The 53,640-nt window shown below is 59.3% G+C and carries 61 protein-coding genes and 1 pseudogene (2 of these 62 running past the window's edge); 35 read left to right on the top strand and 27 right to left on the bottom strand.

The features are described from left to right. Together algD and yaaA are read right to left on the bottom strand one after the other, a co-directional pair. On the bottom strand, window positions 1-375 hold the 5' end (the start) of the coding sequence (gene algD / locus AERO9A_RS08145; RefSeq protein WP_159971398.1) for a GDP-mannose 6-dehydrogenase. The gene continues 936 nt to the left of window position 1, outside the view; 375 of the gene's 1,311 nt are visible here — the first part of the coding sequence; its start codon is at window positions 373-375; its stop codon lies beyond the left edge, outside the window. A gap of 681 nt (window positions 376-1,056) precedes the next feature. Continuing rightward, entirely contained in the window at window positions 1,057-1,836 is a 780-nt protein-coding gene (gene yaaA / locus AERO9A_RS08140; protein WP_159971397.1) for a peroxide stress protein YaaA, read from the bottom strand. 228 nt (window positions 1,837-2,064) lie between these two features. Here yaaA and AERO9A_RS08135 point away from each other — a divergent pair, with 228 nt between their 5' ends. From AERO9A_RS08135 to moaE, 5 genes are all read left to right on the top strand, one after another. Continuing rightward, window positions 2,065-2,367: a hypothetical protein gene (locus AERO9A_RS08135; RefSeq protein WP_159971396.1), complete on the top strand. Its 303-nt coding sequence runs from the start codon at window positions 2,065-2,067 to the stop codon at window positions 2,365-2,367. Continuing rightward, window positions 2,360-3,751 carry a PhoH family protein gene (locus AERO9A_RS08130; protein ID WP_159971395.1) on the top strand — a complete coding sequence of 464 codons (1,392 nt, stop codon included), beginning with the start codon at window positions 2,360-2,362 and terminating at the stop codon, window positions 3,749-3,751. The genes AERO9A_RS08135 and AERO9A_RS08130 overlap by 8 nt, the downstream gene beginning before the upstream one ends. Before the next feature lie 206 nt (window positions 3,752-3,957). Continuing rightward, window positions 3,958-4,434, top strand: coding sequence for a cyclic pyranopterin monophosphate synthase MoaC (moaC, locus tag AERO9A_RS08125; RefSeq protein WP_159971394.1), 477 nt, complete (start codon window positions 3,958-3,960; stop codon window positions 4,432-4,434). Further along, a complete protein-coding gene (locus AERO9A_RS08120) occupies window positions 4,431-4,673 on the top strand; it encodes a MoaD/ThiS family protein (protein WP_159971393.1) in 243 nt (80 codons plus the stop codon). Before moaC ends, AERO9A_RS08120 begins: the two co-directional genes overlap by 4 nt. A gap of 100 nt (window positions 4,674-4,773) precedes the next feature. Then, on the top strand, window positions 4,774-5,229 hold the full coding sequence (gene moaE / locus AERO9A_RS08115) for a molybdopterin synthase catalytic subunit MoaE (protein ID WP_159971392.1): 456 nt from the start codon (window positions 4,774-4,776) through the stop codon (window positions 5,227-5,229). Window positions 5,230-5,242: 13 nt separating this feature from the next. Here the strand turns inward: moaE and AERO9A_RS08110 are convergent, their stop codons facing one another. From AERO9A_RS08110 to AERO9A_RS08085, 6 genes are all read right to left on the bottom strand, one after another. Beyond that, a complete protein-coding gene (locus AERO9A_RS08110; protein WP_178111110.1) occupies window positions 5,243-5,407 on the bottom strand; it encodes a hypothetical protein in 165 nt (54 codons plus the stop codon). A gap of 70 nt (window positions 5,408-5,477) precedes the next feature. After that, window positions 5,478-5,816 carry a Rieske (2Fe-2S) protein gene (locus tag AERO9A_RS08105; RefSeq protein WP_159971391.1) on the bottom strand — a complete coding sequence of 113 codons (339 nt, stop codon included), beginning with the start codon at window positions 5,814-5,816 and terminating at the stop codon, window positions 5,478-5,480. Window positions 5,817-6,221: 405 nt separating this feature from the next. Continuing rightward, a complete protein-coding gene (locus tag AERO9A_RS08100; RefSeq protein ID WP_159971390.1) occupies window positions 6,222-7,007 on the bottom strand; it encodes a cyclic nucleotide-binding domain-containing protein in 786 nt (261 codons plus the stop codon). Window positions 7,008-7,108: 101 nt separating this feature from the next. Further along, window positions 7,109-7,381 carry a TfoX/Sxy family protein gene (locus tag AERO9A_RS08095; protein ID WP_159971389.1) on the bottom strand — a complete coding sequence of 91 codons (273 nt, stop codon included), beginning with the start codon at window positions 7,379-7,381 and terminating at the stop codon, window positions 7,109-7,111. Window positions 7,382-7,412: 31 nt separating this feature from the next. After that, complete coding sequence (locus tag AERO9A_RS08090; RefSeq protein ID WP_159971388.1) at window positions 7,413-7,757, bottom strand: pentapeptide repeat-containing protein; 345 nt, start codon at window positions 7,755-7,757, stop codon at window positions 7,413-7,415. Window positions 7,758-7,851: 94 nt separating this feature from the next. After that, a complete protein-coding gene (locus AERO9A_RS08085) occupies window positions 7,852-9,414 on the bottom strand; it encodes a bifunctional aminoglycoside phosphotransferase/ATP-binding protein (protein WP_159971387.1) in 1,563 nt (520 codons plus the stop codon). 114 nt (window positions 9,415-9,528) lie between these two features. On the opposite strand from AERO9A_RS08085, the gene mrcB reads away from it, so the two are divergent. The 3 genes from mrcB to AERO9A_RS08070 are packed head-to-tail and all read left to right on the top strand — an operon-like array spanning window position 9,529 to window position 12,912. Continuing rightward, a complete protein-coding gene (gene mrcB / locus AERO9A_RS08080; protein WP_159971386.1) occupies window positions 9,529-11,847 on the top strand; it encodes a penicillin-binding protein 1B in 2,319 nt (772 codons plus the stop codon). A 40-nt stretch (window positions 11,848-11,887) separates the two neighbouring features. Then, window positions 11,888-12,586 (top strand): tetratricopeptide repeat protein, encoded by a 699-nt coding sequence (locus tag AERO9A_RS08075; RefSeq protein WP_178111109.1) that lies wholly within the window; start codon window positions 11,888-11,890, stop codon window positions 12,584-12,586. After that, window positions 12,586-12,912, top strand: coding sequence for a YqcC family protein (locus AERO9A_RS08070; RefSeq protein ID WP_159971385.1), 327 nt, complete (start codon window positions 12,586-12,588; stop codon window positions 12,910-12,912). Before AERO9A_RS08075 ends, AERO9A_RS08070 begins: the two co-directional genes overlap by 1 nt. A gap of 9 nt (window positions 12,913-12,921) precedes the next feature. Here the strand turns inward: AERO9A_RS08070 and AERO9A_RS08065 are convergent, their stop codons facing one another. After that, on the bottom strand, window positions 12,922-13,356 hold the full coding sequence (locus AERO9A_RS08065) for a DUF4124 domain-containing protein (protein ID WP_159971384.1): 435 nt from the start codon (window positions 13,354-13,356) through the stop codon (window positions 12,922-12,924). Between the two features lie 404 nt (window positions 13,357-13,760). Here AERO9A_RS08065 and AERO9A_RS08060 point away from each other — a divergent pair, with 404 nt between their 5' ends. Both AERO9A_RS08060 and ilvN read left to right on the top strand, forming a co-directional pair. Further along, window positions 13,761-15,485, top strand: a complete 1,725-nt coding sequence (locus AERO9A_RS08060; RefSeq protein WP_159971383.1) for an acetolactate synthase 3 large subunit — start codon at window positions 13,761-13,763, stop codon at window positions 15,483-15,485. 2 nt (window positions 15,486-15,487) lie between these two features. Continuing rightward, a complete protein-coding gene (ilvN, locus tag AERO9A_RS08055) occupies window positions 15,488-15,979 on the top strand; it encodes an acetolactate synthase small subunit (RefSeq protein WP_003243161.1) in 492 nt (163 codons plus the stop codon). Between the two features lie 54 nt (window positions 15,980-16,033). Here the strand turns inward: ilvN and ilvY are convergent, their stop codons facing one another. After that, on the bottom strand, window positions 16,034-16,915 hold the full coding sequence (gene ilvY / locus AERO9A_RS08050) for an HTH-type transcriptional activator IlvY (RefSeq protein WP_159971382.1): 882 nt from the start codon (window positions 16,913-16,915) through the stop codon (window positions 16,034-16,036). 124 nt (window positions 16,916-17,039) lie between these two features. Between ilvY and ilvC the strand changes: the two genes are divergently transcribed. The 5 genes from ilvC (at window position 17,040) to AERO9A_RS08025 (ending at window position 21,896) form a co-directional block, all read left to right on the top strand. After that, window positions 17,040-18,056 (top strand): ketol-acid reductoisomerase, encoded by a 1,017-nt coding sequence (gene ilvC / locus AERO9A_RS08045; protein ID WP_159971381.1) that lies wholly within the window; start codon window positions 17,040-17,042, stop codon window positions 18,054-18,056. 138 nt (window positions 18,057-18,194) lie between these two features. Next, entirely contained in the window at window positions 18,195-19,010 is an 816-nt protein-coding gene (pssA, locus tag AERO9A_RS08040; RefSeq protein WP_159971380.1) for a CDP-diacylglycerol--serine O-phosphatidyltransferase, read from the top strand. A 66-nt stretch (window positions 19,011-19,076) separates the two neighbouring features. Further along, entirely contained in the window at window positions 19,077-20,087 is a 1,011-nt protein-coding gene (gene msrP, locus AERO9A_RS08035) for a protein-methionine-sulfoxide reductase catalytic subunit MsrP (RefSeq protein ID WP_159971379.1), read from the top strand. Further along, window positions 20,087-20,713: a protein-methionine-sulfoxide reductase heme-binding subunit MsrQ gene (gene msrQ, locus AERO9A_RS08030; protein ID WP_159971378.1), complete on the top strand. Its 627-nt coding sequence runs from the start codon at window positions 20,087-20,089 to the stop codon at window positions 20,711-20,713. The genes msrP and msrQ overlap by 1 nt, the downstream gene beginning before the upstream one ends. A 190-nt stretch (window positions 20,714-20,903) precedes the next feature. Beyond that, window positions 20,904-21,896, top strand: coding sequence for an IS5 family transposase (locus AERO9A_RS08025; RefSeq protein WP_159971377.1), 993 nt, complete (start codon window positions 20,904-20,906; stop codon window positions 21,894-21,896). On the opposite strand, the gene AERO9A_RS08020 is transcribed toward AERO9A_RS08025, so the two are convergent. From AERO9A_RS08020 to AERO9A_RS08010, 3 genes are read right to left on the bottom strand one after another with little or no spacing between them, the layout of a single operon-like run. Continuing rightward, entirely contained in the window at window positions 21,874-22,191 is a 318-nt protein-coding gene (locus tag AERO9A_RS08020) for an I78 family peptidase inhibitor (protein ID WP_159971376.1), read from the bottom strand. The two genes, AERO9A_RS08025 and AERO9A_RS08020, sit on opposite strands and share 23 nt — an antisense overlap. A gap of 12 nt (window positions 22,192-22,203) precedes the next feature. Next, window positions 22,204-22,860: a YceH family protein gene (locus tag AERO9A_RS08015; protein WP_159971375.1), complete on the bottom strand. Its 657-nt coding sequence runs from the start codon at window positions 22,858-22,860 to the stop codon at window positions 22,204-22,206. A 47-nt stretch (window positions 22,861-22,907) separates the two neighbouring features. Further along, entirely contained in the window at window positions 22,908-23,474 is a 567-nt protein-coding gene (locus tag AERO9A_RS08010) for a TetR/AcrR family transcriptional regulator (RefSeq protein ID WP_159971374.1), read from the bottom strand. Between the two features lie 88 nt (window positions 23,475-23,562). Here AERO9A_RS08010 and AERO9A_RS08005 point away from each other — a divergent pair, with 88 nt between their 5' ends. From AERO9A_RS08005 to AERO9A_RS07995, 3 genes are read left to right on the top strand one after another with little or no spacing between them, the layout of a single operon-like run. After that, window positions 23,563-24,294 carry an SDR family oxidoreductase gene (locus AERO9A_RS08005; RefSeq protein WP_159971373.1) on the top strand — a complete coding sequence of 244 codons (732 nt, stop codon included), beginning with the start codon at window positions 23,563-23,565 and terminating at the stop codon, window positions 24,292-24,294. A 44-nt stretch (window positions 24,295-24,338) separates the two neighbouring features. Beyond that, a complete protein-coding gene (locus AERO9A_RS08000; RefSeq protein WP_159971372.1) occupies window positions 24,339-24,932 on the top strand; it encodes a 2-hydroxychromene-2-carboxylate isomerase in 594 nt (197 codons plus the stop codon). A gap of 45 nt (window positions 24,933-24,977) precedes the next feature. Next, the gene (locus AERO9A_RS07995) at window positions 24,978-25,190 is read left to right on the top strand and encodes a DUF3820 family protein (RefSeq protein WP_159971371.1); all 213 of its coding nucleotides are present in this window, start codon (window positions 24,978-24,980) and stop codon (window positions 25,188-25,190) included. A 14-nt stretch (window positions 25,191-25,204) separates the two neighbouring features. Here AERO9A_RS07995 and AERO9A_RS07990 read toward each other — a convergent pair whose 3' ends face one another. Continuing rightward, window positions 25,205-25,624: a GNAT family acetyltransferase gene (locus tag AERO9A_RS07990; RefSeq protein ID WP_159971370.1), complete on the bottom strand. Its 420-nt coding sequence runs from the start codon at window positions 25,622-25,624 to the stop codon at window positions 25,205-25,207. A gap of 127 nt (window positions 25,625-25,751) precedes the next feature. After that, window positions 25,752-26,606, bottom strand: coding sequence for a LysR substrate-binding domain-containing protein (locus AERO9A_RS07985; RefSeq protein ID WP_159971369.1), 855 nt, complete (start codon window positions 26,604-26,606; stop codon window positions 25,752-25,754). 97 nt (window positions 26,607-26,703) lie between these two features. On the opposite strand from AERO9A_RS07985, the gene AERO9A_RS07980 reads away from it, so the two are divergent. From AERO9A_RS07980 to AERO9A_RS07970, 3 genes are read left to right on the top strand one after another with little or no spacing between them, the layout of a single operon-like run. Further along, window positions 26,704-26,928 (top strand): DUF1127 domain-containing protein, encoded by a 225-nt coding sequence (locus AERO9A_RS07980; RefSeq protein ID WP_159971368.1) that lies wholly within the window; start codon window positions 26,704-26,706, stop codon window positions 26,926-26,928. A 15-nt stretch (window positions 26,929-26,943) separates the two neighbouring features. After that, the gene (locus tag AERO9A_RS07975; protein WP_159971367.1) at window positions 26,944-27,888 is read left to right on the top strand and encodes a DMT family transporter; all 945 of its coding nucleotides are present in this window, start codon (window positions 26,944-26,946) and stop codon (window positions 27,886-27,888) included. Window positions 27,889-27,905: 17 nt separating this feature from the next. Next, entirely contained in the window at window positions 27,906-28,352 is a 447-nt protein-coding gene (locus AERO9A_RS07970; RefSeq protein ID WP_159971366.1) for a DUF3291 domain-containing protein, read from the top strand. Between the two features lie 103 nt (window positions 28,353-28,455). Here AERO9A_RS07970 and AERO9A_RS07965 read toward each other — a convergent pair whose 3' ends face one another. Next, complete coding sequence (locus AERO9A_RS07965) at window positions 28,456-28,845, bottom strand: lysozyme inhibitor LprI family protein (protein ID WP_256665877.1); 390 nt, start codon at window positions 28,843-28,845, stop codon at window positions 28,456-28,458. Window positions 28,846-28,918: 73 nt separating this feature from the next. Further along, window positions 28,919-30,265, bottom strand: coding sequence for a class II 3-deoxy-7-phosphoheptulonate synthase (locus AERO9A_RS07960; protein ID WP_159971365.1), 1,347 nt, complete (start codon window positions 30,263-30,265; stop codon window positions 28,919-28,921). A gap of 158 nt (window positions 30,266-30,423) precedes the next feature. On the opposite strand from AERO9A_RS07960, the gene AERO9A_RS07955 reads away from it, so the two are divergent. Beyond that, window positions 30,424-31,203, top strand: coding sequence for a spermidine synthase (locus tag AERO9A_RS07955; RefSeq protein ID WP_372239641.1), 780 nt, complete (start codon window positions 30,424-30,426; stop codon window positions 31,201-31,203). 228 nt (window positions 31,204-31,431) lie between these two features. Beyond that, window positions 31,432-33,143 (top strand): annotated as a pseudogene (locus AERO9A_RS07950) (DEAD/DEAH box helicase). Between the two features lie 206 nt (window positions 33,144-33,349). Here the strand turns inward: AERO9A_RS07950 and AERO9A_RS07945 are convergent. Next, entirely contained in the window at window positions 33,350-34,117 is a 768-nt protein-coding gene (locus AERO9A_RS07945) for a dioxygenase (RefSeq protein ID WP_159971363.1), read from the bottom strand. Window positions 34,118-34,209: 92 nt separating this feature from the next. After that, window positions 34,210-35,445 (bottom strand): PDC sensor domain-containing protein, encoded by a 1,236-nt coding sequence (locus AERO9A_RS07940; protein WP_159971362.1) that lies wholly within the window; start codon window positions 35,443-35,445, stop codon window positions 34,210-34,212. A 54-nt stretch (window positions 35,446-35,499) separates the two neighbouring features. On the opposite strand from AERO9A_RS07940, the gene AERO9A_RS07935 reads away from it, so the two are divergent. Next, window positions 35,500-36,156: a thiopurine S-methyltransferase gene (locus AERO9A_RS07935; protein ID WP_159971361.1), complete on the top strand. Its 657-nt coding sequence runs from the start codon at window positions 35,500-35,502 to the stop codon at window positions 36,154-36,156. Window positions 36,157-36,215: 59 nt separating this feature from the next. Here AERO9A_RS07935 and htpX read toward each other — a convergent pair whose 3' ends face one another. From htpX to AERO9A_RS07920, 3 genes are all read right to left on the bottom strand, one after another. Further along, a complete protein-coding gene (gene htpX / locus AERO9A_RS07930) occupies window positions 36,216-37,088 on the bottom strand; it encodes a protease HtpX (protein WP_159971360.1) in 873 nt (290 codons plus the stop codon). 113 nt (window positions 37,089-37,201) lie between these two features. Then, window positions 37,202-37,630: a hypothetical protein gene (locus AERO9A_RS07925; RefSeq protein WP_159971359.1), complete on the bottom strand. Its 429-nt coding sequence runs from the start codon at window positions 37,628-37,630 to the stop codon at window positions 37,202-37,204. 331 nt (window positions 37,631-37,961) lie between these two features. Beyond that, window positions 37,962-39,173 (bottom strand): pyridoxal phosphate-dependent aminotransferase, encoded by a 1,212-nt coding sequence (locus AERO9A_RS07920; protein WP_106741440.1) that lies wholly within the window; start codon window positions 39,171-39,173, stop codon window positions 37,962-37,964. Window positions 39,174-39,379: 206 nt separating this feature from the next. Between AERO9A_RS07920 and msrB the strand changes: the two genes are divergently transcribed. Beyond that, complete coding sequence (gene msrB, locus AERO9A_RS07915; protein WP_159971358.1) at window positions 39,380-39,775, top strand: peptide-methionine (R)-S-oxide reductase MsrB; 396 nt, start codon at window positions 39,380-39,382, stop codon at window positions 39,773-39,775. A 39-nt stretch (window positions 39,776-39,814) separates the two neighbouring features. Here msrB and AERO9A_RS07910 read toward each other — a convergent pair whose 3' ends face one another. Then, the gene (locus AERO9A_RS07910) at window positions 39,815-39,985 is read right to left on the bottom strand and encodes a PA1571 family protein (RefSeq protein WP_178111108.1); all 171 of its coding nucleotides are present in this window, start codon (window positions 39,983-39,985) and stop codon (window positions 39,815-39,817) included. 147 nt (window positions 39,986-40,132) lie between these two features. On the opposite strand from AERO9A_RS07910, the gene AERO9A_RS07905 reads away from it, so the two are divergent. The 4 genes from AERO9A_RS07905 to AERO9A_RS07890 all read left to right on the top strand — a co-directional run bounded on the left by AERO9A_RS07905 (window position 40,133) and on the right by AERO9A_RS07890 (window position 43,920). Then, entirely contained in the window at window positions 40,133-41,248 is a 1,116-nt protein-coding gene (locus tag AERO9A_RS07905) for an ATP-NAD kinase family protein (protein ID WP_159971357.1), read from the top strand. Window positions 41,249-41,323: 75 nt separating this feature from the next. After that, on the top strand, window positions 41,324-41,755 hold the full coding sequence (locus AERO9A_RS07900) for a thiol-disulfide oxidoreductase DCC family protein (protein WP_159971356.1): 432 nt from the start codon (window positions 41,324-41,326) through the stop codon (window positions 41,753-41,755). Then, entirely contained in the window at window positions 41,748-42,155 is a 408-nt protein-coding gene (locus AERO9A_RS07895) for a DoxX-like family protein (protein ID WP_159971355.1), read from the top strand. Before AERO9A_RS07900 ends, AERO9A_RS07895 begins: the two co-directional genes overlap by 8 nt. Before the next feature lie 7 nt (window positions 42,156-42,162). Then, window positions 42,163-43,920: an ABC transporter transmembrane domain-containing protein gene (locus tag AERO9A_RS07890; protein ID WP_159971354.1), complete on the top strand. Its 1,758-nt coding sequence runs from the start codon at window positions 42,163-42,165 to the stop codon at window positions 43,918-43,920. On the opposite strand, the gene rhtA is transcribed toward AERO9A_RS07890, so the two are convergent. From rhtA to AERO9A_RS07875, 3 genes are all read right to left on the bottom strand, one after another. After that, window positions 43,917-44,768: a threonine/homoserine exporter RhtA gene (rhtA, locus tag AERO9A_RS07885; RefSeq protein ID WP_159971353.1), complete on the bottom strand. Its 852-nt coding sequence runs from the start codon at window positions 44,766-44,768 to the stop codon at window positions 43,917-43,919. The genes AERO9A_RS07890 and rhtA overlap by 4 nt on opposite strands. 62 nt (window positions 44,769-44,830) lie before the next feature. Beyond that, window positions 44,831-45,112, bottom strand: coding sequence for a pyrimidine/purine nucleoside phosphorylase (locus AERO9A_RS07880; RefSeq protein WP_159971352.1), 282 nt, complete (start codon window positions 45,110-45,112; stop codon window positions 44,831-44,833). 106 nt (window positions 45,113-45,218) lie between these two features. Continuing rightward, entirely contained in the window at window positions 45,219-45,767 is a 549-nt protein-coding gene (locus AERO9A_RS07875) for an exonuclease domain-containing protein (protein WP_159971351.1), read from the bottom strand. A 282-nt stretch (window positions 45,768-46,049) separates the two neighbouring features. On the opposite strand from AERO9A_RS07875, the gene AERO9A_RS22450 reads away from it, so the two are divergent. Further along, complete coding sequence (locus AERO9A_RS22450; RefSeq protein WP_159971350.1) at window positions 46,050-46,301, top strand: YkgJ family cysteine cluster protein; 252 nt, start codon at window positions 46,050-46,052, stop codon at window positions 46,299-46,301. A gap of 97 nt (window positions 46,302-46,398) precedes the next feature. Here AERO9A_RS22450 and gltA read toward each other — a convergent pair whose 3' ends face one another. Continuing rightward, window positions 46,399-47,679 (bottom strand): citrate synthase, encoded by a 1,281-nt coding sequence (gene gltA, locus AERO9A_RS07870; RefSeq protein ID WP_159971349.1) that lies wholly within the window; start codon window positions 47,677-47,679, stop codon window positions 46,399-46,401. Between the two features lie 361 nt (window positions 47,680-48,040). On the opposite strand from gltA, the gene sdhC reads away from it, so the two are divergent. From sdhC to AERO9A_RS07845, 5 genes are all read left to right on the top strand, one after another. Further along, window positions 48,041-48,415 (top strand): succinate dehydrogenase, cytochrome b556 subunit, encoded by a 375-nt coding sequence (gene sdhC / locus AERO9A_RS07865; RefSeq protein ID WP_159971348.1) that lies wholly within the window; start codon window positions 48,041-48,043, stop codon window positions 48,413-48,415. Further along, entirely contained in the window at window positions 48,409-48,777 is a 369-nt protein-coding gene (gene sdhD / locus AERO9A_RS07860) for a succinate dehydrogenase, hydrophobic membrane anchor protein (RefSeq protein ID WP_159971347.1), read from the top strand. The genes sdhC and sdhD overlap by 7 nt, the downstream gene beginning before the upstream one ends. A gap of 3 nt (window positions 48,778-48,780) precedes the next feature. Beyond that, on the top strand, window positions 48,781-50,553 hold the full coding sequence (sdhA, locus tag AERO9A_RS07855; RefSeq protein WP_159971346.1) for a succinate dehydrogenase flavoprotein subunit: 1,773 nt from the start codon (window positions 48,781-48,783) through the stop codon (window positions 50,551-50,553). A gap of 11 nt (window positions 50,554-50,564) precedes the next feature. Further along, window positions 50,565-51,272 (top strand): succinate dehydrogenase iron-sulfur subunit, encoded by a 708-nt coding sequence (locus AERO9A_RS07850; protein WP_159971345.1) that lies wholly within the window; start codon window positions 50,565-50,567, stop codon window positions 51,270-51,272. A 250-nt stretch (window positions 51,273-51,522) separates the two neighbouring features. Beyond that, on the top strand, window positions 51,523-53,640 hold the 5' portion of the coding sequence (locus tag AERO9A_RS07845; protein WP_159971344.1) for a 2-oxoglutarate dehydrogenase E1 component. Its footprint extends 714 nt past the window's final position; 2,118 of the gene's 2,832 nt are visible here — the first part of the coding sequence; the start codon lies at window positions 51,523-51,525; its stop codon lies off the right edge, out of view.

Raw genomic sequence — 53,640 nt, 5'->3', positions numbered from 1 at the left:
CACTGTGCTGCGTACCACGACGGTGTGACGCTCTTTCTTGTCGCGCATGGCCATGCCGATTTCGCGGCAAACGCCTTCGATGTAGTTCAGTTCCAGGTCACCGTTCTTCTTGCTCGGCGTGCCGACGCAGATGAACGAAACATCGCTTTCCAGAACGGCTGCGGCAACATCGGTAGTACCACGCAGGCGACCCTGGCGCAGGCCTTGCTGCAGCAACTCTTCCAGGCCCGGCTCAACGATAGGCGACTTACCTTTATTGATCAGGTCGATCTTGTTCGCGGATATATCCACACCGATTACGTCATGGCCGCGGGCCGACAAACAACCGGCACAAACAGCGCCCACATAACCCAAACCGAAGATACTGATTCGCATGGTTTTCACCTCGTCCGTTTGAAGCAATTTAAAAGTTAGCCATATTGGGCCAAAGCGAGTCCCTGAACGTGCATTGCAATAAAGCGGCAAGTTCGTTTAGGCATAAGTAGAGTGTGGTGCTGGAAAGAGCACCGGAAATGGGCCTTATATAAAGCGTGGCCCTTGAAGTATTGTTTCTGTAGCCCGCATGGGGACTGGCTGTTTATTCATCTAAAGTGTTGCTGTGTCTCCCTGTGCACAGTGGAAGTTAGATTGAATGGACCCTTATTGGCGCACGGTGATGTTGCAGTTGATGCAGTGCGATCAAGGCCATAAGCAATCACTGTGTGCGCTGTATGAGTGTGCGCGTTACGGGATAGTTCCAGCCGTTCGTAAAAATGCTGAACTGAGGCTGAACGCTACTTGCCAGTACATTGATAGCAGTTTGCAAATTGCATGATGGCAGTTTGCAAATTGCATGATGGCACATGCCGAATTAATGCATCTGGCAGTTATCCGATGAAGTGCTTTCGAATAAGTTCGCTGTTTGCAAAGTTCAATTCGGAAGTGTGAAACAGTGCGGGTTCTGGCGGGGGGCACATGGGCTTTGGGGCGGGCTGCAGTGGGGCGTAGCGTGGCTCAGTGGTGTCCAGGCAAGGTCATCATTGGCCTGCCCAGACACCCATGGCGCAGTGTGGAAAGTCAGTCGTCGGGGTGATCGCGCAGGAATACCAGGCTGTTTTCCTTGGAGTGCTCAGCCGAGTAGCGGTAGCCCTGGTAGCTGAAGTCCTTCAGGCCTTCAGCATTGCTCAGACGCTCCTTGATCACGTAGCGCGCCATCAGGCCTCGGGCCTTCTTGGCATAGAAGCTGATGATTTTGTACTGGCCGTTCTTCAGATCCTTGAATTCGGTGTCGATGATGCGTGCGTTCAGTGCCTTGCGCTTGACTGCACCGAAGTATTCGTTGGACGCCAGGTTGAGCAGCACGTCATCGCCTTGAGCGGCCAGGGCTTCGTTTAGCCAGCCGCTGATGCGCTCGCCCCAGAACGCATACAGATCCTTACCGCGAGGGTTGGCCAGCTTGGTGCCCATCTCCAGGCGGTAGGCCTGCATCAGATCCAGCGGGCGCAGCACGCCGTATAGCCCTGACAGCATGCGCAGGTGTGATTGCGCGAAATCGAAGTCGTCCTCGGAAAAGTCCTCGGCATTGAGCCCGGTATAGACATCGCCTTTGAACGCCAGCAGTGCCTGTTTGGCGTTGGCAGGGGTGAACGGGGGGTGCCAACTGCCGAAACGTGCTGCGTTGAGACCGGCGAGTTTGTCCGATAGCCCCATTAGATCGGCGATTTGCGCCGGACTGAAATCGCGCAATTGGGCGATCAGCTCCTGGGCGTGGTCTAGGTGTTCGGGTTGGGTGAAGTGTGGGGTGGCCGGTGGCGTCTCGTAGTCGAGGGTCTTGGCCGGTGAAATCACCATCAGCATGGGCAGCTCTCCAGAAAACGTGATGGCGATTCTAGAGTCGGGGGACCGGCAAGACCACCTATCGATGTGATTGAGCAAGGTGTAGGAGCAAGCTCTGCTCGCGAAAACATCTAGCCTGGTTTCGCGCTGCTCTACCCATTCTACGATGTCCGGTCGCCTGCAGATTCGAGAAAATGACGGACAGCTCTGCACTCGATTGGCGCGGTGTGCTGCAAGTGGGGGCGGGGAGTGAAACGAAACACAGCAGGTAGGACTTCGGACTGTAACGGGCTCTCGAAGGAGCGCCAAGCGCTATTCGTCGATGAGAAAAATAAAGTTCAAAAAGCTGAAAAGTTCTTTTGCCTGTCATCTTTTTTGGAGTATCTAAAAAGCAAGACCGCCGAAACCTGCAAACAGGTGGCGGCCATTGGCCCTCACCTTGCTTGCATCTATTCAGCCCCGGCGCTGAGAGTCGGCGGCCTCTGTCCGGCGCAGCACCGCTCAGGTATTGCGTCGCCCGGCTACGACAAGAAGGTGACCGAGTATGGATGACCACGGACGCTGCAAGCCTACCGCCCCAACCCTCTACGCCCTCGACACCAATGTCCTGATCCACGATCCCAACGCCTTACTGAACTTCGAAGAACACCACGTTGCTATCCCGATGACAGTGCTGGAGGAGCTCGACAAACTGAAGTCCGGCAAGCTCGGTGTCGCTGCCGAATGCCGCCAGGCAATCCGCCTGATCGATCAGATCCTCGCCGGTGCCGAGCCCGAAGATGTCGAGCACGGTGTTCCCATCCAACGTGGCAAGAGCGGCCCTTGCGGGCGCCTGTCCATTCTCATGAGCAAGAGCGCGGCACCTGTTACTTGGCTGCCGGAAACCCTCAACGACAACAAGATCATCAACCAGTTGGTGGAGCTGAAGTCGCGTAACCCTGGTTTGTCTGTAGTGCTGGTGACCAAGGACATCAACATGCGCCTGAAGGCGCGTGCCTGCGGTATCGATGCCGAGGACTACCATACCGACCAGTTGGTGGATGATGTCTCGCTGTTGTCCAAGGGCTACCACGACTTACCGGGCTCTTTCTGGGATCGTGTGAGCAAGGTCGAGACGCGTCAGGATCATGGCCGCACCTGGCATCGCGTGCAGCTCACCGACAACCTGCCAGCCGTGCACGTCAATGAGTTCATCCTCGATGAGCAAGGCTTCGTCGGCTGGATCAAGGCGATCAAGGGCGAGGAGCTGGTGATCCTCGACATGCATCAGGAGCCGTTGTTGCATCAGGAAGCCTGGGGCCTGAAACCGCGCGACATTCATCAGGCGCTGGCGCTGTTCGCGCTGCTCGACCCAGACATCCACCTGGTCAACCTGTCTGGCGCCGCCGGTTCGGGGAAAACCATCCTGGCGCTGGCCGCGGCCATTGAGCAAACCATGGTCAGCAAGCGCTACCGGCGTATCATCGCCACCCGCAGCGTGCAGGGGCTGGATCAGGAGATTGGCTTCTTGCCTGGCACGGAGGCTGAAAAGATGGAGCCCTGGCTCGGCGCCATCACCGATAACCTTGAGGCCCTGCATATGGATGACGAGAGCACCCATGGCAGCGTCGACTACATCCTGCAGAAGGTGCCGTTGCAATTTAAGTCGCTCAACTACATTCGCGGGCGCAGCTTCCAGCAGAGCCTGATCCTCATTGATGAGTGTCAGAACCTCACCCCACACCAGATGAAGACCATCATCACCCGTGCCGGCAACGGCTCGAAGGTGGTGTGCCTGGGCAACCTGGCGCAGATCGATACGCCGTACCTGTCGGCACCCAGCTCGGGGCTGACTTACCTCACCGAGCGCTTCAAGGACTTCCCGCACGGCGTGCATATCACCCTGCAAGGGGTGCCGCGCTCGATCCTGGCGGAGTACGCGGAAAGCCATATGTAGCGACAAGCTGCAAGCCTCAAGCTACAAGTAAAAGCGAACAAGACCCGGAGCCTTTGCAGGCTCCGGGTTTTCGTTTTCAGCCTGTAGCCCGGATGCAATCCCGGGGCGCTTGGCTCCCCAAACTCCCGGATTGCATCCGGGCTACGAGACTGCTGCCTGCCGCCTGCTATTGCTACAATCGTCCGATTCCCGCCAGGAGCTTCCCCGTGCTAACTCACCTCGATTCCCAAGGCCGCGCGCATATGGTCGACGTCACCGACAAGGCGACCACCTTCCGTGAGGCCACCGCCGAAGCGCGGGTTCGTATGCTGCCTGCGACTTTGCAGATGATCGTCGCAGGCGAGCATCCCAAGGGCGATGTGTTCGCCGTGGCGCGCATCGCCGGTATTCAGGCAGCGAAAAAAACCAGCGATCTGATCCCCCTGTGCCACCCGCTGATGCTCACTGGGGTCAAGGTCGAACTGAGCGCTGAAGGCGACGACACGGTGCACATTACCGCGCGTTGCAAACTGTCCGGGCAAACCGGTGTTGAAATGGAGGCGCTGACTGCCGCCAGTATCGCCGCGCTGACCATTTATGACATGTGCAAGGCTGTGGATCGCGGCATGGTCATCGAGCACGTGCGCCTGCTGGAAAAACTTGGCGGTAAGAGTGGTCACTACAAGCTGGAGGAGCCCGCATGATCCGCGTGCAGTATTTCGCCCGCTACCGTGAGGCCCTGGGGCGCGACGACGAACAAGTCAGCGGCGACTTCGCCACCCTTGATGATCTACGTTTGCATCTGCTCGCCCGTGGTGGCGAGTGGGACGTGCTGGGTGAGCAAAACCTGATGTGTGCACGCAATCAGGAGCTGTGCAGCCTCGACGAGCCGCTGGCTGAGGGCGATGAAGTTGCCTTCTTCCCCACCGTCACCGGTGGCTGACGCTGATCTAGCTGTAGAGGAGCGTAGGGTGGGCCGGGCTGCGCTCCGTTTCAGCCCGCCAAACCGCCTCTGAAAACGCCCCATCAAACGAGACACCCTCATGACCATCCGCGTCCAAAACCAACCCTTCGATCCCGGCATCGAGCTCAACGCCCTGCATGCCGCCAACCTCGGCATTGGCGCGGTGGTCACCTTCGTCGGCTACGTGCGCGACTTCAACGACGGTCGTGATGTAGGTGGCATGTTCCTCGAACACTTCCCTGGCATGACCGAAAAAGCGCTGGCCAAAATCGCCGATGAGGCGCGTGAGCGCTGGCCGCTGTTGGGCATCGAAATCATCCACCGTGTCGGCCGCCTGGAGCCAGGCGAGCCTATCGTTTTCGTTGGCACAAGCAGTGCTCATCGGCAGGCCGCGTTCGATACCTGCAACTTCGTCATGGATTACCTGAAGACGCGCGCGCCGTTCTGGAAGAAGGAAGATACCGCCGAAGGCCCGCGCTGGGTCGAGGGCCGACATAGCGATCAGGACGCTGCGCAGCGCTGGCTGCGTGATTGAGGGGCGCTGGTGGTTAGGTCAGTGCCAGATGCACGCGTAAGGCAATTGGCGCCAGCAGCATTATCACGCCGATGCCTAGCGCTCGAACGCCCCATTCGTTATCTCGGAAATTGAAGCCGACGCCCAGCAGCAGGAAGCCGCCGATCAGCAACGCCAACATCAAGTGATAGTGTTCCATTGCCTTGCCTCCCGCTCAGTGACCCTGATTTGAGTCTAGTCGCGGGTCTGACAGGTGGGGCTGATTAGGCTCAATATTCGTTGGTCTGATCAAGTGGCATTAACCAAATGCCTTGGGCGTCCTCCTGGCATGGTAGTGCCTGTAGCACCTGTCCGGCACAGGGGCCTGCCACGCACTCGCCGGAGTCGATGAGAAACAGCGCGCCATGGGTTGCGCAGCGAATCAGGCTGGCGCTGTCGTCGAGAAATACATCGGTTTGCCAGTGCAGGTTGATGCCTCTGTGTGGGCAACGATTGCGATAGGCATACACCGTACCCTCCTTGCGGACGAGAAACAGGGCGAGCGAATCGACGAGAAAACCCCGGCTCTGACCTTCGGCCAGCTCGCTCGGGGAGCATAAGCGAATCATCGTGGCCTCCTTGGCTGAAGGGCGATTATCGCGCAGTTCGGCGATGGGCAGCCAGCCAGGTAGCTTGCTCTTACGTCCAATGTAGGGATGGTATTTCGAGCGCGATTGGCTGGTTATCGTCGGCACGTGCTGTGGGGACGGAGCGGCTGGCTGCTTCAGGCGTTGAGCCAGCCATGAGAATCTCATGGGCAAAAAAAAGACCCGGCAAGAGCCGGGTCAATAACCGTGATTAGCCTGATGAGGAGATAATCTGAAGAGTCCGACTGAATGGTCTCTTTAGCTTATCGACTGATCTCGCGACCAGTTGTGATAATAATAACAATTATCATTCTGGTGTCAATGGGTTTTTGAGAATATTTCTCATAGCGCCAAGGCAGGTACCGATTTTCTGCCTTGGCGCGTTACTCAGTTGCGCAGTTGGGTGACTTCCTTGTTCAGAAGGTCGATACGACGTGCCATGCTCTCGATCAGGCTATGGGCAATGCGCGGGTTGCTCTGCATCAGGCTGAGGAACTGTTCTTTTGGTATCACCATCACTGTGCAGGGCTCGCTGGCGACTACGGTGGCGCTGCGTTTTTCCCGGGTGAAGACCGCCATAGCTCCGAAAATTTCGTCTTTCTGCACGTCACCGACCTTCTGCCCGTCAACATAGGCCTCGGCATGGCCTTCGATGATGATGAAGACATGATCTGCGTCGTCACCCTGATGAATCAGCTCTTCGCCCGTGGCGAAATGCTGGAAGCCAGTGGCAGGGCGGATCTCCGGTTGTTTTAGGCGTGCCAGGGCGTCGGAGAGTAGGGCGGTGTGGCCGATCAGATAGTGGATGAACTGTTCTTGGCGTTGTTCACTGGCATGGATGTGTTGGAACACATCGCTGCGCGAATAGGGAATCAGGCTGATGGGTTCTTCGCTGCTGTAACGGCAACTGGGTAATTCGATGCCCTGGCGTAACCCCACCAGATCACCTTCTTGCAGGTAGAACAAGGGGCGCTCTTCGACTACCGCGTGCAGTAGGCCGCTCTCAATAATGAACAATTGGTTGCTCGGCAGCGCTTGGCTCAGGTCATCCACACGGTTTAGGTGCAAGGGCTCACCGATGGGATTCAGACCCTCCAGTAGTTGAGCGGGGATGCTCTGCAGGCGGTTGATCAGCTGATCGGCGTAGGCCGGTTGCTCCCCGAGTAAATACATGACCGTAATTCCTTGAACTGGCTGGGCTGAACGTACGAACGTCCCTGAAACAATAGGCTGTAGTGCTTGTGGCGGCAATCTTCCTATGTGTGGGTTGTGAGCTACCTCCTGTTGTTTGGCGAGATTGCCTCTAGGCGCTCGTTGAGTTCGGCCTTGTGGGTGTTGGGTAGTTCGCTCCAGTGCACATCGAGAAGTGCGCCTTCGATGGCGTATAGCAGCACTTTCGAGGCGCGAAAGCCTCGCGCGCGTACCGCTTGATAGGCCCCAACAGCGCCGTAACGGCGCAGGTCGCTGGCATTATGTATGCCGACGGCATGAAGCCATTGAGCTGACGTTTTACCGAGGTTTTTCAGGCACTGCAGTTCGTCTTTCATGGCGCCTCTGTGCTGGGCGGTGCATATCACGTCACTTGGTGCGATAGCGCAGGCGTGTGCCGAAGTTTACCGACATGAGGATCTCGTCTGCGCTCAGTTCGACAGGAAAATAGGTGCCGGAAATCTGGGCGTGGGCTAGGCTTGCCCCTTCTATCTGGGCGTTGCGTAAGTCCAGGCCGCGTAAATCTGTGCCGCGGAAGTAGGCGTCGGTGAAGTTGACGCCTTCGGTGTCCATGTTGCGCAGGTCAAGACCGCGGAAGTCACCACCGGAAAGATCGACTTCGCCACCCTTGGGCTTCTGCGCATTGAAGCCCTTGATGTCATCGTTGTGCAGCAGGCGGTAGAGCGGATGGTCAAGCTGACGTGGCTGGCTCATGGCAAGTACCGGTGACGGGGTCACCGCAAGTATAGAAGGCGCTGCGTACTTTGCCCGGTACGCAGCGCCAGTGAAGCGGCTAGGCGGCGATGCGTCAGATGCCCGGCAGCTTTTGCCGGATACGCTCGATGAGGCTGTCCAGGCTGGCGCTCTCGTGTGTATCCACTCGCCCGCTATGTCGCTGCTCCTCGGCATCCAGGGGCTCACGCGCTGCCTGTTGCGCCTCGATGACGGCCATCGTTGCGTCGGATGGATCGCGTCCTTCGCTTTGACGCTGAGTCAGCCAGCTCGCAATGACGGCGTCCGGTGCGTGGCAGTCGAGGATGAGGAAGGGTGCGCCGCTTTCCTCGGCTGCCTGGCAGGCCGCCTGGCGCTGCGATGCCTTGAGATAGGTCGCGTCGATGACCACCGGGAAACCTGCGTGCAGTACCTCGCGCGCCAGTTGATGCAGGCGCTCGTAGGTCGCTTGGCTGGCTTCTGCGCTGTAGATACCGCTCTGCAACTGGCCCGTATGGGCCGAGTCCTGTTCGCCGAGCAGGCGTTTGCGCTCGACGTCCGAGCGCACACGAATGGCGCCCAGAGCCTCGACCAGACGCATGGCGACATGGCTCTTGCCTACGGCGGATACGCCATGGGTGATGGCCAGGAAGGGTGTTGGGATGGCGCTGTAGCTTTCTGCCAATGCGGCGTAGGCGCGGTACTGGCGCATAATCACCGCTCGTTGAACCGGGTCCTGTTCCTGACCCAGGCGGAACAGGCTGACTTTGCCACGCACCATGGCGCGGTAGGCCTTGTAGAAGTTCAGCAGTTCCAGGCTTTGGTAGTCACCGGTTTGTTCCAGCCAGGAACTGATGAAGCGACGGGCCATGCACTTGAGCCCGCGGTCCTCGAGATCCATCGCCAGGAAGGCGGCGTCCGAGGCGACATCGATCAGGCGAAACGGCTCGTTGAATTCGATGCAGTCGAACAGCACGACCTGGCCGTCGATCTGCGCGACGTTACCCAGGTGGATGTCACCATGGCATTCGCGGATGAAGCCTTGTGCCTTGCGTTCGGCCAGTAGTGGTTGTAGGCGTTCGTAGCTGGTCTGTGCCCAGGCTTCAAGCGCATCGAGTTGCTGCAGATCAGGCTTGTCGCTGAGCATCGGGCGGATCTGGTCGAAATTTTGCTGCACCGGTGCCATCACCGCTTGCGGAGTACCCAACGAGTGATCCTGGGCGACCTGCGGTGCGCTCAGGTGAAAGCGCGCGATCTGGTCGGCGAGCGCATCGATATGCCGCTCATCCAGCTCACCGCGCTGTTGGATGGCGCTGAGCAGTTGATCCTGCGGAAACTGGCGCATCTTAAGGGCATATTCGATGACTGGGCCTTCACCGCCCAGGCTCGGAGCCTGCTCGCTGCCACAAATAGGCAGCACTTCCAGGTAAAGATCGTCTGTCAGACGCTGATTCAGACGCAGCTCTTCAGCGCAAAAATGTTCGCGTGCCGAGAGCTCGGTGAAGTCGAGAAAACCAAAGTTCACAGGTTTTTTGATCTTGTAGGCGTAAGAGCCAGTGAGCAAAACCCAGGAAATGTGTGTCTCAATCACGCGAAACTCTTCCACCGGGTGTGGATAGAGGGCTGGGTTCTGTAGCGCGGCAATCAGGCTTTGGCTCACGTTCGTTCCTTGTCTTTACGCTGTTCGAGCTGGGCATTATGGCCGCTGTGAACGGCCATGCAAACCATTCGGCCAGCCCTGCTGGCCCCCGTGCAAAGTGCGTATAATCCCGCCATGACTCGAAAACGCTCCCCCCGCTCAAACAAGAAAACCCGCTCTTCCGGCATTCGGCCCTGGCTCGCCTGGGGCTTCAAGCTTGGTCTCGTCGGTTTGGTTATTCTCGCCGGCTTCGCTGTGTACCTTGATGCAGTGGTGCAAGAGAAGTTCTCCGGTAAGCGCTGGACTGTGCCTGCCAAGGTATATGCCAGGCCGCTGGAGCTATTCGTTGGACAGAAGCTGAGTAAGGACGATTTCCTGCGCGAGCTCGATGCGTTGGGTTATCGCCGCGAAAGTAGCGCCAACGGTCCGGGGGCCGTTGCGGTCTCGGGTAACTCAATTGATATGTACAGCCGCGGCTTTCAGTTTTACGAGGGGGCTGAGCCGGCGCGGCAAATCCGTGTGCGCTTCTCCGGTGATTATGTCGCGGGCCTGAATCAGGGCGGCGGGGGTAATCTGGCGGTGGCGCGGCTCGAACCCATGCTGATCGGCGGTCTGTATCCGGCGCACCAGGAAGATCGCATTCTGATCAAGATTGATCAGGTGCCGGCCTATCTGATCGATGCCTTGGTCGCCGTTGAAGATCGTGATTTCTTTGACCACTTTGGGGTTTCGCCCAAGGGCATTGCTCGTGCTATTTGGGTCAATGCGACTTCCGGTCGGATGGTGCAAGGCGGCAGTACCCTGACCCAGCAGCTAGTTAAGAACTTCTATCTGACCAACGAGCGCACCCTGCTGCGTAAGGCCACCGAGGCCATGATGGCGGTGCTGCTCGAACTGCACTACGACAAGCGCGAGATTCTTGAGGCGTACCTCAACGAGGTCTTCCTCGGCCAGGACGGCCAGCGTGCGATCCATGGATTCGGCCTGGCCAGCCAGTATTTCTTCAGTCAGCCGATTGCCGAGCTCAAGCTTGAGCAGGTCGCGCTGTTGGTCGGGATGGTCAAGGGACCGACCTACTTCAATCCACGGCGCAACCCTGAACGGGCCATGACGCGTCGTAATCTGGTGCTCGATCTGCTCGCCGAACAGGGCTCGATCACGCCGGAAGAGGCCGCCGCTGCCAAGCAAAAACCTTTGGGTGTGACGCAGCGTGGCAGCATGGCCGACAGCTCCTTCCCGGCTTTCCTCGATCTGGTCAAGCGCCAATTGCGTGAAGACTATCGTGAAGAAGATCTGACCGAGGAAGGTCTGCGCATTTTCACCAGCTTCGACCCCATCCTGCAGCTCAAGGCCGAAGAGGCCCTCGCCGAGTCGCTCAAGCGTCTGGCTGGGCGCAAGGGCGTGGATGAAGTGCAGGCGGGTATGGTCGTGACCAATCCCGAAACTGGTGAGATTCAGGCGCTGATCGGCAGTCGACAGCCGCGCTTCGCCGGCTTCAACCGAGCTCTCGATGCCGTGCGTCCTATCGGTTCGTTGGTCAAGCCAGCCATCTATCTGTCAGCGCTGGAGCGTCCGAGCCAGTACACGCTGACCAGTTGGCTTGAGGATGAACCTTTCTCGATCAAGGGGCAGGACGGTCAGGTCTGGACGCCACAGAATTATGACCGCAAGGCGCATGGCTCCATTTATCTGTATCAAGGCTTGGCTCATTCCTACAACCTGTCCACGGCCAAGCTCGGTCTGGAAATCGGCGTTCCCAATATTCTCAAGACGCTGCAGCGCCTTGGAATGAAGCGCGATTGGCCTGCCTATCCGTCGATGTTGCTTGGTGCTGGTGCGCTAAGTCCGATGGAGGTCGCGGACATGTATCAGACCTTGGCCAATGGAGGTTTCAACACGCCGCTGCGTGGGATTCGCAGTGTGCTGACTTCTGACGGTCAGCCGCTGGGACGCTACCCCTTCAAGATCCAGCAGCGTTTCGACCCGGGTGCCATCTATCTCGTGCAGAACGCCATGCAACGCACGATGAGCGAAGGCACTGGTAGCTCGGTGTACAACCAGCTTCCTAGATCGCTAAATCTGGCCGGTAAGACCGGTACCAGTAACGACTCACGCGATAGCTGGTTCGCAGGTTTCAGTCAGGACCTGCTAGCGGTGGTTTGGCTCGGTCGCGATGACAATGGGCCGACTCCCCTGACGGGGGCGACCGGTGCGCTGCAAGTCTGGACCGGTTTCATGCGCAAGGCAGACCCCTTGCCCTTGGACATGCCGATGCCCGATAACGTGACGATGGCTTGGGTCGATCGAACAACTGGGCTGGGATCGGCTTCCGGCTGCCCGAATGCAGTGCAGATGCCTTATATTCGCGGCAGTGAGCCTGCGCCTGGCTCTGGTTGTGGCATTCAGGCACCAGCCGACTCGGTGATGGACTGGGTGCGTGGTTGGCTGCAATGATCGGGCAGGCTGTTTTCACCCTTATTGAAGAGGATTGGATGTGAACAAGAAGTGGCTTGTCGCTCTGCTGACAACGACGGCTCTGGCAGGCTGTAGTACGGTGCCGCGTGGCTCGATTCCTGTCGTTGATGCCGGTACGCCGCTGTCGGCTGGCAGTATCGCCGGAGCCAGTGCACCTACACCTGCAGCAGCCCAGCGGCAGCAGGTTGAAGAAGATTCCGGGGTGGTGGTGATGGTGCCGCAAGGCGCCGTTTCGTCGCCGCTACAGACCGGGCCGCAAGCCGCACCTTCCAGTGGCGGGCTGACCTTTGACGAGCCGCCGGTGAGCAGCGGTCAAGGTGGTTTCTCTTCGTCTCCGGCTCCCGGTGCGCCTAGCGGCATCCCCAGTGGTGGTGGCCTCGCCGCCGACGAGCAACTGGATGGCCCGGTGCTGGCGTTGCTGACCACAGCGCAGCAGCAGCAGGGCGGCGGTGACCTTAATGGCGCCTCTTCCAGTCTCGAACGTGCCCAACGTATCGCTCCACGTGAGCCGCAGGTGCTCTATCGGTTGGCCGAGGTGCGTCTGGCTCAGGGCGATGCGGCGCAGGCCGAGCAGTTCGCGCGGCGTGGTCTGACCTATGCGTCGGGGCGCCCGGCACTGCAGGCCAGTCTATGGAATCTCATTGCACAAGCGCGTGAGCGCCAAGGTGATGCCGCGGGCGCTGCGCAGGCGCGTGAACAGGCGCGAGTCAGTCTGTAATGGATGAGCGTGCCCCTCAGATTGCCGATCTGCTGCTCTTGATCGAGCGTGAACTACGCCAGTTAGGCTGGTGGCAAGCTGAGGCGCCAAGCGCCGAGGCGCTGGCCAGTCAGACACCTTTCTGTGTCGATACTCTGGCATTTGAGCAGTGGCTGCAGTGGATTCTGCTGCCAAGAATGAAAATGCTGTTGGAGAGTGATAGGTCGCTGCCCGCTGTATCTGGCATCCAGGCTATGGCTGAGATGGCTTATCGCGAGCAATCCGTCAATGTGCGTGGATTGCTCGAATTGTTGGGGCGTTTCGACCGTTTGCTAACGCGCGCCTGATCGGCGCGCTTAGCGGCATGTTTCGTCGATAGACTTTTTCAGGTCGGTGATGCGTTGCTGGCGTTCGTCTTCACCTATGCGCCGCAGCTCACCGTTATCGCCCTCGATTCGCACGCGAGGGTTGTTTTCCAACTGTGCGAGGTTGGTGCGAGCGCTTTCGCAGTATTTTTTGCGCTCAGCCTCCTTCCTGGCGACCTGATTCTTGACCTTCTCATCAATTGCTTTCTGTTGAGCGTCGTCCGACGGTGCTTTGGGCGCTGGCGGGGGGGGGGGCGAGCGAGGCGGCGGGGTGGCCGTGTTGATGGTAGTGGCGTCCTGCCCCTGTGGTGGCTGCGCGCCAAAGTGGGTGACGCCCTTGTCATCCACCCATTTGTAGACCTGGCTGGCGATGGTGGAGGTGCTCAACGCGAGCAACAAAGTGCCAGTGAGGATCGTGTGGCGCATGCTGTTTCCTTTCTAGAGAGCCGCGGGACTGCTGGTTACTATAACCAAAAGCGGTGAATGTTCATCCTGCGCTGTGTCACAAGCGCAGATGGAGATTAAGCCGCTTATCTCTTGACTTGATTGCGGCTAACCCGAACAATCGCCCATTCCACTGTAGTGGAGTCCGCCGCAAGCGTCCTCCAGCTCGGTGCAAAAGAGGCGCTATCCGTGCCGAACCGTGACACCCGCAACGCGTTACCTCGCGCTGGGAGGGTCAGCCCCGCAAGACCATGGGCTGCTCCGTTACTCGTCAAGCTGATGTTCCGAATCCACGATCACCGTCGTGCATGTCCGCTGACAGTAAGACCTACTTAAAGGGCCGCTCGTCTGTCGGGTGGCACACTGGCGTTCAAGAGGTGAAAAACGTGGAGCTCTTATCTGGCGCTGAAATGGTCGTCCGCTTCCTGCGTGACGAAGGCGTTAAGTACATCTACGGGTACCCGGGTGGTGCCCTCCTGCATATCTATGATGCCCTGTTCAAAGAGCCGGAACTGACTCACGTTCTGGTTCGTCACGAGCAGGCCGCGACCCACATGGCTGACGGCTACGCCCGCGCTACCGGTAAGGCCGGTGTCGTATTGGTTACATCCGGCCCGGGCGCGACTAATGCCATTACGGGTATCGCCACTGCCTATATGGACTCGATCCCCATGGTGGTGATTTCCGGCCAGGTGCCGAGCACCATGGTGGGTACTGATGCCTTTCAGGAAACCGACATGGTCGGTATTTCCCGTCCGATCGTGAAGCACAGCTTCATCATCAAGCATCCGTCGGAAATTCCTGACGTATTGAAAAAAGCCTTCTATCTCGCTGAATCCGGCCGCCCCGGCCCGGTCGTGGTCGACATTCCGAAGGACATGGGCGATCCGACCCAGAAGTTCGAGTACGTCTATCCGAAGAAGGTCAAGCTGCGCTCCTACAGCCCGGCCGTACGCGGCCACTCCGGGCAGATTCGTAAAGCAGCCGAAATGCTCCTGGCCGCCAAGCGTCCGGTGATGTATTCCGGCGGCGGCGTGATCATGGGCAATGCCTCGGCTCCTTTGACTGAGCTGGCGCAGATGCTCAACCTGCCGGTGACCAACACCCTGATGGGGCTGGGCGGTTATCCGGGTACCGATCGCCAGTTCCTCGGCATGCTCGGCATGCACGGCAGCTACACCGCCAACCTGGCGATGCACCATGCTGACGTGATCCTGGCCGTCGGCGCGCGCTTCGATGATCGGGTGATCAACGGTGCGGCCAAGTTCTGCCCGAACGCCAAGATCATTCATATCGACATCGACCCGGCTTCGATCTCCAAGACCATCAAGGCCGACATTCCGATCGTTGGCCCGGTGGACAGCGTGCTGACCGAAATGGTCGCCATCCTCAAGGAAATCGGCGAAACCCCGAGCAAGGAAACCGTCGCCAGTTGGTGGAAGCAGATCGACGAGTGGCGTGGCGGTGGTCGTTTGTTCCCCTATAACGAGGGTGACGGTTCGATCATCAAGCCGCAAATGGTGATCGAGACCCTGTGCGAAGTGACCAAGGGCGATGCTTTCGTCACTTCCGACGTTGGTCAGCACCAGATGTTTGCCGCGCAGTATTACCGCTTCAATAAACCCAATCGCTGGATCAACTCCGGTGGCTTGGGCACCATGGGCTTTGGCTTCCCCGCCGCGATGGGCGTCAAGATGAACTTCCCGGATGCCGACGTGGCGTGCGTGACCGGTGAAGGCAGCATCCAGATGAACATTCAGGAGATGTCGACCTGCCTGCAGTACGACCTGCCGGTGAAGATCATCAACCTGAACAACGGCGTGCTCGGTATGGTGCGTCAGTGGCAGGACATGCAGTACAGCAGCCGTTACTCGCACTCCTACATGGAGTCGCTGCCTGACTTCGTCAAGCTGGCCGAAGCCTACGGGCATTTGGGTATGCGTATCACCGAACTCAAGGATCTCAAGCCGGGTCTCGAAGAGGCCTTCGCGATGAAGAACCGTCTGGTGTTCCTCGATATCGCCGTGGATACCAGTGAGCACGTCTATCCGATGCAGATTCGTGATGGCGCGATGCGTGACATGTGGCTGAGCAAGACGGAGCGTACCTGACCATGCGACACATTATTTCCCTGTTGCTGGAAAACGAGCCGGGCGCACTGTCCCGCGTGGTCGGTCTGTTCTCCCAGCGTAACTACAACATCGAAAGCCTCACTGTTGCGCCGACCGAGGATCCGACGCTGTCGCGTCTGACCCTGACCACGGTTGGTCATGATGAGGTAATCGAGCAGATCACCAAGAACCTCAACAAGCTGGTCGAGGTGGTCAAGCTGGTCAACCTGTCGGAAAGCGCTCATATCGAGCGCGAGCTGATGTTGGTGAAGATCAAGGCCACCGGCGCCCAGCGCGCCGAGGTCAAGCGCACCACTGACATCTTCCGCGGCCAGATCGTGGACGTGACCAGCAGCGTCTACACCGTGCAACTGACCGGTACCAGCGACAAACTGGACAGCTTCATCCAGGCCATCGGCACTGCGTCGATCCTGGAAACCGTGCGCAGTGGTGTCACTGGTATTGCCCGTGGTGACAAGGTACTGAGTATCTGATTGCTGTGGCTATAGAGAGCCCCGCCCGGCGCGGGGCTTTTTATTGCCTGAAAGTCAGCGCTGACGATTCCAGAAGGCGGCGATCAGTGGATCCTTGAGACGCTTCTCCAGTGCGAACAGGCCAATGTCATACGCAGTCAGTGGTGGCTGGATGTCGTAGAGGCGTATACGGGCGGTCAGGGGGCTGTTGTCCAGCACGATCTGCGGCACCACGCCGATGCCGAAGCCCAGGCTGACCATGCTGACGATCGCTTCGTTGCCGCTGACCTGGGCGTAGATACGCGGCTTGATGTTGTGGTGTTTGAGCCAGCGGTCGCTGCGCGTTCTGGCCAGGCCTTCCTCGGAGAGGATCAGCGGTACATCCTTCCAGCTCTCCGCCGTCGGCTGCCTGAGCTGTTCCTCACTCAACAATTGTGGTGCCTGAGGGCCGATGAAGCGCAGCTCCGAGCGGGTGATCGACTGAAACTCCACGCCCGCCGGCAGGGTGTCTGGCCTGGCACCGATGGCCAGGTCCTCCTGGCCTTGTTGCACGCGCTCGACGGCTTTAGCCGGATCGCCGGTGTGCAGTTTCATTTCGATGCGTGGGTAGTCCTGGCGGAAGATGCTGAGTATGTCATAGAGGAAGCTGTAGCTAGCGGTCACCGAGCAATATAGGGACAGCTCACCATGCAGGCTTTGCTGATCCTGCATAAAGGTCTGGCGGATGGCTTGCCAGCCGTTTATGACCTCACTTGCGTACTCCCGAAACTGTTGGCCCTCACGGGTCAGGCGAACCGAGCGGTTGTCACGCAGAAACAGGGGCGCGCCGAGTTCGTCCTCGAGCTGCTTGATGCTGCGGCTTAGTGCAGAAGGGCTGACATGCTGCTCGCGGCTGGTTTTGCCGAAGTGCAGGTTGTCTGCCAAGGAGAGAAAGAGCCTGAGGGAGTGACTGTCCATTTGTGTTTCATATATCGGCATGTTGTGTTGCAAATATATCATTTTACGCAATGGATAAGATCACATAAGGTGCTTGCGTCGCGGTGCTTGCACCCATCCCTTTCGATTCAAAAGAGCCAAGAACATGAAAGTTTATTACGACAAAGATTGCGACCTCTCCATCATTCAGGGCAAAAAAGTCGCCATCATCGGTTATGGCTCCCAGGGCCACGCCCAGGCCTGCAACCTGAAGGATTCCGGCGTTGACGTCACCGTGGGTCTGCGTAAAGGCTCTGCTACCGTTGCCAAGGCCGAAGCCCATGGCCTGAAAGTGGCCGACGTTGCCACTGCCGTTGCTGCTGCCGATCTGGTCATGATCCTGACCCCGGACGAGTTCCAGGGCCAGCTCTACAAGAGCGAGATCGAGCCGAACATCAAGAAGGGCGCTACCCTGGCCTTCTCCCATGGCTTCGCCATCCACTACAACCAGGTCGTACCGCGTGCCGACCTCGACGTGATCATGATTGCGCCGAAAGCTCCGGGTCACACTGTGCGTACCGAGTTCGTCAAAGGCGGCGGTATCCCTGACCTGATCGCTGTTTACCAGGACGCTTCCGGCAATGCCAAGAACGTCGCTCTATCCTACGCCTCGGGCGTTGGCGGCGGCCGTACCGGCATCATCGAAACGACCTTCAAGGACGAGACCGAGACCGACCTGTTCGGTGAGCAGGCTGTTCTGTGCGGCGGTACTGTCGAGCTGGTCAAAGCCGGCTTCGAAACCCTGGTCGAAGCTGGCTATGCGCCGGAAATGGCCTACTTCGAGTGCCTGCACGAGCTGAAGCTGATCGTCGATCTGATGTTCGAAGGCGGCATCGCCAACATGAACTACTCGATCTCCAACAACGCGGAGTATGGCGAGTACGTCACCGGCCCGGAAGTGATCAACGCCGAATCCCGTGCTGCTATGCGTAATGCCCTGAAGCGCATTCAGAACGGCGAATACGCCAAGATGTTCATTACCGAGGGGGCTGCCAACTACCCGTCGATGACTGCCTATCGCCGCAACAATGCCGCTCACGGTATCGAAGTTGTCGGTGAGAAGCTGCGTGCGATGATGCCGTGGATCGCAGCCAACAAGATCGTCGACAAGACCAAGAACTAAGGTCTGCGATGTGCGAAAGAACGCGGCTTTATGCCGCGTTTTTTCATTATTGGGCAGTGCTTCTGGTATAAAGCCTGGGCGTCGGCGCCGCTGCGAGCGCTGTCGGCCATTCTTCAAATCCGTAGCAAGGTGTTGTTCATGAGTGAAGGTCACGAAGAGCCGAGGCGGTCGGGCGATGATATCGAAAGCCTGCTGCCGATCGACGAGCATGTGGAAGAGGGGCATGACGCCGAGGGGCGCAAGGTGCGCCATCGCGGGATCTACCTGCTGCCGAACCTGTTCACCACGGCCAATCTGTTCGCCGGTTTCTACTCCATCATCAATTCGATGAACGGCAACTTCTACGTTGCTGCGGCGACCGTATTCGTAGCCATGGTGCTCGACAGTCTGGACGGCCGTGTCGCGCGTCTGACCAACACGCAAAGCGCATTCGGTGCCGAATACGATTCGCTTTCCGATATGGTCGCTTTCGGCGTCGCTCCGGCACTGCTCGCGTTCGAGTGGGCATTGGGCAGCATGGGTAAGGTCGGCTGGATGGTCGCCTTCATCTATGTGGCTGGCGCCGCGTTGCGTCTGGCACGCTTCAATACCCAGATTGGCAGTGTCGACAAGCGCTATTTCATCGGTCTAGCTAGTCCGGCTGCTGCGGGGGTGGTGGCGGGTACCGTCTGGGCGTTCAGTGACTTCGGTATCCAGGGCTCCAATATGGCCTTTCTCGTCGCGCTACTGGTGGCTGCTGCGGGATGTCTGATGGTCAGCAATATCAAGTACTACAGCTTCAAGGATCTTGACCTGAAAGGCCGGGTGCCTTTCGTGGCCATCTTGGTCGTGGTGCTGGTGTTTGCGGTGGTGTTCAGTGATCCGCCGCGGATTCTGTTGCTGATCTTCCTCGCCTACGCCGTTTCGGGTCCTATTCAGTACCTGTTGCAGTTGCGCCGTCGTAAAGCGGTGTGACGCTGTAATTTCTTTCCCGCTCCGTGGTCTACAGTTCGTTTCTCGAACTGTAGTCGCGGAGTCGCCATGCTCATCCGAGTCCCTCCTTCCTCTCGGGCCCTCGAGTCCGAAGTCACTCCTGAGTCCGTTTACCTTTCTCGTCGCAAACTGATGCAGGGTTCTCTGGCGTTGGCTGCTGTCAGTGCTTTGCCTGCATGGGCGCGAGCCGACTCTCCTGGAAGCTACGCGGATGTCGAGTCGGCCAAGGCGCCGGCCTGGTTCGACGATAAACTCCCAGGCACTCGCTGGCAGGCCATTCGTGCGCAAGGGGAGAGCATTACACCCTTCAAGGATGCGACGCACTACAACAACTTCTATGAGTTCGGCACCGGCAAGGGCGATCCAGCGGCTAATGCCGGCAAGCTGCAGGTCGAGCCGTGGACGGTAACAGTCGATGGTGAAGTGGCTAAGCCAGGGCGTTACGCCATCGAAGATCTGGTCAAACCGCATGCCTTCGAAGAGCGCATCTACCGGCTGCGTTGCGTGGAGGCCTGGTCCATGGTCATTCCCTGGCTGGGATTCCCTCTGGCTGAGTTGCTCAAGCAGGTCGAGCCCACTTCTGCTGCGCGCTACGTGCGCTTTGAAACGCTCGTCGATGCGCAGCGCATGCCTGGCCAGCGCTCAGGTTTCTCACTGATCGATTGGCCTTATGTGGAAGGCTTGCGAATGGATGAGGCCATGCATCCACTCGCCTTTATGGCTGTTGGTATGTACGGCCGGGTATTGCCGGGGCAGAACGGTGCTCCTCTACGTTTGGTCGTGCCTTGGAAATATGGCTTCAAGAGCATCAAATCCGTCGTGCGTATCAGCCTGGTTGCAGAGGCGCCGAAGACGACCTGGGAGCGGATTGCCCCGAATGAGTACGGCTTCTATGCCAACGTCAATCCACAGGTCGACCATCCGCGTTGGTCGCAGGCCACCGAACGGCGTTTGCCTAGCGGCCTGTTCAGTCCAAACATCGTCGACACGCGTATGTTCAATGGCTACGACGAAGTTGCCGAGCTCTATGCCGGTATGGATTTGAAGAGGTATTACTGATGCGCTATCGGTTCTGGCGCATCGCTGTCTTCATCGCTGCGGCGGTATTGCCTCTTTATTGGTTGTATTGCGCATCTGTCGGGCTACTGAGTCCTGATCCTGGCAAGGTGCTGGTGGACAATCTTGGTCTCGGCGGTTTGATCCTGTTGCTGATCACATTGGCGATGACCCCCTTGCAACTACTGACCCGATGGGGAGGTTGGATCGCGGTGCGGCGTCAGTTGGGGCTGTGGTGTTTTGCTTATATTGCATTGCATCTGGCGGGCTACGCGGTGTTCATCGCGGGGCTGCGGTTGGATCGGGTTGCGCATGATCTATACGAGCGCCCCTACATCATTGTGGGTGCGTTGGCATTTGCGGGATTGTTGGTGCTGGCGCTGACGTCCAATCGCTTTAGCGTCAGGCGGCTTGGGCGCAGGTGGAAGGGGTTGCATCGCTCAGTCTATGCCATTTTGCTTCTGGCACTGCTGCATATGCTCTGGGTGGTGCGCGCTGATCTGGGTGAATGGTTGGTCTATGCGCTGATCGGCGGCAGTTTGCTCTTGGTTCGTGTGCCTAATCTTGCGGCTGCGGTGCAGCGCTTGGGTGGCCGCTGGCGGGGAAATCCGAAGAAAATTGAAATATAAGCTTGACGCGTATTCTGCTGGATGTAGAATGCGCGCCACTTCAGCGATGAAGCGCTTCAAAAACTTCTTGTTAATCAATAAGTTAAGTTGAATGAAGGGCTTGCAAAGCTGGATCTGGTGTGTAGGGATGGTCTGAAAAAGACTTCCCGAATCTGTTGAAATACGCTGATCCCGCCAGCCGAGTTTTTCCATGAAGCAGATGACCTTCGCCGACGCCGAGTACGCAGGTAAGCGCAAGCAGACCCGCAAAGAATTGTTCCTGATCGAGATGGATCAGGTGGTGCCGTGGAAGGGGTTGCTTGCCTTGATCGAACCGCATTACCCGAAGGGTGACGGCGGCCGTCCAGCCTACCCGCTGATGGCGATGCTGCGTGTGCACCTGATGCAGAACTGGTTCGGCTACAGCGATCCTGCTATGGAAGAAGCGCTGTACGAGACGACCATCCTGCGTCAGTTCGCTGGGCTAAGCCTGGAGCGCATTCCCGACGAAACCACCATCCTCAACTTCCGTCGTTTGTTGGAGAAACATGAGCTGGCGGTCGGCATCCTTGGCGTGATCAATGGCTACCTGGGCGATCGTGGCCTGTCGCTGCGCCAAGGCACCATCGTCGATGCCACGTTGATCCATGCCCCCAGTTCGACGAAGAACAAGGACGGCAAGCGCGACCCGGAAATGCACCAGACCAAGAAGGGCAACCAGTATTACTTCGGCATGAAGGCTCACATTGGTGTCGATGAGGAATCGGGTCTGGTGCACAGCGTGGTCGGGACGGCAGCCAATGTTGCAGACGTTACTCAGGTCGACAAACTGCTGCACGGCCAAGAGAACATGGTTGCGGCCGATGCTGGGTACACCGGCGTCGAGAAGCGGCTTGAGCATGAAGGACGCGAAGTCATCTGGCAGATTGCGGCGCGCCGGAGCACGTACAAGAAGCTGGGCAAGAACAATCCGCTCTACAAAGCCAGACGCAAGATTGAGAAAGCCAAGGCCCAGGTGCGTGCCAAGGTTGAACACCCGTTCCGGGTGATCAAGCGGCAGTTCGGCTACATGAAGACGCGCTTCCGAGGTCTGGCGAAGAACACGGCTCATCTGATGACCTTGTTTGCCCTGTCGAACCTATGGATGAGGGGGGGGCGGGCTGGCCCGCACCGCGCGTGGTTTAACCGCAGGTCACACGGGTGATGACGCGCTGCCCGTCGACATTCAGGTTCAGACGCTGGCCGTTGTATTCGAGGGTGACCACACTGGTTGGGGTGAGGATGCGTGCGCTGCTGGCACCGGCCTGCTGGCGGGCCTGCTCCAGCAGTTCAGGTGTGGCGGTCTGGCCCTTGAAATGTTCGACGGCGGATGAGGTGCAGCTATCGGGTGCTGGGCCGCTTGCGGCGGTGGTTGCTGGTGATTTGTCAGCGGTGCTACTGCAGCCGGTTGCGAGCAGGGCGGCGCCAAGGGCGAGACAGAGACGGATCTTGAGATTCAAGGCATGTGCTCCTTAGGGTTGCTGCGCGCTTTCCAGGCGCGCCAGACGTTCTTCGAGTGCGGCAATGCGCGCTTCCAGTTCGACCAGGCGATCATCGTTAGGTGCCGACGCTTCGCTGCGACTCTGCGGGCGGCTGGCGAGCAGGTTCTCCAGGTCAGCGGGTTCGCCCAGCAGGTGCATGTAACGATCCTCGCGCTGACCACTCTGGCGTGGCACGAGCACGGCCAGTCCCCGGCCAATCAGGCGTTCAAGCTGGTGTTGAACGTCTGCCACATCGTCGAAATCGTGCATGCGATTGCTGCGGGTGAGCAGTTCATTCAGTGTTTGCGGGCCGCGTAGCAGCAACAAGCCGAGCAGCACAGTTTGCGGCTTGACCAGTTCCAGTTGCTTGTCGCCGCGTTGCTCCCAGCGATCGGCACGACTACCCATTACCAGATGCACCAACTTGCGACCTTCCAGGCTACGCAGGTAGCGCCCGACTTCGCCGCTTTCCAGGGTCATCAGCGGCTCGCGGCTGGTCTTCTGGTTGCAGGCCAGTTGCAGTGCATTGAGGGTCAGGGGGTAGCTTTCCGGGGTGGTCAGTTGCTTTTCGATCAGGCAGCCGAGAATGCGGACTTCGATGGCGTGCAGCGGGTTTTCGCCAACCAGCGGGGACGGGGTGTAGGGCATGGCTCGATCCTGTACAGAAGAGCTGCGTAGCCTAACGGCATCTGCGCTCAGCCGACAGACTGCAATGTGTGTTCGAACATCTCATGGCTGGCGTTGAGCACCTGTTGGCGCGTCTGGCTGCTGACCATCATGCGCGCCAGCATCAGGCTGCCCAGACATTGTGCAAGGAGGTTCCAGGCCAGTTGCCCGTCATCGAGGATTTCGGCCCAGGCTTGCTGCAAGCGCACGATATGTTGCTCGGTGAGCAATTTTAGCGAATCGTCGGCGCGGGCTATTTCTGCGCCTAGAGCTGGCAGCACGCAGCCGCGATCCGGTTGTTCGGCATGTGCCAGGCTGAGATAGGCGTGAAGGCAACGGCGCAGCGCGTCGGTGCCATTGTGGCTGCCATCACCACCTAGACGCGCCAAACTGTTACTGAGCTCACGCTCGATCAGTTCAGAGAACAGTGCATCCTTGCTCGGGAAGTGCTTGTAGAAGGCTGCGCCGCTCAAGCCGACGGTTTTCATCAGAGCATCCACGCCACTCACGGCGAAGCCCTGCTGTTTGGCCAGTGCGCCGCTAGCGGCCAGTAGACGCTCGCGGGTTGCGGCTTTGTGTTCGGCGCAATAGCGCATGGCGTACTCCTTCTGGCTGGCTTGACCAGGTGCGATATGGCGCATAAGGTTCGTTTGGCTAACGATCGTTAGTCAATAGGAGAGGGCCATGAATGAGAACAAGAAGGTCGCCCTGGTCATCGGCGCCGGTGATGCCACAGGCGGCGCCATCGCCCGTCGCTTCGCTCGCGAGGGCTATGTGGCCTGTGTGACCCGGCGCAGTCTGGACAAGCTACAACCATTACTGGACGACATTCGCGATGAAGGCGGCGAGGCCTACGGTTTCGCCTCGGATGCGCGGCGCGAAGAGCAGGTGGCCGAACTGGTCGAAGGCATCGAGCGCGACATTGGGCCCATCGAGGTGATGGTGTTCAATATTGGCGCCAATGTGCCGTGCAGCATCCTCGAAGAGACCGCGCGCAAATACTTCAAGATCTGGGAAATGGCCTGCTTCTCTGGCTTTCTGACCAGTCAGGCGGTGGCTAAACGCATGGTCGGCCGTGGGCGCGGTACCATCCTCTTCACTGGGGCCACTGCCGGCCTGCGTGGTGCGGCGGGTTTTGCCGCTTTCGCCGGTGCCAAACATGGCATTCGCGCCTTGGCGCAGAGCATGGCCCGCGAGTTGGGTCCGCTGAATGTGCACGTTGCCCATGTGGTCGTCGATGGCGCCATCGATACGGCTTTTATCCGCGATAATTTCCCCGAGCGTTATGCGTTGAAGGATCAGGACGGCATCCTCGATCCTCAGCACATTGCCGACAGTTACTGGTATCTGCACAGTCAGCCGCGTGATGCCTGGACCTTCGAGCTGGACTTGCGACCCTGGATGGAGCGCTGGTGAGCATGCATCTGAACCACCCGTATCGCAGCACTCAGGAGGCGTGAATGAGCAAAACCGTGGAGTTTTTCTTCGATCTTGGCAGCCCTGCGTCCTACTTGGCGCACACCCAACTGCCGACCCTCTGCCAGGAGGTGCAAGCCACATTGGTGTATCGGCCGATGCTGCTTGGCGGGGTGTTCCAGGCCACCGGCAATGCATCACCGGCGATGATCCCTGCCAAGGGCCGTTACATGGTGCGTGACCTGATGCGTTTCGCCGAGCGCTATGGTGTGCCGATGCGTTTCAATCGGCATTTCCCCATCAACACTCTGACGCTGATGCGCTTGCTGGTAGCGGTGCAACTGCATCAGCCCGAGCGTTTCGCCGAAGCGCTGCGAGCACTGTTTCACGCCTTGTGGGTGGATGACGCGAATCTGGCCGAGCCAACCAGGGTGATTGAGGTGTTATCTGCTGCGGGCTTTGACGCCGCCGCGTTGCAGGCGCAGGCCGCCGAAGGCGCGGTCAAGCAAGCGCTAAAAGCGACTACCGAAGAGGCGGTCACGCGCGGCGTGTTCGGCGCGCCGACCTGTTTCGTCGAGGGGGAGATGTTCTTCGGTCAGGATCGGCTGGACTTCGTTCGCCAAGCCCTCGACCGCTGAAGCCTGGCACAATGCTCGGCATGTTCCTGTTTCGCCGAGTAGCCGATGAACCCTGAAGCACTGAAACTCCTAGTGACCCGGCGCATGCCCTATGGCAAGTACAAGGATCGGTTGATTGCCGACCTGCCGGGGCACTACCTCAACTGGTTTGCTCGTGAGGGCTTTCCCAAGGGCGAGTTAGGCCAATTGCTGGCCCTGATGCAGGAGATCGACCATAACGGCCTCAAACCGCTGCTCGATCCGTTGCGTCAGCGGTGATGGCAATGACGCCATCACTCGTCGCTGATCAGGCGTTTACCCAGGCTCACCGCGGCGTCGACCTGAAAACCAAGGCGTTCGTAGAAGGCGAGCGCATCAGGGTTACTGTTGCGCACCAACAGGCCCAGCTTGGGACAGCCCAACGCGAGCATCTTCTCTTCGATATGGTTTATCAGTTGCCGGGCCAGGCCCTGTCTGCGTTGTTCGGGGCAGACCGCCAGGTAGTTGATCCAGCCGCGATGCCCCTCATATCCGGCCATCGCTGAGGCCACCAGTTGCCCCTCACGTTCGCCCACCAGAAATAGCTCCGGCTGTACCTTGAGTTTGCGCTGGATGTCCTTGTATGGGTCGTTCCACGGGCGGATCAGGTCGCAGCGTTGCCAGAGGGCGACGATGGCGGCTTCGTCAGCAGGCTGGAAAGGGCGGATGTGCATGGCAGGCTCCAGGAAATGAAGCTGCCGTTTTAGCACAGGCAGTACGCCGAATTGTTGCTCAACACCTGCTCGTGTAAGTGCTCGGGCTCTGACTGGTGGCAATAGCCTCGATCCAGATTGTTGCGTGCTACAGCTTGAAGCCTTCGACGATATGCTCAGCCAGGCACTCGGTTACCGGCGAATGGCTGCTTTCCTTGCGTAGCAGCACGATGCTGGTTAGGGGCAATAACGGCAGACCTTCCGCTTCACCGAGGATGTGCAGGTCCGAGGTGATCAGGCTTTGCAGTTGCGCGGTCACAGCCAGGCCTGCGCGCACTACGGCGAAAATTGCCGAGAGGCTGGGGCTGGTATAGGCGATGCGGTAGGAGCGGTTCATTGCATCCAATGCATTGCAGGCCCATTCGCGGCAGAAGCAGTCGGCGTTGAACATCGCCAGCGGTATAGGGTTTTGCTCGTGCGGGGCGAAGCCCTGAGCCGCAGCCCAAACGAAGCGTTCTTGGCGCAGTAGCTGGCCGATCTCCATGCCGGGCTGGCGGGTGACGATGGTGAGGTCGAGGTCCTGGCGTTGCAGTAACTGCCCGGATGGCTCGCAGTGCACTTCCACTTGTACCAGCGGGTAAGCCTGAGCGAAGCGTGAAAGGATTTCCGGTAGAAAACGCATCACATAGTCGTCCGGCGTGCCGATGCGTACGGCGCCAACCATATGTGGCTCGCGCAGGGTGTTGAGTACCTCGCCATGCAATTTGAGGATGCGCCGCGCGTAACCCAGCAGCACCTGCCCCTCGGGTGTCAGGCGCACTTGGCGGCCGTCGCGCTCGAACAGCGTGCGCTGCACAACGTCCTCCTCCAGACGCTTCATCTGCATGCTGATCGCCGATTGGGTGCGATTTACGGCCTCGGCGGCGCGGGTGAAACCGCCGGTGTCGGCGATGGCAACGAAGCTGCGCAGTAATTCGGTATCAATGCTGGGGTGGTAGGCCATAGATCAATCCCTGGAATGGGTTGCATAAGAAACATTCGTTAGATTGATCTTATTTCCGGCCTGAGACTAATGCCAACACCACAGGGAGGGCGTTGGCATGAAAACTCAGAGAGGTTATGCGCTGGTGCGGGCTTGGGCGCCTGTGCGCTGGTCACGGTTGGCTGCGATGTACGAAGTGCTGCGCCGTTGGCGTCAGCTTGCGCGTGAACGCGATCAACTGGCGCGCCTGGATTTGCTGGAGCTGAAGGATCTGGGGCTGACTCGGGCGGATGTGATGCAGGAAAGTGAGCGGCCATTCTGGGATGATCCGCTGCGCAAATAACCATGGAGTGACGTGATGACGGCTGTGCGCAAGGGTGCTGATCTGTTCCTGTTTCAGTTGATGCTGCTGCTTTGCGCCATTTGGGGTAGCCAGCAGGTGGCGATCAAACTGGCGGCTGGCGATGTCGCACCCATGCTCCAGGTCGCTCTGCGCTCGGCTGTCGCCGCCTTGCTGGTTGGCTTGTTACTGCTTTGGCAGCGTAGCTGGCAGGGGTGGATTGGCTGTACTTGGCGCGCGGGTGTGCTGGCTGGCGTGCTGTTCGCCCTGGAGTTCTTCTTCATTGCCCTGGGCCTGCGGCATACCTCGGCCTCGCACATGGCGGTATTTCTCTACACCGCGCCGATCTTTTCGGCGCTTGGATTGCACCTGTTGCTGCCTAGTGAGCGCCTGCGACGCTTGCAATGGATGGGCATTGTGTTGTGCTTCGCCGGGGTGGTGATGGCTTTCGGCGTCGGCGGCAACTGGGCCGAGATTGATGGTGAGGTACTGCTGGGGGATGTGCTGGGCCTGTGCGCGGGCATGGCTTGGGGGGCTACGACCGTTGTGGTGCGTGGCTCGCGCTTATCCGAAGCGCCACCTGGGCTGACGCTGTTCTATCAGCTAGCGGTCGCTTGCGTTTTGCTGCTGGCTAGCGCACTGGTGGTGGTCGACTTCAGCCAGTTACGCTGGAGCCCCGTGGCCATCGGCAGCATCCTGCTGCAGGGCGTGGTGGTGTCGTTCTTCACTTACCTGACCTGGTTCTGGCTGCTGCGCCGCTACTTGGCGTCGAACATGGCGGTGTTTTCCTTCATGACCCCACTTTTTGGCGTGACCTTCGGCGTGCTGGTGCTGGACGAACCGCTGACCCTGAACTTCATCATCGGCGCGGCACTGGTGCTGTCGGGTATTAGCCTGGTCAGTAGTGAAGCCTGGTTGCGCCGACGTTTATCCCATTGGCGCGGCTTGCCGCAGCAGCCCTAATGCAAGGAGGCTGGAAAGTGTCTGTCTATCACTTGGCCCAACTGAATATCGCCTGGATGAAGGCACCGCTGGACTCGCCGCAGATGGCCGACTTCGTCGCTAATCTGGAACGCATCAATGCCTTGGCCGAAGCCTCGCCCGGCTATGTCTGGCGCTTGCAGGACGAAGTAGGCGACGCCACGGCGATCCGCCCCTTTGGCGACGACGTCTTGGTCAATATGTCGGTCTGGCAGGACGTGCAGTCGCTCAGCGACTACGTCTACAAGTCAGCGCATACCGAGATGCTCAAGCGCCGACGTGAATGGTTCGAGCGTGTCGAGCAGACGCATCAGGTGTTGTGGTGGGTGCCTGCCGGGCACCGACCGAGCGTGGTCGAAGCCGCTGAACGATTGGCCCGCTTGCGCGAGCATGGCGTCACGGCGCAGGCCTTTAATTTTCGGCAGGTGTTCTCAGCGCCAGCCTGAACTGCCTCATGCCTAGCGCCTTGGCATACGACTGATTGTCTGGCAGAACACCTGGCATGAGGAGCAACTGTATGGTGCTGACAGGTTGTTATTTCGGTCAGATTTAGAGGCTGTTATCCAGCAGAAACTGCAGTTCGCTGACACGCTCGATATTCATTTTCATTGGACAATAGTGATACATCGGTGACCCAACACGCCGCCCCTGCAGCTCACATTGGCCGTTGCGATAGCTTAGCCACGCTTTTTGTGTCGTCTCCAGTTGTTGAGCATCCTCTTGTGCGCTTGCCTTGTACCGCAGGAAAAGCTGCTGATAGATGTGGTTCATCTCCCGCTTTGCCTTGGCCGATACCTCTTGCGCGCAGACTGAAACGACGGAGTTGTTAGTTGTGCCATAGGCATCCAGGCAGTCCTGATACTGTTTGTCGTAGTCGGCCCAGGAAGTGAGTGGTAGGAGCGATAGAGTAGTGATTAGGTATTTGCTTGGCATCGACATGACTAACTTTTAGCTGAGCAAGGGCGAATTGCGGCCTCGGAGTATTTTCTTGCTTTACCGGTCCGGCGATAACTCAGCGCCGCACTTGCTTCAGTGTCTCGGCAATCATGAAGGCCAGTTCCAGGGACTGGTCGGCGTTCATGCGCGGGTCGCAGTGGGTGTGGTAGCGGTCGGACAGGCCGTCTTCGGTGATCGGACGTGAGCCACCGATGCATTCGGTGACGTTCTGTCCGGTCATCTCGATATGGATGCCGCCAGCATGTGTACCTTCGGCCTGGTGCGCGGCGAAGAACTGCCGGACTTCGCTGAGTATTTGCGCGAAATCGCGGGTCTTGTAGCCGCTGCTGGCCTTGATGGTGTTGCCGTGCATCGGGTCGGAGCTCCATAGCACCTGGCGACCTTCTTCCTTGACCTTGCGCAGCAGGCGCGGGAAGTGTGCTTCAACCTTTTCGGCGCCCATACGCACGATCAGGTTGAGGCGGCCCGGATCGTTGTCCGGGTTGAGCGTATCGATCAGGCGGATCAGCTCATCGGCATCTGTAGTTGGGCCGACTTTGACGCCGATGGGGTTCTCGATGCCGCGCATGAATTCGACATGCGCTCCATCGAGCTGACGGGTGCGGTCGCCGATCCACAGCATGTGCGCGGAGCAGTCGTACCAGCGGCCGGTGAGGCTGTCGCGACGGACGAAGGCTTCTTCGTAGTTCAGCAGCAGCGCCTCATGGGCGGTGAAGAAGCTGGTTTCGCGCAGTTGTGGCGCGCTGTCCATGCCCACGGCACGCATGAAGGCCAAGGTTTCGTCGATGCGCCCGGCGAGTTGGTGGTATTTCTCGGCCAGCGCCGAGTTGGCGATGAAGTCGAGGTTCCACTGGTGCACCTGATGCAGGTCGGCGAAGCCGCCCTGAGCGAAGGCGCGCAGCAGGTTGAGGCTGGCGGTGGCCTGGTGATAGGCCTGCATCAGGCGCTCGGGATCGGGTACGCGGCTGGCGGCGTCGAAGCCGATGCCGTTGACGATATCGCCACGGTAGGCCGGCAGGGTGACGCCATCGATGGTTTCGCTACCCGATGAGCGAGGCTTGGCGAACTGCCCGGCCATGCGCCCGACCTTGACCACCGGGCAGCCAGCCGCGAAGGTCATGACGATGGCCATTTGCAGCAGTACCTTGAAGGTGTCACGGATCTTCGCAGCGGAAAACTCGGCGAAGCTCTCGGCGCAATCGCCGCCTTGAAGCAGGAAGGCGCGGCCCTGGGTGACTTCGGCAAACTGACGGCGCAGCTCGCGAGCCTCACCGGCGAACACCAGCGGCGGGTAGCCGGCCAGGGCCTGCTCGACCTGCGCCAGGTGCGCGGCGTCAGGGTATTCGGGCTGCTGCTGTATGGGTTTGGCTCTCCAGCTCTGAGGGTTCCAGGCGTTGGACATGGCGTATCTCTGGCGGCTAATCAAGGCGGCTCGCATGGTAACCGATAAGGCTCTCGGCTCTGCGCGTAATTATCGCGTGACCGCACGGGGTTGCATCGCCGACAATCGGTCCAGTTGCCTGGCTGTAGGGCTCAAATGTAAGGATTAGGAGCAGGGATATGCCGGGTTTACCGCCGAGCGAAGAGATGAAGATGCTGGACGAAGTTCTGCTGGCCGAAGTACGCGATGCCTTCGGGGTAATCCGCGTGGTGCAGATCGGTGCCTATCGTTTTCTTGAGTTCGGTGAATGCATCGAGCAGAGCTGTGTGTTTCCCGCAGATCCAAGCTGGCTGGAGTATGACTACACACGCGCCATGCTCTTGGGTGCGTTGGCTCATGAGCGGCCGGAAACCGCGCTGTTTCTCGGGTTGGGTGCAGGTAATCTGACTCAGGCCTGCCTCAAGTTCCTGCCGCTGGAGGATGTCGAGGCTATCGAGCTGCGCCCGGATGTGCCGCGACTGGCCATGGAGTTTCTCGGCCTTGATGACGACCCACGCTTGACCATTCGTATCGGCGATGCCGTCGAGCTGCTGGCAAGTGCGGAAACTGCCGATTTGATCTTTCTCGATCTGTACACCGATCAGGGGCCGGGCGTTGGGCATTTGGCCTGGAATTTTCTCGAACAATGCCAGGCCAAGCTCAACCCAGGTGGCTGGTTGATCATCAATCAATGGGCCGCTAATGACGGCAAGCCTCTGGGCGCCGCTTTGCTGCGAGGGCTGTTCCACCGCCATTACTGGGAGTGCCCGGTAAAAGAAGGCAACGTGGTGATGTTGATTCCCGCTGATCTGCAGCAAGAGCTGGATTTCGACTTCCTGCGTGCGCGTGCTGATGAGATAGCGCCAAGATTGGGCTACTCCTTGCAGCATTTGATCGATTCGCTGCGGCCTGCTAGCTAGGGGCGTTTCAGGCGCTTTCAGACGAAAAAACCTGTCCCCCTGGCTGAAAATTCCTGTATGATCCGCGCCCGGCCAAAACGGCCTCGTCACTATCACAAAGCTTGGCTTTGTTGTCGGTTCGCCACGGCGAACTACTCTTGACGTTTCATCCATCGTTTTCGCAAATGCCCGTCTATCGGCTGCCAGGGTGACCCACAAGGTCCTACATGGCACGTGCAGCCTTTGTTCCTGGGTCTTTGCGGATGCACAGAGGCAGACCCATGACCCAGGAAACCGGCGGCTTCGCCGCACTCGGACTTCACCCCAATATTCTCGCCGCTCTGACCGCTGTTGGTTACGAAGAGCCGTCGCCGATTCAGTCGCAGGCCATCCCAGTAATCCTGGCCGGCCACGACATGATCGGTCAGGCTCAGACCGGTACCGGTAAGACCGCCGCCTTTGCGCTGCCGCTGCTGTCGAAGATCGACCCGGCCAAGCGTGAGCCGCAGGTGCTGATTCTCGCGCCGACCCGCGAGCTGGCCTTGCAGGTGGCCACCGCGTTCGAAACCTATTCCAAGCAGATGCCAGGCGTGAACGTCGTTGCCGTTTATGGCGGCGCGCCGATGGGCCCGCAGCTCAAAGCCATCCGCCAGGGTGCACAGGTCATCGTGGCGACTCCGGGGCGTCTGGTTGACCACCTGCGTCGCGACGAGAAGGTGCTGTCCACCATCCAGCATCTGGTGCTCGACGAAGCCGACGAAATGCTCAAGCTGGGCTTTATGGATGATCTGGAAATCATCTTCGAAGCCATGCCGGAAAGCCGCCAGAGCGTGCTGTTCTCCGCCACGCTGCCGCACTCGATCCGCGCTATTGCCGAGAAGCACCTGCGCGAGCCGCAGCACGTCAAGATCGCCGCGAAGACTCAGACCGTCTCGCGTATCGAGCAGGCGCATCTGATGATTCACGCTGATCAGAAGATCAACGCCGTCACCCGCTTGCTGGAAGTCGAAGATTTCGATGCGCTGATCGCTTTCGTGCGTACCAAGCAAGCCACCCTGGATCTGGCTGCTGCGCTGGAAGCCAAGGGCTACAAGGCCGCCGCGCTGAATGGCGACATTGCCCAGAACCAGCGCGAGCGCGTCATCGACTCGCTCAAAGATGGCCGTCTGGATATCGTCGTCGCTACTGACGTGGCTGCCCGTGGTATCGACGTGCCGCGCATCACTCACGTATTCAACGTCGACATGCCGTACGACCCGGAGTCCTACGTGCACCGTATCGGTCGTACCGGTCGTGCTGGTCGTGAAGGTCGCGCGCTGCTGCTGGTCACGCCGCGTGAGCGCCGTATGTTGCAGGTGATCGAGCGTGTGACCGGGCAGAAGGTCGGCGAAGTCAAGCTGCCGAATGCCCAGCAGGTGCTCGATGCGCGCATCAAGAAACTCACCAGCAGCCTGGCGCCGCTGGTAGCCGATGCTGAAGCCAGCCATGGCGATCTGCTCGACCGTCTGACCGCCGACATCGGTTGCAGTCCGCGTGCTCTGGCCGCTGCGCTGCTGAAGAAGGCCACCAATGGTCAGGCGCTGGATCTGGCTAGCGTTGAGCGCGAGCAGCCGCTGGTGCCTAGCGTCGGTGCGCCGCGTGAGCGTCGTGAGCGTGACGGTGAGCGCAGTGGCGAGCGTGGCGAATACCGCGAGCGTCGTGCGCCGTTGCCGTTGACAGAAGGCCGCGTGCGTTGCCGTACTGCTCTGGGTACTCGCGACGGCATCGCCGCGAAGAACCTGCTCGGCGCCATCCTCAATGAGGGCGGTCTGGCCCGTGAGGCCATTGGCCGGATTCAGATTCGCGAAACCTTCAGCCTCGTAGAGTTGCCAGAAGACGGCCTGGATCGTCTGCTCGGCAAGCTCAAGGACACTCGCGTTGCCGGTAAGGCGCTGAAGCTGCGTCGTTACCGCGAGGATTGATCCTCCCGCTATTGAACGAGCCCCGCTCTGTCAGGCTGTGTGAAAACAACTGCGCCCGGTCATTCGGCGTTAAAAACAGGTTCAGAATGCTCATTTACAGCTCGTAAACTGTGCTTCCTCGCCTGTTTTGCCTTGCCTGACCTTCGCTCGCTACGTTTTCACGCGGCCTGCCTGTGCGGGGCTTGTTGCATCTGCGTAAGAAGATTTCAGCCGAAGCGGTAGATATCCATGCCCAGTGAGCCGTAGGTGAAGCCGCTGTGTGCGATGGTGAGCGGGCCGCCAGCAGCTCGGGCGAAAAATAATGGCAGCAGGTGTTCGTCGCTGGGGTGGTTGCGTGCCGCATAAGGGGCTTGCTCACGGTAGTGATGCAAGGCTTGCTCGTTGTCTGCCGCAAGGTGTTGCACCATCCATTGGCGGAACTCTTCGGCCCAGTCCGCGATCTGCTCGGGGCCTGCGTGCCAGTCCAACTCGCGTAAGTTGTGGGTGATGCTGCCGGAGCCGATCAGCAGGATGTCGCGCTCGCGCAGGTTTGCCAGGGCGTGTCCGATGCGCGTCTGTAGCTCCGGGCCATGGCGGCTGGGCAGTGAGAGTTGAATGACGGGAATATCTGCAGCCGGGTACATCAATGACAGCGGTACCCAGGCCCCGTGGTCGAATGGGCGGCGTGGGTCGAGGGCGGCGTTCAAGCCCGCTGCGCCGAGCAACTCGACCACTTCCTCGGCAAGTGTGGGATTACCTGGCGCCGGATACTGCAGCGCATGCAGTGCTGGTGGGAAACCGTAGAAATCATGCCAGGTTTGCGGGTGGGCGGCGCCGGTCAGCAAAAGATGGCCGCTTTCCCAATGCGCCGAAACCACCACAATGGCCTGTGGGCGTGGCAGCTCAGCGGCTAATTGCGCCAGTGCCGAGCCGCTGGCGCCAGGGTCTAGCGCGAGCATGGGCGAACCGTGAGAGATGAAGAGCGTAGGTAGCATGACAACCTCCTGTGAGGAGGTGTCATTCTCGCTGAGCTATATATCGGTTAATAACGCATATTATTCGATGGTTTTATCGATTTTTTAGATGGTCAAGGTTGACTATCGCCAAATGCGGTTTCTATGTTGATGCCTAGTGTCAGTACACCGAGAAAACGGCCATTCTCTGGGTCATGAAGCGGTGCTGATACCTTGCTCTGGAAGCTCTGAGTAGAGCCGTCGTATTCGATATCACCTATGTATATCTGTCCTGGTGCCAGTCGTTTGGCTTGTTGATAGTCGTTTTCATCGGCCTGCCAGTAGTCGCTGGTAATCTCGCTGAGCGCAACCAGTTGGCCGGATTGGTCGCTGAGAAACAGCTCGTTGAAGAGTAGGTGATATTGTCGGGCAACATTGGCCAGCAAGTGCGACGGAGCAGCCTGGAGCAGGCTGCGAATCAGCGGTTTATCTTCTAGCAGGCGCTCACGCATCCATTGCCGATCCAGCTCGTGGATCTTGGCTGCGCTGGTGCTGCGTGCGTTGGCTTGCCGCAGTGCGCTGATTACATCGGCATGGTAGGCCCAGCGGCGCAGGTGCTGGGTTACCAGTTGCTGCAGGTAGTCGATTTCCTCTGTGGAGAGCTTGATGCTACGTGGGGCACAGTGCTCGACCTGGCGGTTGAAGGCACTGAGAAAGTCCGGGTGGGTGTCGAGAAAACCATGGGAGAAATATACCCCTAGCGGTGAATAGCGCACGAAGCGCTGCTGCAGTGGTTGTGCCAATGGTTGTTGTGCCAGTGCACTTTTCATGGCGTTTTCATCGGCAAGGAAGAGGTCAATGCGCTCGTGCTGCAGCAGTTCGACCAACTGCTCCAGGCGCGCAACCTTCTGCGCCACGTTGATTCCGCGTGCTTCCAGCCAGGTCAGGCTATTGCTGCCCAAAATGCTGCCGATGCGTAGGTTGCGATCCCAGATTGGTCGATTGAGGATCCGCGCATCTAACGCATACCAGTACCATTTCTCTGCTAGAAGTGGGGCCGATAGCTGGGCGTAGCCATCCACACGATTGTCAGGTGCGGAACTGAAGAAACCATCGGCAACATGGCGGCTGACGTTCTGCCGTGCTCGGTTCAGCGAGGTGAGCTGGATGCGATAGGGTTGCTGCAGATTCTCGAAGATGCACTCCAGTACCGTGACCGACTGGCCAACCAGTTCCCCACCGACTGCAATCTGGTAGGGCTCTTCTAGGCTGGTATCGAGACGTACCGGAAGTTTTTCCTCGGCATGTAGTGCTGGAAAGGAGATAGCCAGCAGCAGGAACGTCAGGCGATGGGCATGGCGTGCAGGCATGGTGCTACTTCGCTGGTTTGGGTGATGGTTTCAGTCTAGGTGAGGGCTAAATAGATGCACGAGGCTTTTTGGCAGGAGCGCTGGGCGCGGGAGCAGATTGGCTTTCATCAGGATCAGGTCAATGCTTACCTGCTGCGGCACTGGTCGATGTTAGGCATATCGCAAGGGCAGCAGGTATTGGTGCCGCTGTGTGGCAAGAGTTTGGATCTGGCTTGGCTCGCCCGTCAGGGGCATGCGGTGTTGGGGGTGGAGCTGGCGGAAAAGGCGGTGCAGGCGTTCTTTCATGAGCAAAGGCTGCAGCCACAGGTACGTGAGAATGGGGCGTTCCGTGTTTACACCGCAGGTGCTTTTGCGCTTTGGTGTGGTGATTTCTTTGCTCTTAGCGCCGAGGACGTCGCGGGGTGTCAGGCCTTCTATGATCGCGCGGCGTTGATTGCGCTGCCGGTTGCCATGCGCGAGCGCTATGCGGCGCATTTGCGCAGTATTCTGCCTGCGAGTTGCCAGGGCTTGCTGATTACCCTGCAGTACGACCAGTCAAAGATGGATGGCCCGCCATTTTCGGTCAGTGACGTCGAGGTGCGCGAGCGTTTCAGTCAGGGCTGGAAGGTCTGTGAGGTGCAGCGTGAGGATGTATTGGCGGGGGAGTGGAAGTTCATTCGCCACGATCTGAGGGCGCTTGACGAGGTGGTCTACCACCTGCGGAGCGAGTGAGCACTAAGGAATGAAAAAGGGCGACCCCGGGGTCGCCCTTTTGGCGTGAGGCTCGGCGATCAGCCGCGACGACGCAGCGCTTCGATACGCTCTTCCAGCGGCGGGTGGCTCATCAGCAGGCCAGCCAGGCCGTTTTTCAGGCCGCCGTTGATCCCGAAAGCGGTGAGGCTATCCGGCATTTGTACCGGCACACCCTGCTCAGCACGCAGGCGTTGCAGGGCTGCGATCATTGCGCCTGTCCCGGCCAACTGAGCGCCCGCTTCGTCGGCTTTGAACTCGCGTTTACGCGAGAACCACATGACGATGATGCTGGCCAGGATGCCCAGCACCAGCTCGGCAAAGATGGTCGCCACGAAGTAGCCGATACCATGGCCTTCTTCATTCTTCAGGATCGCTTTGTCGACGAAGTTGCCGAAGATGCGTGCGAAGAACATGACGAAGGTGTTCACCACGCCCTGGATCAGCGCCAGAGTGACCATGTCACCGTTGGCTACGTGGCCGATCTCGTGGGCCAGCACGGCGCGCACTTCATCGGGAGAGAAACGCTCGAGCAGGCCCTGGCTTACTGCGACCAGTGCATCATTCTTATTCCAGCCAGTGGCGAAGGCGTTGGACTCGTAGGCTGGGAAAATACCCACTTCCGGCATCTTGATACCGGCTTCGCGCGACAGCTCCTCGACAGTCTGCAGCAGCCATTGCTCGTGGCGGGTGCGTGGTTGGGTGATGATCTGAGTGCCTGTGCTCATCTTCGCCATCCATTTGGATAGGAACAGTGACACCAGCGAGCCGGCGAAACCGAACACGGCGCAGAAAATCAGCAGGCTGCCATAGTTCTGGCCTGTGAACCGATCGACCCCCAGCAGCTTGAGGGTGATGCTGGCGATGATTAGCACCGCCAGGTTGGTGGCCAGGAACAACATAATGCGCATCATGGTTTAGACGGGCTCCTCACGGGAAAAGACTTACGAGTAATGTCGGCTATATAAGGGTGTGGATGTGGGCCTTTCAACTGGCGACTATTTCAAACTATGTCCCCTGTTGTGCCTCACGAGGTTTCGAATAACAGACGCGTCAGGCGGGCGATTCGTTCCCCGTGCTGGCGGGCCAGGGCTTCACGCAGTTGAAATGCCAGGGTGGCATGTACGCGACGCACACTGGGTGGCAAGGTTTCGCCCTCCGGCAGTGTGTGTGGAACGCTGCGAGAAAGGCGCATGAAGCCTTTCTCGCTGAGCACGGCCTGATCTAACGCATCATAGGCGATGCATGAGTCGAAGCGCAGATAGCCTTCTTCGGCCAGCCACAGCAGGGCGCCGAGGCAGGCCTGGTGGCGTTTGCTGGGCAGGCCGAATTCATCCGGCTCCTCACGGCCGATCAGGTCTTCCACGTACAGCGCCATCTTGCGTGGGAAGGCCTGATAGAGCATGAGCAGGCCGCTGGCGGCATCTTTGTAGAAGTCGTCGATTTGCAGGTCCATGGTCAGAGGGCTCGTGCCGACAGTGAGGTTGGAAGGCAGCATAGCAGGCGGCTGAGTAAGGCCGTTGCCACTCGGGGGCATATGCGCTGCGCTTGCGTTTCTCGATGTATCGGGCACCTTGCCCGGTATTGATCAGAAGTAGGTCGCTGCTCGGGTTGATGAAGGGCTCGCTGTGGCGAGGCAGGATGTTGAACTGCCGTGCGAGTGTGTCTTCTTGCTTGGCAGCAGAGCCAGGTCGTAACCGTGAAGCGCTAGATGGTAGGCCAGGGCCTTACCGATACTTGAGCGTGCACCGGTAAGGGTAGAGCTTGCCCTGGCCCCTCGCGGCGTCTTACTGGCTGTAACCCTTGAGGAAGTTGCCGATACGACCGATGGCCTGCTCCAGGTCGTCGACGCGGGGCAGGGTGACGACGCGGAAGTGATCCGGCCATGGCCAGTTGAAGGCGGTGCCCTGGACGATCAGCAGCTTCTCGGAAAGCAGCAGGTCGAGAACGAACTTCTCGTCGTTGTGAATCGGGCAAACCTTGGGATCGATCTTCGGGAAGGCATACAGCGCACCCATGGGCTTGACGCAACTGACGCCAGGGATGTCGTTGAGCAGCTCCCAGGTGCGGTTGCGCTGCTCCAGCAGGCGACCGTTGGGCAGCACCAGGTCGTTGATGCTCTGGTAACCGCCCAGCGCGGTCTGAATCGCGTGCTGGCTTGGCACGTTGGCGCACAGGCGCATGTTGGCCAGGATATCCAGGCCCTCAATGTAGCTCTGCGCCTTGTGCTTGGGCCCGGAGATGGCCACCCAGCCGGAGCGGAAACCGGCCACGCGGTAGGACTTGGACAGGCCGTTGAAGGTCAGGCAGAGCACGTCTGGTGCCAGTGAGGCGGTGCTGATGTGCACGGCTTCGTCGTAGAGAATCTTGTCGTAGATCTCGTCGGAGAAGATCACCAGGTTGTGCTGGCGGGCCAGTTCGACGATGTCCTGCAGCACCTCGCGCGAGTACACCGCACCAGTGGGGTTGTTCGGGTTGATCAGCACCAGCGCCTTGGTGTTCGGCGTGATCTTGGCGCGCATGTCGGCGATGTCGGGGAACCAGCCGGCCTGCTCGTCGCACAGGTAGTGCACCGGCTTGCCGCCAGACAACGCGACGGCAGCCGTCCACAGCGGGTAGTCGGGCGCCGGGATCAGCACTTCGTCACCGTTGTTGAGCAGTGCCTGCATGGCCATGACGATCAGCTCGGACACGCCGTTGCCGAGGTAGATGTCTTCGATGCCGACGCCTTCTACCTGCTTCTGCTGGTAGTACTGCATCACCGCCTTGCGCGCGCTGAACAGGCCTTTGGAGTCACTGTAGCCCTGGGCGGTGGGCAGGTTGCGGATGACGTCCTGAAGGATTTCTTCCGGTGCCTCGAAACCGAACGGCGCCGGGTTGCCGATGTTCAGCTTGAGGATGCGATGGCCTTCCTCTTCCAGGCGCTTGGCGTGCTTGAGCACTGGCCCACGAATGTCGTAGCAGACGTTGGCGAGCTTGTTCGATTTGCTGACCTGCATGTGTGAAATCCCGATCGATTGAGAACCCGCTGACGCACGCCGCAAAACTATCGCCTGAGCGAGCCTTGGCAGCCCGTAATGCGCCTGACAGACTGGGCACGAATCATACGTGTCAGTCTGGGTGCGGCAAAGGTACTGGCCCTGCTTTTTTCAGTGGATGTGCGCGCCCGAACATAGCGTGGTCTTTGATGAGGAGGCATAGCGTCGTGGACAAGCTCGATAAACCCCTGGATTCCTGGCGCGAGGAGTTATCGCAGGAACAGTTTCATGTTTGCCGTCTGGGTGGCACGGAGCGCCCGTTCAGTGGCGAATATCATGACAGTAAGGTGCCTGGGATCTATCACTGTGCCTGCTGCGGCGAGGCACTGTTCGATTCCGACAGCAAGTACGACTCCGGCAGCGGCTGGCCGAGCTATTTCCAGCCGATCAGCGAGGGCGTGATTCGTGAGTTGGATGATTTCAGTCATGGTATGCAGCGTATCGAGGTCAAATGCGCCAAGTGCGACGCGCACTTGGGGCATGTATTTCCCGATGGCCCAAGGCCAACGGGGATGCGCTATTGCATCAACTCGGTGTCGCTGAAGCTGGTGCCGCGCGAGTGAGGGCATGCGGGCCGCCAGAGACGGCGGCCCGGCAGGTGCTCAGCGGCGCTCGGGCTGGCTCTGGCGGTTTTGTTCGAGTGCCTGGCAGGCATGCTGGATCATCTCTTCGGTGATCGGCACTTCGCGCCCTTGTGCATCAATGATAAAACCGCCCACCGGTACCGGCTGCTGGCGGGGTGTGTTCGGTTTGGCAGTGTCGTGCAAGCTCATGGCCTGTCTCCTCATCGGTCTACTCTGCGCGCAGTCTAGAGGCGCTGGATGAACGCGCGGTGACAACACCGGTACGGAAAACCGTCACGTCGTCATCGCGCAGGGATACAAGCAGTCGGCGTGCCAGCCGTCTTCGTCGAGGAATGCATGTCGCGTTTTCATATAGGTCTGATCATCAATCCGCTGGCTGGCTTGGGCGGTCCCGCCGCGCTCAAGGGTAGCGATGGCGTGGCCGAGCGGGCTTTGGCGCTTGGTGTCGAGCCGAAGTCGGCGCAGCGTACGCGTACTGCGCTGGAATCTCTGTTGGCGTTGCAGGAGCGTGTCGAGTTCGTTAGCTATCCCGGCGCCATGGGTGGCGATCTTCTGGCGCAGATGGGTTTTTCATATCGACTGCTGGGGGATTTGGCAGAGGGCGTCAGCCGCGCCGAGGATACGCGCCGGGCGGTTATTCAGTTGCAGGAGGCAGGTGTCGCGCTGATTCTTTTTGCTGGTGGTGATGGCACGGCGCGCGATATTTGTGCCGTTGTGCGCGACGGGCAGCCGGTGCTGGGCATTCCGGCTGGGGTGAAGATTCAGTCTGGCGTCTACGCAATCAGTCCGCGCGCGGCAGGTGAACTGACCGCGCGGCTGGTCGAGGGCGGTCTGGTGCGTCTGGCCAGTGGCGAGGTGCGTGATATCGATGAGGCCGCCCTGCGCGATGGGCGCGTCACCGCGCGCTGGTATGGCGAGCTGTGCGTGCCGCAGGAGGGCGGTTACGTGCAGGCCGTCAAGCAGGGCGGCGTGGAGTCCGAGGAACTGGTGCTGGCCGACCTGGCGGCCTGGCTGGAAAGCGAGTGGGAACCAGGTGTGCGCTACGTGTTCGGGCCTGGCTCGACCCTGCATGGCCTAGCGCAGAATCTGGGCCTGGACACCACCTTGCTCGGCGTCGATGTGATCGAGGCGGGCCGGGTGATCGCCCGCGATGTCACCGAGGTCGAGCTTTTCGCCCTGGTCGAGGGGCATCCGAGTTACCTGCTGGTCACTGCCATCGGTGGTCAGGGCCATATCATCGGTCGTGGCAATCAGCAGATCAGCCCGCGGGTGCTGCGTGCCGTCGGCCTGGAGCGCCTGCGTGTGGTCGCCACCAAGCGCAAGTTGGGCACACTGGACGGGCGGCCGCTGCTGGTCGACAGCGGTGACGTGAGCCTGGATGACGCCTTCCCCGATGCGGTGAAGGTCTGGGCTGGCTACAAGGAAGAATTGCTCTACCCCCTGAGTGGCTAGGCGTCTGAGTGCGAGTTGTCGCAACGCTATTCGGCTTGCAGTGTCGCCGGGAGGTTCAATAGATGGAGGTTGCTCATGAGTGATTCGTTACCACCTGGTTTTGCGCCAGACGAGCGTGTCGTGTTGTTCGACGGCGTCTGCAAACTGTGCAATGGCTGGGCGAAGTTCCTGATTCGTCATGATGCGCAGCGTCAGTTCCGCCTGGCCTCGGTGCAGTCGCCGCAAGGGCAGGCATTGCTAGCTTGGTATGGCTTGCCGAGCGATTATTTCGACACCATGGTGATGATCGACGAGGCGGGCTTGCATGTGCGCTCCACGGCCTTGCTGCGTATCTTGGGCAGGCTGCCCAGACCATGGCGGATGTTGGCCTGGCTACGCTTGATTCCGCGCCCGCTGCGCGATTGGTGTTATGACCGTATTGCGCTCAATCGCTACCGTTTGTTCGGTCGCCACCCGGCCTGCCTATTGCCGACGGCTGATCACACTGAGCGTTTTCTGCATGACTGATGTGCGCCTGCTGCGCATTGCCTTGCTCGCCCGTCTAACGCTGGCGGTGGTGTTCATCTGGCATGGCCTGGTGCCAAAGATTCTCTGCCTCAGCCCTGACGAGGTGGCGATGATCGCGGCCCACGGTTTGCCAGATCATCCTCTGTTCGCGCCACCTCTGATCGCGGCTGTCGGTGGCGGTGCGGAAATTCTACTGGGCATCCTGCTACTGATCGTGCGTCGGCGCCGTTGGCCCATTCTGCTCGTCGGTGCGGCATTACTGGTGCTGCTGCTTGATGTGGCGCTGCTGAGTCCCCATCTGTTGATCCAGGCGTTCAATCCGCTTTCTACCAATCTGGCTGGGTTGGCGCTGTGCGCCGTGGCCTGGTTGGCTGAGTCTCCCACGGCTACCGATTCCTGAGGCCTGTATGATCTCGATGCTGTCTTCTCGCCAGCGCGGCGCGATGCGCCTGGCCTGGCGTTTTATCGCGCCTTACCGCGGTCGGGTGTTGGGGGCCTTGCTGGCTTTGCTGTTCACTGCCGCGATTACTCTGTCGATGGGCCAAGGTATCAAACTGCTGGTTGATCAGGGATTGGCCACGCAATCACCGCAGGCGCTGCAGCAGTCCCTGGCTTTGTTCTTCGTATTGGTGCTGGCTTTGGCGTTCGGCACCTACACGCGTTTCTATCTGGTGTCGTGGATCGGTGAGCGGGTGGTGGCTGATATCCGCCGCCATGTATTCGATCATCTGGTCGAGTTGCATCCGGGGTTCTATGAGAACAACCGCAGCTCGGAAATCCAGTCGCGGCTGACGGCCGACACCACCTTGCTGCAATCGGTGATCGGCTCGTCGCTGTCGATGGCCTTGCGCAACTTGATCATGCTGATCGGCGGCAGCGTGTTGCTGGTGGTGACCAATCCTAAGCTCAGCGGCATTGTGTTGGCCGCGTTGCCGCTGGTGGTGGCGCCGATTTTGCTGTTCGGGCGTCGCGTGCGGGCACTGTCACGGCAGAGTCAGGATCGCGTGGCGGATGTGGGGAGCTACGTCGGTGAGGCCCTGGCGCAGATTAAGACCGTTCAGGCCTACAACCATCAGAATGAGGATAAGCGCCGTTTCGCCGACTCCGCCGAAGCGGCATTCGAAGTGGCGCGCAAGCGCATCGCTCAGCGTGCCTGGCTGGTCACTGTGGTCATCGTGCTGGTATTGGGCGCTGTTGGCGTGATGCTCTGGGTGGGTGGCATGGATGTGATCGCTGGGCGTATTTCCGGCGGTGAGCTGGCGGCCTTCGTGTTTTACGCGCTGATCGTCGGCTCGTCCTTCGGCACCCTCAGCGAGGTTATTGGTGAATTGCAACGGGCGGCAGGTGCCGCTGAGCGTATCGGCGAATTGTTGCGTGCGCGTAGCACTATCGTCGCGCCGGAGCAGCCGCGGCACTTGTCGAAGCCGGTGCGGGGCAGCCTGGCCTTGCAGCAGGTGCGCTTCGCCTATCCGTCACGCCCTGACAGCAATGCCATCGATGGCATTGACTTGCAGGTGGCGGCTGGCGAGACGCTGGCGCTGGTCGGTCCTTCCGGGGCAGGCAAGTCGACCCTGTTCGATCTGCTGCTGCGCTTCTTCGATCCGCAGGCTGGGCGCATTCTCGTAGACGGCGTACCTGTTGAGCAGCTCGATCCGCGTGAGTTGCGCAGTTGCTTTGCGCTGGTCTCTCAGAATCCGGCGCTGTTCTTCGGCAGCGTCGAGGAGAACATCCGTTATGGGCGTCTGGATGCCAGCCCGGATGAGGTCGAGGCGGCGGCGCGGGCGGCTCACGCGCACGAATTCATCCAGCGCTTGCCGCAGGGGTATCAGACGCATCTGGGCGATGCCGGGCTGGGGCTCTCGGGAGGGCAGCGTCAGCGCCTGGCGATTGCGCGGGCCTTACTGGCCAATGCGCCGATCCTGCTACTCGATGAGGCGACCAGTGCACTGGATGCCGAGAGCGAGCACCTGATCCAGCAGGCCTTGCCTGGGTTGATGGCCGGACGTACGACGCTGGTGATCGCTCATCGCCTGGCCACGGTGAAGCAGGCGGATCGCATCGTGGTGATCGAACAGGGGCGTCTGGCTGCTGTTGGCAGCCATGCCGAGTTACTGAGGCTGAGCCCGTTGTATGCGCGCCTGGCCGAGTTGCAGTTTGGTCGTTAACTCTTGGGCTTGATGGTGGCGGCGGCGCCGACAGAGGCGATGATGATTGCGCCTACGGCCAGCCATTGACCCCAGAGTAGTCGCTCCCCCAGGAAAATCAGGCCGCAGAGGGCTGCGACTGCTGGCTCAAGGCTCATCAGAATGCTGAATGTGCGTGCCGGTAGGCGAGTCAGGGCAATCATTTCCAGGCTATAAGGCAGCGCTGAGGACAGGACCGCTACCGCCAGGGCAATGGGCAGTAGGTCGATGTTGAGCAGGTTGCTGCCGGTGTGCCAGATGCCTATGGGCAGGACTAGCAGAACGGCTACCCAGGTGCCCAACGCGACGGTGTGGCGACCGTGTTCGGCACCCGCTTTTTGCCCGAAGATGATGTATAGCGACCAGCAGGCGCCGGCTCCAAGTGCCAGTGCGGCCCCTAGTGGATCTATGGCGTTCTGTGTGGCATCGGTTGGCAGCAGCATCCATAGGCCTGTGATGGCCAGGATGACCCATAGAAAGTCCAGTGGTCGGCGCGAAGATAGCAGTGCCAGTGTCAGAGGTCCGGTGAACTCCAGTGCTACGGCGATACCGAGCGCAATGTGCTGTAGCGACATATAGAACAGCAAGTTCATGCAGCCTAATGCGAGTCCATAGGCAATCAGTGCTCGGCATTTGCGTAGGTCCAGCTTGGCGCGCCAGGGCTGCATCACCAGCGAGAGGATAATGGCGCTGAGTACGAGGCGTAGTGTGGTCGTGCCTTCGGCGCCTAGCACTGGGAATAGCTGCTTGGCCAGGGAGGCGCCGCTTTGGATCGAGACCATGGCTACTACGAGCAGGGCGACAGGGGCGAGCAGGGTGCTGCGTGACATAAAACTGTCCTGATCAAATAAAAACCGGCCACGAGGGCCGGTTCTTCGTAGCGCTGTGAGGCTTAGCGGTATTCGCAGAGATAGGCGGTGTCGACAGCGACTTTCAGTTGGAATTTGCTGTTGGCCTCAACGGTGAATTGGCTGCCGGCCTCGAAGGTGCTCCAGTCGTCGCTGCCTGGCAGCTTTACGGTCAAAGCGCCAGCTACCACATGCATGATTTCCAGTTGGCTGGTGCCGAACTCGTATTCGCCGGGAGCCATCACGCCGAGGGTGGCAGGGCCTTCTGCCATGCTGAAGCCGATGGATTTGACGGTGCCGTCGAAGTACTCGTTGACCTTGAACATCTGGATTCCTCGGAAAATGGGGCCGCGAGATCGGTGGCAGAGCGAGTGCTCTGGCCGCCGCTGGGCTGGAAAGGGCCCGCTAGTATGCCCAAGCGCTCAGGTATCGTCACCCTTTAACAGGGAGCACCAAGGGCAGTAGGCGCGAGGTGTTGCGCGCATCCATCAGGGCGCGATGCTGTTGCCCCTGAAACTGCAATCCGGCTAGTTGCAGAGCGCCATGCAGGCCGACTGGTCGGCTTAACTGGCGCGCCTTGGCGAAAGCTTGTTTGAGATTGAGGTGTGGGGTTTCGCTGAGCAGGCTGTGCAGCGCATGTTGCTGCCACTCGTGCTGCAATTGGCGGCGGTCGTAATCGCCCCAGCTACTCCAGCCAGCTAGGCGTGGTGCGTGCTGGCCCAGCCAGCGCTCGAATTGCGCCCAGACTTGAGGAAGTGGCGCCGCACTGTCGATATCGCTCTGCGCGATGCGGGTTAATTCGCGGCAGAAATCGGTCAGGCATGGTCGGCGTAGCGGGCGAATAAAGCGTTGAAAATGGTCATGTTCATGGCCTTCGACGGTCACCAGCGTGGCGCCAATCTCGATGATTTCCATTTCCTCCAGCGGCCAGCCTCCCTCGTCAGTCGTGGCCTCCAGATCGATGACCAGCCAATGTCCCATGAACGCTCCTTTGCGGCTCTGGCCGTCGCGGTACGGCAGTATGGAAAAGCTTTGCGCCGTCGGCAAATACTGTGCGTGTGCATCAGAGGTGCTGCTTGATATGAAGGTTGCATGTATCGGGTTGGCTGCAATGGGCTATCCGATGGTCGGCAGTCTCAGTTGCTTGTTGCTCGCGCTTGAGGGCTGGCGTGTCTATGGGCTGCTCTTGCGGTTGCTGATGCTCCCGTCACGTCCCGGCAGGCGCTAATATCGCCGCGGTTTGTTTGGTCCTTCGAGGTCTTCATGGAGTGTCGTGTCGGTTGTGGTGCTTGCTGCATCGCGCCTTCAATCAGTTCGCCGATTCCCGGTATGCCGACGGGAAAACCGGCAGGGGTGCGCTGTATTCATCTTTCCGCTGAATATCTCTGTGCATTGTTCGGCTTGCCTGAGCGGCCGTCGGTTTGCTTGGGGTTTCGCGCCGAAGAGTCGACGTGTGGGGAAGGGCGTGAGAGTGCCGTGCGTATATTGGGGTGGCTTGAGCAGGTGACGGCTTGAACCCAGAGCATTTGCCGCTATTTGGTATGCGTCGGGAGTGAGGAGTGGAAACGAAAAAGGCTGCGTTTGGCAGCCTTTTTCGTGTTTTTGCGACTGATTAGCCGCGATCGTCCGGCAGATCGCGCTTATCGTGGCCGGTGTAGAGTTGGCGCGGGCGGCCAATCTTGTACGGGCCGGAAAGCATTTCCTTCCAGTGCGAGATCCAGCCGACGGTGCGCGCCAGGGCGAAGATCACGGTGAACATGGAGGTTGGAATGCCGATAGCCTTAAGGATGATGCCCGAGTAGAAGTCTACGTTCGGGTAGAGGTTGCGCTCCTTGAAGTAAGGATCGTTGCGCGCGATCTCTTCCAGCTTCATCGCCAGTTCCAGTTGTGGGTCATTGATGCCCAGTTCCGCCAGAACTTCATCGCAGGTCTGTTTCATGACCTTGGCGCGCGGGTCGAAGTTCTTGTAGACGCGGTGGCCGAAGCCCATGAGTTTGAATGGGTCATCCTTGTCCTTGGCCTTGGCCACGAACTTGTCGATGTTCTCCACGCTGCCAATTTCGTCGAGCATGGTCAGTACGGCTTCGTTAGCGCCGCCGTGTGCCGGACCCCACAGCGCGGCGATGCCTGCTGCGATACAGGCGAACGGGTTGGCACCCGAGGAGCCTGCCAGGCGCACGGTGGAGGTGGAAGCGTTCTGCTCGTGGTCGGCATGGAGGATGAAGATCTTGTCCATCGCCTTGGCCAGCACCGGGCTGATCGGTTTGATCTCGGCCGGGGTGTTGAACATCATGTGCAGGAAGTTTTCCGCGTAGTTCAGGTCATTACGCGGGTACATCATGGGTTGGCCCATGGAGTACTTGTAGGCCATGGCTGCGATGGTCGGCATCTTGGCAACCAGGCGCATAGCGGAAACTTCGCGGTGCTGCGGGTTCTTGATGTCCAGCGAATCGTGATAGAAGGCGGAGAGGGCGCCGACCACGCCGCACATGATGGCCATTGGGTGGGCGTCACGGCGGAAACCGTTGAAGAAGGTCTTCAGTTGCTCGTGCACCATGGTGTGATTCTTGATGGTGCTGACGAACTGTGCCTTCTGTGCTTGTGTCGGCAGTTCGCCGTTGAGCAGCAGGTAGCAAGTTTCGAGATAGTCGGATTTTTCCGCAAGTTGCTCGATGGGGTAGCCACGATGCAACAAAATGCCCTTGTCGCCGTCGATATAGGTGATCTTCGACTCGCAAGAAGCAGTAGACATAAAGCCTGGGTCGAAGGTGAACCTGCCCGTGGTGGTCAGGCCTCGCACATCGATTACATCGGGACCAACGGTGCCGGTCAGAACAGGCAGGTCTACGGGGGCAGCGCCCTCGATGATCAACTGCGCTTTTTTGTCAGCCATGTGTGGCCTCCTAGTTATGCTTGAAATCATCAGCTAGCCCCCCACGCAGGGCCCGCACCACTATAGTGTTATAAATCCGAAAGTCAATTTGCGAAAACCCCTGTGGCAGAAGGGTTTGGGCGCTATTTCAGGCGAAAAAGAGCGCTATTTACGCCATTTATAAAGAGGCTGCAATGCGCTTTTTGGGGGAGGCCTTTGCATTGTCATTAGTCTGCTAACTGTCTATACTCTGCGCCCGACCGCTGGGGCTTAACCGCCATAATAAAGCGGTCGTCACTCCTTGGGTGATGGGTACCTGACCAGTGCACTTCCCAACAACTTTAGCCCTGAAGTTTAGGGGCTCTCAGTGTGATAAAAAGCCGTGAATAGCCAACGACCTGTAAACCTAGACCTTAGGACTATCAAGCTCCCGATCACCGCTTACACGTCCATTCTTCATCGTATTTCTGGTGTCATTCTTTTTGTCGGTATCGCCTTTCTGCTATTGGGCCTCGACAAATCGCTGGCGTCCGAAGAGGGCTTTGCCCAGGTGAAAGAATGCCTGACCAGTCCGCTGGCCAAGTTCGTGATCTGGGGCCTGCTGTCCGCTCTGCTGTACCACCTGGTGGCCGGTGTGCGCCATCTGATCATGGATGCCGGGGTAGGCGAGACGCTGGAAGGCGGCAAGCTGGGCTCCAAAATCGTCGTCGTCGTGGCGGCGGTCGTGATCGTGCTGCTGGGGGTGTGGATATGGTAACTAATGTCACGAACTTCTCGCGTTCGGGTCTCTATGACTGGATGGCTCAACGCGTTTCCGCGGTCGTTCTCGCGGCTTACACGCTGTTTTTGCTGGGCTATGTGATCTGCAATCCGGGCATGGGCTACGCCGAATGGCATGGTCTGTTCTCGCACACTGCTATGCGTATCTTCAGTCTGCTGGCTCTGGTGGCGCTGAGTGCTCACGCCTGGGTCGGTATGTGGACCATCTCCACTGACTACCTGACGCCGATGGCGCTAGGCAAGTCGGCTACTGTTGTGCGTTTTCTGTTCCAGGCCGCGTGTGGCATCGCCATGTTCGCGTATTTTGTCTGGGGCGTGCAGATTCTGTGGGGTTTCTGATTCATGGCTAGCATCCGTACTCTTTCTTATGACGCCATCATCGTAGGTGGTGGTGGTGCCGGTATGCGCGCTGCGCTGCAACTGGCTCAAGGCGGTCACAAGACTGCCGTGGTCACCAAGGTGTTCCCGACTCGTTCGCACACCGTTTCCGCTCAAGGTGGCATCACTTGCGCCATCGCTTCGGCCGACCCGAACGATGATTGGCGCTGGCACATGTACGACACTGTCAAGGGCTCCGACTATATCGGTGACCAGGACGCCATCGAATACATGTGCTCCGTCGGCCCGGAGGCCGTGTTCGAGCTGGAGCACATGGGCTTGCCGTTCTCTCGTACCGAGCAGGGTCGCATCTATCAGCGTCCGTTCGGTGGTCAGTCTAAAGGGCCGGATAATCCGACTCAGGCTGCTCGTACCTGCGCCGCTGCTGACCGTACCGGTCACGCGCTGCTGCACACCCTGTACCAGGCCAACCTGAAGGCTGGCACCTCGTTCCTCAACGAGTGGTACGCGGTCGATCTGGTGAAGAACCAGGATGGTGCCATCGTCGGTATCATCGCCATTTGCATCGAGACTGGCGAAACCGTCTATATCCGCTCCAAAGCCGTGGTTCTGGCCACTGGCGGTGCCGGTCGCATCTACGCCTCCACCACCAACGCCCTGATCAATACCGGTGACGGCGTTGGCATGGCTCTGCGTGCCGGTGTTCCGGTGCAGGACATCGAGATGTGGCAGTTCCACCCGACCGGTATTGCCGGTGCTGGTGTGCTGGTCACCGAAGGCTGTCGTGGTGAGGGTGGTTACCTGATCAACGCACATGGCGAGCGCTTCATGGAGCGTTACGCGCCGAACGCCAAAGACCTGGCTGGTCGCGACGTGGTTGCCCGTTCCATGGTCAAGGAAGTCATCGCTGGTAACGGTGTTGGTCCGAACAAGGATCACGTGCTGCTCAAGCTCGATCACCTCGGTGAGGAAGTGCTGCACAGCCGCCTGCCGGGTATCTGCGAACTGTCGAAGACCTTCGCGCACGTCGATCCGGTCGTCGCGCCGATTCCGGTTATTCCGACCTGCCACTACATGATGGGCGGTGTTGCCACCAACATTCATGGTCAGGCGATCACTCAGGACGCCAACGGCAAGGACACCATCATCGAAGGCTTGTTCGCCGTAGGTGAAGTGGCTTGCGTATCGGTGCACGGTGCTAACCGTCTGGGCGGCAACTCGCTGCTCGACCTGGTCGTGTTCGGTCGCGCTGCCGGTCTGCACCTGGAAAAAGCGCTCAAAGAGGGCGTGGAAGTCCGTGGCGCCAGCGAAACCGACATCGAGCAGTCGCTTGCCCGTCTGGCTGGTGTCAACGAGCGTAGCACTGGTGAAGAAGTGGCTCCGCTCAAGCGCGAGCTGCAGCAATGCATGCAAAACTACTTTGGCGTGTTCCGCACTGGCGAGTACATGCAGAAGGGCATCCAACAACTGGCCGACCTGCGCGAGCGTATCGCTAAGGTGAAAATCTCCGACAAGAGCCAGGCGTTCAACACTGCGCGTATCGAGGCGCTGGAACTGCAAAACCTGCTTGAAGTCGCCGAAGCGACTGCTGTGGCTGCCGAGGCTCGTAAAGAGTCCCGTGGCGCACATGCTCGTGAAGACTTCGAGGAGCGCGACGATCAGAACTGGCTGTGCCATTCGCTCTACTTCCCGGGCGAGAAGCGCGTAGCCAAGCGTGACGTGAACTTCGCGCCGAAGACCGTTCCGGCATTTGAACCCAAGGTTCGGACTTATTAAGGGTGACCGATATGTTGCAAGTCAGTGTTTATCGCTACAACCCGGAGAAGGACTCTGCGCCTTTCATGCAGGACTTCCAGGTTGATACCGGCGGCAAGGACATCATGGTTCTCGACGTGCTGGCGCTGATCAAGGAGCAGGACGAAGGTTTCTCCTACCGTCGTTCCTGCCGCGAAGGCGTCTGCGGTTCCGACGGCATGAACATTAATGGCAAGAACGGCCTGGCCTGTATCACGCCGATTTCCGCTGCCGGTCTCAAGGGCGGCAAACTGGTGATTCGTCCGCTGCCAGGTTTGCCTGTCATTCGTGACCTGGTCGTCGATATGAGCATCTTCTACAAGCAGTACGAGAAGGTGCAGCCGTTCCTGCAGAACGATACTCCGGCTCCGGCCATCGAGCGTCTGCAGAGCCCGGACGATCGCGAGAAGCTCGACGGTCTGTACGAGTGCATCCTGTGCGCGTGCTGCTCGACTAGCTGCCCGTCGTTTTGGTGGAACCCCGACAAGTTCCTCGGTCCCGCTGCGCTGCTGCAGGCCTATCGTTTCCTGGCCGATAGCCGTGATACCAAGACCACCGAGCGTCTGGCTTCGTTGGATGACCCGTTCAGCGTATTCCGCTGCCGCGGCATCATGAACTGCGTGAATGTGTGCCCCAAGGGTTTGAACCCAACCAAGGCTATCGGTCACGTGCGTAACATGCTGCTGCAGAGCGGGACCTGATCCGTAAATCGCTGTACCCGTAGTACCTGCAGTACCGGCTTCGGCCGGTATTGCAGCAAAAGCCGGAATCACAGCCCAAAAAGCCGTGGTTCATATTTGAACAACATGACGACCAGCAGGGGCATCCGGGCTGGTACCCGGGCTATCTGCGGGACCCGAAGTGGCTTTACCCGAGTCGCGGCAATCAGGACTCTGGTATGACCATGCGACGTCCTCGCCGGTGGTGTCCCCTTACCGAGGGTGACCAAGCATGCAAGAAAGCGTGATGCAGCGCATGTGGGAAAGCGCCCACCTATCCGGTGGTAACGCTGCCTACGTGGAAGAGCTTTATGAGCTCTACCTGCACGATCCCAACGCTGTGCCAGAAGAATGGCGCACATACTTCCAGAAGCTGCCGACCGATGGCAGCGGCTCCGCGGATGTATCTCACTCGACCATTCGCGATCATTTCGTCCTGCTCGCCAAGAACTCGCGCCGTGCTCAGCCAGTTTCCGCTGGTGCTGTCAGCAGCGGGCACGAGAAGAAGCAGGTGGAAGTGCTGCGTCTGATCCAGGCTTACCGCATGCGTGGTCATCAGACTGCTCAGCTCGACCCGCTGGGGCTCTGGGTTCGCACTGCGCCTTCGGATTTGTCGATCAATCACTATGGTTTGACCGACGCCGATCTGGACACCACCTTCCGCACCGGTGAGCTGTTCATTGGCAAGGAAGAAGCAACGCTACGTGAAATTCGCGATGCGCTGCAGCAGACATATTGTCGCACCATCGGTGCTGAGTTCACCCACATCGTCGACTCTGGCCAGCGCAACTGGTTTGCCCAGCGCCTGGAAAGCGTGCGCGGTCGTCCTCAGTTCTCGCCAGAGCTGCGTGCCCACATCCTTGAGCGTGTGACGGCAGCAGAAGGGTTGGAGAAGTACCTGGGCACCAAATATCCGGGTACCAAGCGTTTCGGCCTGGAAGGTGGTGAAAGCCTGATCCCAATGATGGATGAGATCATCCAGCGCTCGGGCGCCTATGGCACCAAGGAAATCGTCATCGGCATGGCTCACCGTGGCCGTCTCAACGTACTGGTCAACACGCTGGGCAAGAACCCGCGTGATCTGTTCGACGAGTTCGAGGGTAAGAAGACCGAAGGTCTGTCCTCGGGTGACGTGAAGTACCACCAGGGTTTCTCTTCCAACGTCATGACACAGGGTGGCGAAGTGCACCTGGCGCTGGCGTTCAACCCATCGCACTTGGAGATTGTTTCTCCGGTGGTCGAGGGTTCCGTGCGTGCCCGTCAGGATCGTCGCAGTGACGCCACTGGCGACAAGGTACTGCCAATTTCCATCCACGGTGATGCTGCTTTTGCAGGTCAAGGCGTGGTCATGGAAACCTTCCAGATGTCGCAGACCCGTGGTTACAAGACGGGCGGCACCATCCATATCGTGATCAACAACCAAGTCGGTTTTACCACCAGCAATCCGCTGGACTCGCGCTCCACCGAGTATGCGACTGACGTGGCCAAGATGATTCAGGCGCCGATTCTCCATGTGAATGGTGACGACCCTGAAGCTGTAGTTTTCGCGACTCAACTGGCTGTCGACTATCGCATGCAGTACAAGCGCGATGTCGTTCTCGACCTGGTTTGCTACCGTCGCCGTGGCCACAACGAGGCCGATGAGCCGAGTGGTACTCAGCCGCTGATGTACCAGAAGATTGGTAAGCAGCGCACCACTCGCGAGCTGTATGCCGATGCTTTGATCGCCGCTAGCGTACAGACTAGCGATGATGTTCAAGCCAAGGTCGATGAGTACCGCACGGCGCTGGATAACGGCCAACACGTGGTCAAGAGCCTGGTCAAGGAGCCCAACAAGGAGCTGTTCGTTGATTGGCGTCCTTACCTGGGGCACGAGTGGACTGCGCGTCATGACACTCGCTTCGATCTCAAGACGCTACAGGAACTGTCTGCCAAGCTGCTGGAGTTGCCAGAAGGCCTTGTTGTTCAGCGTCAGGTTTCGAAAATTCTCGAAGACCGTCAGAAGATGGGCGCCGGTGGCTTGCCGATCAACTGGGGCTTCGCCGAGACTATGGCCTACGCTACGCTGCTGTTCGAGGGCCATCCGATCCGTATGACCGGTCAGGACATCGGCCGTGGCACCTTCTCGCACCGCCATGCGGTGCTGCACAACCAGAAGGATGCTTCCGCTTACGTTCCGCTGAAGAACCTGTACGACGGTCAGCCGAAGTTCGAGCTGTACGATTCTTACCTGTCCGAAGAGGCCGTGCTGGCCTTCGAATACGGCTATTCCACTACCACGCCGAATGCGTTGGTGATCTGGGAGGCTCAGTTCGGCGACTTCGCTAACGGCGCTCAGGTGGTGTTCGAC

It is taken from the genome of Pseudomonas sp. 8Z (assembly GCF_902506535.1).
GTDB lineage: Bacteria > Pseudomonadota > Gammaproteobacteria > Pseudomonadales > Pseudomonadaceae > Aquipseudomonas.
The sequence above is the reverse complement of the archived record's forward strand: the minus strand, read 5'-3'. Positions and strand labels throughout refer to the sequence as shown.

What these genes read in the sequence shown, in the direction of transcription:
- AERO9A_RS07910 (WP_178111108.1), bottom strand. Translation starts at nt 39,985, where the DNA reads ATGAGCTTGCACGACACTGCCAAACCGAACACACCCCGCCAGCAGCCG.
- AERO9A_RS07940 (WP_159971362.1), bottom strand. Translation starts at nt 35,445, where the DNA reads ATGCCTGCACGCCATGCCCATCGCCTGACGTTCCTGCTGCTGGCTATC.
- ilvN (WP_003243161.1), top strand. Translation starts at nt 15,488, where the DNA reads ATGCGACACATTATTTCCCTGTTGCTGGAAAACGAGCCGGGCGCACTG.
- AERO9A_RS07995 (WP_159971371.1), top strand. Translation starts at nt 24,978, where the DNA reads ATGAACCCTGAAGCACTGAAACTCCTAGTGACCCGGCGCATGCCCTAT.
- AERO9A_RS08105 (WP_159971391.1), bottom strand. Translation starts at nt 5,816, where the DNA reads ATGATTCGCTTATGCTCCCCGAGCGAGCTGGCCGAAGGTCAGAGCCGG.
- AERO9A_RS07925 (WP_159971359.1), bottom strand. Translation starts at nt 37,630, where the DNA reads ATGGACCTGCAAATCGACGACTTCTACAAAGATGCCGCCAGCGGCCTG.
- AERO9A_RS08010 (WP_159971374.1), bottom strand. Translation starts at nt 23,474, where the DNA reads ATGCGCTATTGCGCCGAACACAAAGCCGCAACCCGCGAGCGTCTACTG.
- AERO9A_RS07895 (WP_159971355.1), top strand. Translation starts at nt 41,748, where the DNA reads ATGACTGATGTGCGCCTGCTGCGCATTGCCTTGCTCGCCCGTCTAACG.
- AERO9A_RS07990 (WP_159971370.1), bottom strand. Translation starts at nt 25,624, where the DNA reads ATGCACATCCGCCCTTTCCAGCCTGCTGACGAAGCCGCCATCGTCGCC.
- AERO9A_RS08100 (WP_159971390.1), bottom strand. Translation starts at nt 7,007, where the DNA reads ATGTATTTACTCGGGGAGCAACCGGCCTACGCCGATCAGCTGATCAAC.
- AERO9A_RS07945 (WP_159971363.1), bottom strand. Translation starts at nt 34,117, where the DNA reads ATGCTACCTACGCTCTTCATCTCTCACGGTTCGCCCATGCTCGCGCTA.
- AERO9A_RS07920 (WP_106741440.1), bottom strand. Translation starts at nt 39,173, where the DNA reads ATGCAGGTCAGCAAATCGAACAAGCTCGCCAACGTCTGCTACGACATT.
- AERO9A_RS07955 (WP_372239641.1), top strand. Translation starts at nt 30,424, where the DNA reads ATGCCGGGTTTACCGCCGAGCGAAGAGATGAAGATGCTGGACGAAGTT.
- AERO9A_RS08110 (WP_178111110.1), bottom strand. Translation starts at nt 5,407, where the DNA reads ATGGAACACTATCACTTGATGTTGGCGTTGCTGATCGGCGGCTTCCTG.
- AERO9A_RS07935 (WP_159971361.1), top strand. Translation starts at nt 35,500, where the DNA reads ATGCACGAGGCTTTTTGGCAGGAGCGCTGGGCGCGGGAGCAGATTGGC.
- rhtA (WP_159971353.1), bottom strand. Translation starts at nt 44,768, where the DNA reads ATGTCACGCAGCACCCTGCTCGCCCCTGTCGCCCTGCTCGTAGTAGCC.
- AERO9A_RS07850 (WP_159971345.1), top strand. Translation starts at nt 50,565, where the DNA reads ATGTTGCAAGTCAGTGTTTATCGCTACAACCCGGAGAAGGACTCTGCG.
- AERO9A_RS07980 (WP_159971368.1), top strand. Translation starts at nt 26,704, where the DNA reads ATGAAAACTCAGAGAGGTTATGCGCTGGTGCGGGCTTGGGCGCCTGTG.
- moaE (WP_159971392.1), top strand. Translation starts at nt 4,774, where the DNA reads ATGACCATCCGCGTCCAAAACCAACCCTTCGATCCCGGCATCGAGCTC.
- AERO9A_RS08000 (WP_159971372.1), top strand. Translation starts at nt 24,339, where the DNA reads ATGAGCAAAACCGTGGAGTTTTTCTTCGATCTTGGCAGCCCTGCGTCC.
- AERO9A_RS08015 (WP_159971375.1), bottom strand. Translation starts at nt 22,860, where the DNA reads ATGCCCTACACCCCGTCCCCGCTGGTTGGCGAAAACCCGCTGCACGCC.
- AERO9A_RS08090 (WP_159971388.1), bottom strand. Translation starts at nt 7,757, where the DNA reads ATGAGCCAGCCACGTCAGCTTGACCATCCGCTCTACCGCCTGCTGCAC.
- AERO9A_RS08095 (WP_159971389.1), bottom strand. Translation starts at nt 7,381, where the DNA reads ATGAAAGACGAACTGCAGTGCCTGAAAAACCTCGGTAAAACGTCAGCT.
- AERO9A_RS07960 (WP_159971365.1), bottom strand. Translation starts at nt 30,265, where the DNA reads ATGTCCAACGCCTGGAACCCTCAGAGCTGGAGAGCCAAACCCATACAG.
- ilvY (WP_159971382.1), bottom strand. Translation starts at nt 16,915, where the DNA reads ATGGACAGTCACTCCCTCAGGCTCTTTCTCTCCTTGGCAGACAACCTG.
- AERO9A_RS08070 (WP_159971385.1), top strand. Translation starts at nt 12,586, where the DNA reads ATGGATGAGCGTGCCCCTCAGATTGCCGATCTGCTGCTCTTGATCGAG.
- AERO9A_RS07905 (WP_159971357.1), top strand. Translation starts at nt 40,133, where the DNA reads ATGTCGCGTTTTCATATAGGTCTGATCATCAATCCGCTGGCTGGCTTG.
- AERO9A_RS07890 (WP_159971354.1), top strand. Translation starts at nt 42,163, where the DNA reads ATGATCTCGATGCTGTCTTCTCGCCAGCGCGGCGCGATGCGCCTGGCC.
- mrcB (WP_159971386.1), top strand. Translation starts at nt 9,529, where the DNA reads ATGACTCGAAAACGCTCCCCCCGCTCAAACAAGAAAACCCGCTCTTCC.
- msrP (WP_159971379.1), top strand. Translation starts at nt 19,077, where the DNA reads ATGCTCATCCGAGTCCCTCCTTCCTCTCGGGCCCTCGAGTCCGAAGTC.
- AERO9A_RS07985 (WP_159971369.1), bottom strand. Translation starts at nt 26,606, where the DNA reads ATGGCCTACCACCCCAGCATTGATACCGAATTACTGCGCAGCTTCGTT.
- AERO9A_RS22450 (WP_159971350.1), top strand. Translation starts at nt 46,050, where the DNA reads ATGGAGTGTCGTGTCGGTTGTGGTGCTTGCTGCATCGCGCCTTCAATC.
- AERO9A_RS07975 (WP_159971367.1), top strand. Translation starts at nt 26,944, where the DNA reads ATGACGGCTGTGCGCAAGGGTGCTGATCTGTTCCTGTTTCAGTTGATG.
- AERO9A_RS07965 (WP_256665877.1), bottom strand. Translation starts at nt 28,845, where the DNA reads ATGTCGATGCCAAGCAAATACCTAATCACTACTCTATCGCTCCTACCA.
- AERO9A_RS08005 (WP_159971373.1), top strand. Translation starts at nt 23,563, where the DNA reads ATGAATGAGAACAAGAAGGTCGCCCTGGTCATCGGCGCCGGTGATGCC.
- AERO9A_RS08065 (WP_159971384.1), bottom strand. Translation starts at nt 13,356, where the DNA reads ATGCGCCACACGATCCTCACTGGCACTTTGTTGCTCGCGTTGAGCACC.
- sdhD (WP_159971347.1), top strand. Translation starts at nt 48,409, where the DNA reads ATGGTAACTAATGTCACGAACTTCTCGCGTTCGGGTCTCTATGACTGG.
- AERO9A_RS08025 (WP_159971377.1), top strand. Translation starts at nt 20,904, where the DNA reads ATGAAGCAGATGACCTTCGCCGACGCCGAGTACGCAGGTAAGCGCAAG.
- AERO9A_RS07900 (WP_159971356.1), top strand. Translation starts at nt 41,324, where the DNA reads ATGAGTGATTCGTTACCACCTGGTTTTGCGCCAGACGAGCGTGTCGTG.
- gltA (WP_159971349.1), bottom strand. Translation starts at nt 47,679, where the DNA reads ATGGCTGACAAAAAAGCGCAGTTGATCATCGAGGGCGCTGCCCCCGTA.
- AERO9A_RS07880 (WP_159971352.1), bottom strand. Translation starts at nt 45,112, where the DNA reads ATGTTCAAGGTCAACGAGTACTTCGACGGCACCGTCAAATCCATCGGC.
- sdhA (WP_159971346.1), top strand. Translation starts at nt 48,781, where the DNA reads ATGGCTAGCATCCGTACTCTTTCTTATGACGCCATCATCGTAGGTGGT.
- AERO9A_RS07875 (WP_159971351.1), bottom strand. Translation starts at nt 45,767, where the DNA reads ATGGGACATTGGCTGGTCATCGATCTGGAGGCCACGACTGACGAGGGA.
- msrQ (WP_159971378.1), top strand. Translation starts at nt 20,087, where the DNA reads ATGCGCTATCGGTTCTGGCGCATCGCTGTCTTCATCGCTGCGGCGGTA.
- htpX (WP_159971360.1), bottom strand. Translation starts at nt 37,088, where the DNA reads ATGATGCGCATTATGTTGTTCCTGGCCACCAACCTGGCGGTGCTAATC.
- AERO9A_RS08120 (WP_159971393.1), top strand. Translation starts at nt 4,431, where the DNA reads ATGATCCGCGTGCAGTATTTCGCCCGCTACCGTGAGGCCCTGGGGCGC.
- ilvC (WP_159971381.1), top strand. Translation starts at nt 17,040, where the DNA reads ATGAAAGTTTATTACGACAAAGATTGCGACCTCTCCATCATTCAGGGC.
- pssA (WP_159971380.1), top strand. Translation starts at nt 18,195, where the DNA reads ATGAGTGAAGGTCACGAAGAGCCGAGGCGGTCGGGCGATGATATCGAA.
- AERO9A_RS08130 (WP_159971395.1), top strand. Translation starts at nt 2,360, where the DNA reads ATGGATGACCACGGACGCTGCAAGCCTACCGCCCCAACCCTCTACGCC.
- yaaA (WP_159971397.1), bottom strand. Translation starts at nt 1,836, where the DNA reads ATGCTGATGGTGATTTCACCGGCCAAGACCCTCGACTACGAGACGCCA.